Origin of the sequence: Azospira sp. I09 (assembly GCF_009177135.1) — a bacterium.
Taxonomy (GTDB): Bacteria; Pseudomonadota; Gammaproteobacteria; order Burkholderiales; family Rhodocyclaceae; genus Azospira; species Azospira oryzae.
Window position 1 is genome coordinate 2,860,445 of record NZ_AP021844.1, and the last position, 55,231, is coordinate 2,915,675.

General features: G+C 67.8%; 53 protein-coding genes (2 of these 53 cut by a window edge). 24 read left to right on the forward strand and 29 right to left on the reverse strand.

Features of this window, described 5'->3' with window-relative positions:
- The 3 genes from AZSP09_RS13345 to AZSP09_RS13355 all read left to right on the forward strand — a co-directional run.
- Positions 1-147 carry the final stretch of a zinc metalloprotease HtpX gene (locus tag AZSP09_RS13345; RefSeq protein WP_034050554.1) on the forward strand. 819 nt of this gene lie to the left of the window's left edge, so the window shows 147 of its 966 coding nt (coding positions 820-966); its start codon lies beyond the left edge, outside the window; the stop codon is at positions 145-147.
- A gap of 23 nt (positions 148-170) precedes the next feature.
- A complete protein-coding gene (locus AZSP09_RS13350) occupies positions 171-1,325 on the forward strand; it encodes a S1C family serine protease (protein ID WP_094868207.1) in 1,155 nt (384 codons plus the stop codon).
- A 232-nt stretch (positions 1,326-1,557) separates the two neighbouring features.
- Positions 1,558-2,466, forward strand: a complete 909-nt coding sequence (locus AZSP09_RS13355; protein ID WP_003141085.1) for a LysR family transcriptional regulator — start codon at positions 1,558-1,560, stop codon at positions 2,464-2,466.
- 227 nt (positions 2,467-2,693) lie between these two features.
- On the opposite strand, the gene AZSP09_RS13360 is transcribed toward AZSP09_RS13355, so the two are convergent.
- On the reverse strand, positions 2,694-3,614 hold the full coding sequence (locus AZSP09_RS13360; RefSeq protein ID WP_152090310.1) for a LysR family transcriptional regulator: 921 nt from the start codon (positions 3,612-3,614) through the stop codon (positions 2,694-2,696).
- Positions 3,615-3,727: 113 nt separating this feature from the next.
- On the opposite strand from AZSP09_RS13360, the gene AZSP09_RS13365 reads away from it, so the two are divergent.
- The gene (locus tag AZSP09_RS13365) at positions 3,728-4,942 is read left to right on the forward strand and encodes an MFS transporter (RefSeq protein WP_152090311.1); all 1,215 of its coding nucleotides are present in this window, start codon (positions 3,728-3,730) and stop codon (positions 4,940-4,942) included.
- A gap of 63 nt (positions 4,943-5,005) precedes the next feature.
- Here the strand turns inward: AZSP09_RS13365 and AZSP09_RS13370 are convergent, their stop codons facing one another.
- Positions 5,006-5,533, reverse strand: a complete 528-nt coding sequence (locus AZSP09_RS13370; protein WP_152090312.1) for a DUF2242 domain-containing protein — start codon at positions 5,531-5,533, stop codon at positions 5,006-5,008.
- A 121-nt stretch (positions 5,534-5,654) separates the two neighbouring features.
- Positions 5,655-9,500, reverse strand: coding sequence for a PAS domain S-box protein (locus tag AZSP09_RS13375; RefSeq protein ID WP_152090313.1), 3,846 nt, complete (start codon positions 9,498-9,500; stop codon positions 5,655-5,657).
- Between the two features lie 141 nt (positions 9,501-9,641).
- Between AZSP09_RS13375 and AZSP09_RS13380 the strand changes: the two genes are divergently transcribed.
- Complete coding sequence (locus AZSP09_RS13380; protein WP_152090314.1) at positions 9,642-10,745, forward strand: ABC transporter substrate-binding protein; 1,104 nt, start codon at positions 9,642-9,644, stop codon at positions 10,743-10,745.
- A 6-nt stretch (positions 10,746-10,751) separates the two neighbouring features.
- On the opposite strand, the gene AZSP09_RS13385 is transcribed toward AZSP09_RS13380, so the two are convergent.
- Positions 10,752-14,132 (reverse strand): bifunctional diguanylate cyclase/phosphodiesterase, encoded by a 3,381-nt coding sequence (locus AZSP09_RS13385; protein ID WP_152090315.1) that lies wholly within the window; start codon positions 14,130-14,132, stop codon positions 10,752-10,754.
- 135 nt (positions 14,133-14,267) lie between these two features.
- Positions 14,268-15,437 carry an ABC transporter substrate-binding protein gene (locus AZSP09_RS13390; RefSeq protein ID WP_172974765.1) on the reverse strand — a complete coding sequence of 390 codons (1,170 nt, stop codon included), beginning with the start codon at positions 15,435-15,437 and terminating at the stop codon, positions 14,268-14,270.
- An 87-nt stretch (positions 15,438-15,524) separates the two neighbouring features.
- On the opposite strand from AZSP09_RS13390, the gene thiS reads away from it, so the two are divergent.
- From thiS to AZSP09_RS13415, 5 genes are all read left to right on the forward strand, one after another.
- Positions 15,525-15,734: a sulfur carrier protein ThiS gene (gene thiS, locus AZSP09_RS13395; protein WP_014236118.1), complete on the forward strand. Its 210-nt coding sequence runs from the start codon at positions 15,525-15,527 to the stop codon at positions 15,732-15,734.
- A 69-nt stretch (positions 15,735-15,803) separates the two neighbouring features.
- A complete protein-coding gene (locus AZSP09_RS13400; RefSeq protein ID WP_014236119.1) occupies positions 15,804-16,589 on the forward strand; it encodes a thiazole synthase in 786 nt (261 codons plus the stop codon).
- A gap of 2 nt (positions 16,590-16,591) precedes the next feature.
- A complete protein-coding gene (locus tag AZSP09_RS13405) occupies positions 16,592-17,851 on the forward strand; it encodes a hypothetical protein (protein ID WP_152090317.1) in 1,260 nt (419 codons plus the stop codon).
- A gap of 17 nt (positions 17,852-17,868) precedes the next feature.
- Positions 17,869-18,624: a tRNA (guanosine(46)-N7)-methyltransferase TrmB gene (trmB, locus tag AZSP09_RS13410; protein WP_232058795.1), complete on the forward strand. Its 756-nt coding sequence runs from the start codon at positions 17,869-17,871 to the stop codon at positions 18,622-18,624.
- A gap of 979 nt (positions 18,625-19,603) precedes the next feature.
- On the forward strand, positions 19,604-20,152 hold the full coding sequence (locus AZSP09_RS13415) for a superinfection exclusion B family protein (RefSeq protein ID WP_152090318.1): 549 nt from the start codon (positions 19,604-19,606) through the stop codon (positions 20,150-20,152).
- A gap of 183 nt (positions 20,153-20,335) precedes the next feature.
- Here the strand turns inward: AZSP09_RS13415 and AZSP09_RS13420 are convergent, their stop codons facing one another.
- The 13 genes from AZSP09_RS13420 to AZSP09_RS13480 form a co-directional block, all read right to left on the reverse strand.
- The gene (locus AZSP09_RS13420) at positions 20,336-21,670 is read right to left on the reverse strand and encodes an FAD-dependent oxidoreductase (protein ID WP_152090319.1); all 1,335 of its coding nucleotides are present in this window, start codon (positions 21,668-21,670) and stop codon (positions 20,336-20,338) included.
- Between the two features lie 228 nt (positions 21,671-21,898).
- Positions 21,899-22,774, reverse strand: coding sequence for an AEC family transporter (locus AZSP09_RS13425; protein WP_014235690.1), 876 nt, complete (start codon positions 22,772-22,774; stop codon positions 21,899-21,901).
- A gap of 111 nt (positions 22,775-22,885) precedes the next feature.
- Entirely contained in the window at positions 22,886-24,223 is a 1,338-nt protein-coding gene (gene hslU / locus AZSP09_RS13430) for an ATP-dependent protease ATPase subunit HslU (protein WP_014235691.1), read from the reverse strand.
- 7 nt (positions 24,224-24,230) lie between these two features.
- Complete coding sequence (hslV, locus tag AZSP09_RS13435) at positions 24,231-24,767, reverse strand: ATP-dependent protease subunit HslV (protein ID WP_130459775.1); 537 nt, start codon at positions 24,765-24,767, stop codon at positions 24,231-24,233.
- Positions 24,768-24,841: 74 nt separating this feature from the next.
- Positions 24,842-26,071, reverse strand: coding sequence for an STAS domain-containing protein (locus AZSP09_RS13440; RefSeq protein ID WP_014235693.1), 1,230 nt, complete (start codon positions 26,069-26,071; stop codon positions 24,842-24,844).
- Positions 26,072-26,147: 76 nt separating this feature from the next.
- Positions 26,148-26,966: a metal ABC transporter permease gene (locus tag AZSP09_RS13445; RefSeq protein ID WP_130459774.1), complete on the reverse strand. Its 819-nt coding sequence runs from the start codon at positions 26,964-26,966 to the stop codon at positions 26,148-26,150.
- Positions 26,963-27,556, reverse strand: a complete 594-nt coding sequence (locus tag AZSP09_RS13450; protein ID WP_152090320.1) for an ATP-binding cassette domain-containing protein — start codon at positions 27,554-27,556, stop codon at positions 26,963-26,965. The genes AZSP09_RS13445 and AZSP09_RS13450 overlap by 4 nt, the downstream gene beginning before the upstream one ends.
- Before the next feature lie 7 nt (positions 27,557-27,563).
- Positions 27,564-28,457, reverse strand: coding sequence for a metal ABC transporter substrate-binding protein (locus AZSP09_RS13455; protein WP_014235696.1), 894 nt, complete (start codon positions 28,455-28,457; stop codon positions 27,564-27,566).
- A 164-nt stretch (positions 28,458-28,621) separates the two neighbouring features.
- A complete protein-coding gene (locus AZSP09_RS13460; protein ID WP_014235697.1) occupies positions 28,622-30,076 on the reverse strand; it encodes a hypothetical protein in 1,455 nt (484 codons plus the stop codon).
- A 98-nt stretch (positions 30,077-30,174) separates the two neighbouring features.
- Entirely contained in the window at positions 30,175-30,483 is a 309-nt protein-coding gene (locus AZSP09_RS13465) for a hypothetical protein (RefSeq protein WP_152090321.1), read from the reverse strand.
- Between the two features lie 6 nt (positions 30,484-30,489).
- On the reverse strand, positions 30,490-31,566 hold the full coding sequence (locus AZSP09_RS13470; protein WP_152090322.1) for a CobW family GTP-binding protein: 1,077 nt from the start codon (positions 31,564-31,566) through the stop codon (positions 30,490-30,492).
- An 11-nt stretch (positions 31,567-31,577) separates the two neighbouring features.
- The gene (locus AZSP09_RS13475; protein WP_152090323.1) at positions 31,578-32,573 is read right to left on the reverse strand and encodes a CobW family GTP-binding protein; all 996 of its coding nucleotides are present in this window, start codon (positions 32,571-32,573) and stop codon (positions 31,578-31,580) included.
- Between the two features lie 8 nt (positions 32,574-32,581).
- A complete protein-coding gene (locus AZSP09_RS13480; RefSeq protein WP_152090324.1) occupies positions 32,582-33,022 on the reverse strand; it encodes a Fur family transcriptional regulator in 441 nt (146 codons plus the stop codon).
- Between the two features lie 343 nt (positions 33,023-33,365).
- On the opposite strand from AZSP09_RS13480, the gene nifV reads away from it, so the two are divergent.
- The 12 genes from nifV to AZSP09_RS13540 all read left to right on the forward strand — a co-directional run bounded on the left by nifV (position 33,366) and on the right by AZSP09_RS13540 (position 43,438).
- Positions 33,366-34,520 (forward strand): homocitrate synthase, encoded by a 1,155-nt coding sequence (nifV, locus tag AZSP09_RS13485; protein ID WP_152090325.1) that lies wholly within the window; start codon positions 33,366-33,368, stop codon positions 34,518-34,520.
- A 14-nt stretch (positions 34,521-34,534) separates the two neighbouring features.
- The gene (gene nifW / locus AZSP09_RS13490) at positions 34,535-34,867 is read left to right on the forward strand and encodes a nitrogenase stabilizing/protective protein NifW (protein ID WP_014235688.1); all 333 of its coding nucleotides are present in this window, start codon (positions 34,535-34,537) and stop codon (positions 34,865-34,867) included.
- Positions 34,860-35,705: an electron transfer flavoprotein subunit beta/FixA family protein gene (locus AZSP09_RS13495; RefSeq protein WP_130459777.1), complete on the forward strand. Its 846-nt coding sequence runs from the start codon at positions 34,860-34,862 to the stop codon at positions 35,703-35,705. Before nifW ends, AZSP09_RS13495 begins: the two co-directional genes overlap by 8 nt.
- Positions 35,706-35,726: 21 nt before the next feature.
- Complete coding sequence (locus AZSP09_RS13500; protein ID WP_130459778.1) at positions 35,727-36,809, forward strand: electron transfer flavoprotein subunit alpha/FixB family protein; 1,083 nt, start codon at positions 35,727-35,729, stop codon at positions 36,807-36,809.
- Positions 36,810-36,821: 12 nt separating this feature from the next.
- Positions 36,822-38,120, forward strand: a complete 1,299-nt coding sequence (locus AZSP09_RS13505) for an FAD-dependent oxidoreductase (RefSeq protein ID WP_014235685.1) — start codon at positions 36,822-36,824, stop codon at positions 38,118-38,120.
- 16 nt (positions 38,121-38,136) lie between these two features.
- Complete coding sequence (locus AZSP09_RS13510; protein ID WP_152090326.1) at positions 38,137-38,424, forward strand: ferredoxin family protein; 288 nt, start codon at positions 38,137-38,139, stop codon at positions 38,422-38,424.
- A 241-nt stretch (positions 38,425-38,665) separates the two neighbouring features.
- A complete protein-coding gene (locus tag AZSP09_RS13515) occupies positions 38,666-39,121 on the forward strand; it encodes a ferritin-like domain-containing protein (protein ID WP_014235683.1) in 456 nt (151 codons plus the stop codon).
- A gap of 9 nt (positions 39,122-39,130) precedes the next feature.
- Complete coding sequence (locus AZSP09_RS13520; protein ID WP_014235682.1) at positions 39,131-39,454, forward strand: (2Fe-2S) ferredoxin domain-containing protein; 324 nt, start codon at positions 39,131-39,133, stop codon at positions 39,452-39,454.
- Positions 39,445-39,939, forward strand: coding sequence for a hypothetical protein (locus tag AZSP09_RS13525; protein WP_152090327.1), 495 nt, complete (start codon positions 39,445-39,447; stop codon positions 39,937-39,939). The genes AZSP09_RS13520 and AZSP09_RS13525 overlap by 10 nt, the downstream gene beginning before the upstream one ends.
- Before the next feature lie 19 nt (positions 39,940-39,958).
- Positions 39,959-40,438: a hypothetical protein gene (locus AZSP09_RS13530; RefSeq protein WP_152090328.1), complete on the forward strand. Its 480-nt coding sequence runs from the start codon at positions 39,959-39,961 to the stop codon at positions 40,436-40,438.
- Between the two features lie 81 nt (positions 40,439-40,519).
- Positions 40,520-42,436 (forward strand): sensor domain-containing diguanylate cyclase, encoded by a 1,917-nt coding sequence (locus AZSP09_RS13535; protein WP_152090329.1) that lies wholly within the window; start codon positions 40,520-40,522, stop codon positions 42,434-42,436.
- Positions 42,437-42,604: 168 nt separating this feature from the next.
- On the forward strand, positions 42,605-43,438 hold the full coding sequence (locus AZSP09_RS13540) for a TOBE domain-containing protein (RefSeq protein ID WP_152090330.1): 834 nt from the start codon (positions 42,605-42,607) through the stop codon (positions 43,436-43,438).
- Between the two features lie 87 nt (positions 43,439-43,525).
- Here AZSP09_RS13540 and AZSP09_RS13545 read toward each other — a convergent pair whose 3' ends face one another.
- From AZSP09_RS13545 to AZSP09_RS13590, 10 genes are all read right to left on the reverse strand, one after another.
- Positions 43,526-44,851, reverse strand: a complete 1,326-nt coding sequence (locus AZSP09_RS13545) for a di-heme oxidoreductase family protein (RefSeq protein ID WP_152090331.1) — start codon at positions 44,849-44,851, stop codon at positions 43,526-43,528.
- Positions 44,848-46,149 carry an ABC transporter substrate-binding protein gene (locus AZSP09_RS13550; protein WP_152090332.1) on the reverse strand — a complete coding sequence of 434 codons (1,302 nt, stop codon included), beginning with the start codon at positions 46,147-46,149 and terminating at the stop codon, positions 44,848-44,850. Before AZSP09_RS13550 ends, AZSP09_RS13545 begins: the two co-directional genes overlap by 4 nt.
- Before the next feature lie 13 nt (positions 46,150-46,162).
- Entirely contained in the window at positions 46,163-48,154 is a 1,992-nt protein-coding gene (locus AZSP09_RS13555) for a TonB-dependent receptor plug domain-containing protein (RefSeq protein WP_152090333.1), read from the reverse strand.
- Between the two features lie 170 nt (positions 48,155-48,324).
- On the reverse strand, positions 48,325-49,290 hold the full coding sequence (modD, locus tag AZSP09_RS13560) for a ModD protein (protein WP_232058796.1): 966 nt from the start codon (positions 49,288-49,290) through the stop codon (positions 48,325-48,327).
- A gap of 38 nt (positions 49,291-49,328) precedes the next feature.
- Positions 49,329-49,715, reverse strand: a complete 387-nt coding sequence (locus AZSP09_RS13565) for a NifB/NifX family molybdenum-iron cluster-binding protein (RefSeq protein ID WP_152090334.1) — start codon at positions 49,713-49,715, stop codon at positions 49,329-49,331.
- Positions 49,716-49,835: 120 nt separating this feature from the next.
- The gene (locus tag AZSP09_RS13570) at positions 49,836-50,639 is read right to left on the reverse strand and encodes a sulfite exporter TauE/SafE family protein (RefSeq protein WP_152090335.1); all 804 of its coding nucleotides are present in this window, start codon (positions 50,637-50,639) and stop codon (positions 49,836-49,838) included.
- Positions 50,640-50,653: 14 nt separating this feature from the next.
- Positions 50,654-51,751 (reverse strand): molybdenum ABC transporter ATP-binding protein, encoded by a 1,098-nt coding sequence (modC, locus tag AZSP09_RS13575; protein ID WP_152090336.1) that lies wholly within the window; start codon positions 51,749-51,751, stop codon positions 50,654-50,656.
- A complete protein-coding gene (modB, locus tag AZSP09_RS13580) occupies positions 51,741-52,421 on the reverse strand; it encodes a molybdate ABC transporter permease subunit (protein ID WP_152090337.1) in 681 nt (226 codons plus the stop codon). Before modB ends, modC begins: the two co-directional genes overlap by 11 nt.
- Positions 52,422-52,546: 125 nt before the next feature.
- Positions 52,547-53,326: a molybdate ABC transporter substrate-binding protein gene (gene modA / locus AZSP09_RS13585; protein WP_152090338.1), complete on the reverse strand. Its 780-nt coding sequence runs from the start codon at positions 53,324-53,326 to the stop codon at positions 52,547-52,549.
- 45 nt (positions 53,327-53,371) lie between these two features.
- Positions 53,372-54,190 (reverse strand): TOBE domain-containing protein, encoded by an 819-nt coding sequence (locus tag AZSP09_RS13590; RefSeq protein ID WP_014235672.1) that lies wholly within the window; start codon positions 54,188-54,190, stop codon positions 53,372-53,374.
- Between the two features lie 213 nt (positions 54,191-54,403).
- Between AZSP09_RS13590 and AZSP09_RS13595 the strand changes: the two genes are divergently transcribed.
- Positions 54,404-54,832, forward strand: a complete 429-nt coding sequence (locus AZSP09_RS13595) for a TOBE domain-containing protein (RefSeq protein WP_152090339.1) — start codon at positions 54,404-54,406, stop codon at positions 54,830-54,832.
- Positions 54,833-54,879: 47 nt separating this feature from the next.
- Here the strand turns inward: AZSP09_RS13595 and AZSP09_RS19990 are convergent, their stop codons facing one another.
- Entirely contained in the window at positions 54,880-55,131 is a 252-nt protein-coding gene (locus AZSP09_RS19990) for a hypothetical protein (RefSeq protein WP_172974766.1), read from the reverse strand.
- Positions 55,132-55,197: 66 nt separating this feature from the next.
- Between AZSP09_RS19990 and AZSP09_RS13600 the strand changes: the two genes are divergently transcribed.
- On the forward strand, positions 55,198-55,231 hold the 5' end (the start) of the coding sequence (locus tag AZSP09_RS13600) for a zinc ribbon domain-containing protein YjdM (RefSeq protein WP_014235670.1). Its footprint extends 308 nt past the window's final position; 34 of the gene's 342 nt are visible here — the first part of the coding sequence; the start codon lies at positions 55,198-55,200; the stop codon falls past the right edge of the window.

Genomic DNA, 55,231 nt, shown 5'->3' on the forward strand with positions numbered 1-55,231 from the left:
CCGGCGACAGAGGATCGTATCGCGCGCCTGATGGCGTTGGCGCCTCAGCCATCGCAGGCCCTGCCGTTCCAAACGGAATATCTCGCGCCAAGGTCGTTCGCCCCGATGCGCCCGCCACGCCGGGGCCTGAGCGGCCTTTGGCGCTAAATCACTCGAAAGGAACCCCCGCCATGGCTTACCACGATCCTTACCCACAACGCCCAGCTCCGGATCATTTCGTCCGGCGGTGGCTCTTCATCACTGCGTGCGTTGCCGCACTCATGCTGTTCTGGCAGTTCCTGCCCGCCATCGAGGCCTGGTTCAGCCCGCGCCAAGCCGCTGAGCGCACCGTCACGCCGCGTGGCGATCTGGCCGCTGATGAAAAGGCCACCATCGAACTGTTCGAGAAATCCCGGGCATCGGTGGTCTACATCACGACGTCCCAACTGGTACGAGATGTCTGGACGCGCAACGTCTTTTCCGTGCCGCGCGGGACGGGTTCGGGTTTCATCTGGGATGACGCCGGTCATGTCGTTACCAACTTTCATGTGATTCAGGGGGCGTCGGAGGCCACTGTCAAACTGGCCGACGGCCGCGATTACCAAGCCGCGCTGGTCGGCGTGAGTCCGGCCCACGATATCGCGGTGCTCAAAATCGGCGTCGGTTTCCAGCGCCCGCCCGCCGTTCCGGTCGGCACCAGCGCAGACCTCAAGGTGGGACAAAAGGTGTTCGCCATCGGCAACCCCTTCGGCCTGGATTGGACACTCACCAACGGCATCGTGTCCGCGCTCGATCGATCGCTGCCCGGGGAATCTGGCGGAGTGACCATCGAACACCTGATTCAAACCGATGCCGCTATCAACCCCGGCAACTCGGGTGGGCCGTTGCTCGATTCGGCCGGCCGCCTGATCGGCATCAACACAGCGATCTACAGCCCTTCCGGTGCATCGGCTGGGATCGGCTTCGCCGTGCCGGTGGACACCGTCATGCGCGTAGTCCCGCAACTCATCAAGACCGGTAAGTACATCCGTCCGGCGCTGGGCATTGAGGTGGACGAACAGCTCAATCAGCACCTGCTTGCACTGACCGGAAGCAAGGGCGTGTTCGTGTTGCGTGTTACCCCTGGTTCGGCAGCGCACAAGGCCGGCCTCGCGGGTGTCGAAGTCACGCCGCAAGGCATCGTGCCGGGCGACCGCATCATCGATGTTGATGGCAAGGCGACGGACGATGTGGCCAAGCTGCTCGCGCGGCTAGACGACAGGAAGGTCGGCGATGTGGTGGTCTTGTCAGTGGAACGGGCCGGCAAATCGCGCGAGGTGCGTGTGGAGCTGCAACCCGGGAATTGATTGAACTGAACCTGTGGATCAGGCGGTAGTGCAGCGTCGCGGTGATTGAGGTTCTCAGGTCTTCGGCCAGGTAGCGTTCCGCCTCAACCTCCGTAATTTTCGGATGCGATCTGCCTATCCGAATAGGCAAGCATGCAACGCCGGAACCTCTTGCCAATCATCGAAGGAGAAAGCGAGGCGCAATCCGCTTGAGGTGGACGCAGGCCAGGAACGAGGCAAACAGGAGGCCGCATTGGAACTCAGACTACTGCGCTATTTCGTTGCGGTCGCGGAAGAACTGCATTTCGCGCGAGCGGCCGAGCGCCTTGGCGTAGAACAATCGCCTGTGTCGCGCGCAATGCGCAATCTCGAAGCCACGCTCGGCGTGCAGTTGTTCGACCGCAGCGCGCACCAGACGCGACTGACCTGGGCCGGTCAAGTGTTCCTCGGTGAGTGCCGGCGTGTGCTGGCCACCGTGGAGCAGGCGGTGAGTGCCGCAAAGGCGGCGGCGCAGGGCTATCAGGGTTATCTGCGCATCGCCATCTGCGACAGCTTGGCGCAGCCCCACATTGCCACCTTGCTGGCGCGCAGCCGCGAGGAAGAGCCCGAACTGGAGATTCGCGTCTTCGAGCTGCCTTTCGCGCAGCAGCTCAAGGGCCTGCACAACGATCTGCTGGACATCGGCTTTGCGCTGTCGGACGCGGTGAGCGAAGGCCTTGTCGCCGAGCCCGTGTGGACCGATCCTCTGTCGGTGATCGTGCCCGTGCGCCACCCCTTGTTGGCGCACGCGGAAGTGCCATTGGATGAAGCCTTGAAGTTTCCGTTGGTACTGTGCCATCCGGACGCGGGATCGGGCTGCCACCACCAGATCCAGGCGGTGCTTCAAGGTGCGTCCAAGCCGCTCAAGCTGGTAGATCAGGTGACGAGCCTAGGCGTGATGCTGACTCTGGTCGGTGCCGGTTATGGCCTAGGTTTCGCCATTGCCTCGCAGGTGCAGACCCTGAACCGCCCCGACATAACCGTTCGCCCCTTGGCCGGCACGCCGCCCATGCTGTCCACCTACCTGCTGCGCCGCAGCGCCGAACCCTCTGAGCCCATGAAGCGGTTTCTGCAGCGCGCCCGCGAGGAGTTCCTGCCAAAGGGAGATGAACCGGCCTCGTGACGTTGAGCGCTCGGGTACATTGGCTACTGCTGGCTGTCCATGGCTCGCACTGGACTTGCTCGGAGCGCGCGTTGACCAAGCGTGGTTTTTCAGTCCATAATTATGTCCATCTCGGTTCGCCGAGTGCGGAAAACTCGTTATCAATCAACGAGTTGGGAACACGATGATGTTCCCTTCACCCGCTCCACCGGATACTCAAAAGGCCAGTCCTCCGCGACTGGCCTTTTTCATTTCCGCTCCTGCCGCCACGGCGGCGCCGGCGTCAGGGCTGCTTCCAGTTCGGCCAGGAAGACCTTGACCTTGGGCAGGCGGATGCGGCTGGGGGTGTAGCAGGCGTAGAGGTGGCGGCCGAAGCGGACCTGGGGGTCGTGGTCGGGCAGCACCCGGATCAGGCGGCCGTCGGCCAGGGCCGGGGCGCACAGGAAGTCGGGCAGGATGCCGATGCCCTGGCCGGCGAGGATGGCGTCTTCCAGGCATTCCAGATTGTTGTAGCGCAGGGGGCTGTGGATGGGCACCCGGATTTCGGCTCCTTCCCGGTCGGTCAGGCGCCAGTGGCCGTCGTCGGTGAACAGGTAGCTGAAGCAGCGGTGCAGGGGCAGGTCCTGGGGCGTCTGGGGCGTGCCGTGGGCGGCCAGGTAGGCGGGGGCGGCGCAGAGGTGGCGTTCCAGTTGCAGCAGGGGGCGGGCCACGGCGTCTTCGGGCGGGGCCTTGGTCAGGCGCAGGGCCAGGTCGATGCGGTCGGCCACCAGGTCCACCAGCTGGTCGGTGAGTACCAGCTCACATTCCAGGCCCGGGTATTTCTCGACCATGGACGGCAGCAGGGGGGCGATGTAGCGGCGGCCGAAGGCCAGGGTGGCGCTGATGCGCAGCACGCCCTGGGGCGTTTCGCCCAGGTGGCGCAGGGCCAGTTCGGCGCTGTCCACCGCTTCCAGGGCGCGGCGGGCGTGCTGGAGGAATACTTCGCCGGCGGGGGTCAGGCTGAGGCGGCGGGTGGCTCGCTCGAACAGGCGCTGGCCGAGGGATCGTTCCAGGTCGCCGATCTGCTTGCTGACCTGGGCCCGGGTGCAGTCCAGCTGCCGGGCGGCGGCGGCCATGCTGCCGCTTTCGACGACCTTGAGGAAACTGTGCCAACTGGGAAGCCAGGCCATGGTGTCAATGATCCGTTGACGTTGATGCGGGGATTATGGGCTGTTTCGTCGCCGATTTGCTGACTAGAGTGGAATCCGATTGATTTGGTCCGTACGGGCCGGGAAGGATTACCATGTTTCGTACCCTGAGCCGGCCGGAAGTGCTGGTGACCACCCTGGCGGCGGCCGGCATTCTCATGGTGACCATGGGTGCCCGGCAGTCCCTCGGCCTCTTCGTCGCACCCCTCAATACCCACACCGGCCTGGGCATCGCCAGCATCAGCCTGGCCATGGCCGTGGGCCAGTTCACCTGGGGCGCCATCCAGCCCGTGGCAGGGGCCGTGGCCGACCGCTACGGCGCCCGGGCGGTGCTCATCGGCGGCCTGCTGGTGCTGTGCCTCGGCACTGCCCTGACGCCCTTCATGGATTCGGGCCTGGGCCTGATTTTTTCCATCGGCCTGCTGTCGGCCATGGGGGCCGGCGCCGGCAGCTTTTCCGTGCTCATCGGCGCCGCCGCCCAGCGCCTGCCGGTGGAGGCCCGGGGCGCCGCCTCCGGGGTCATCAACGCCGGCGGCTCTTTCGGCCAGTTCGTTTTCGCCCCCATCCTGCAGCGCCTGATCCAGAGCGTCGGCTGGATGGGCGCCCTGTGGGCCATGGCCATTGCCACCCTGGCGGCCCTGCCCCTGGTGGGACGTCTGGCGGGCGTTCCAGCGGCCCATGCCCCAACAGCGGCCACTGGCGGCGGTCTTGGCCAGGCGGTGAAGGAGGCCATGGGCGACCGCAGCTACCTGCTGCTGCATGCCGGCTTTTTCACCTGCGGCTTCCACATCGCCTTCCTCGTCACCCACCTGCCCGGCGAGGTGAACCTGTGCGGACTGCCGCCCTCGGTGGCCAGCTGGTCCCTGGCCATCATCGGCCTGGCCAACATCTTCGGCAGTCTCTATGCCGGCTCCTGTGTGGCCCGCTACCGCAGCAAGTACATCCTGGCGGCCATGTACGCCTCCCGCGCCCTGCTCATCATCTGGTACCTGATGATGCCGCGCACGGAATGGACCTACTACCTGTTCGCCGCCGGCCTCGGCTTCACCTGGCTGGCCACGGTGCCGCCGACGGCGGCCATCGTCGGCAAGCTTTTCGGCGTGCGCTACCTGGGTACCTTGTTCGGCCTGACCCTGCTCTCGCACCAGATCGGCGGCTTTCTCGGCGCCTACCTGGGGGGGCTGACCCTGACCCGCTTCGGCGACTACGGCTGGATGTGGTACGCCGACATCGCCCTGGCCGCGGCCGCCGCCCTGGTGAACCTGCCGATCCGGGAAAAGCCGGTGCAGCCCGCGGCCCAGCCGGCCTGAGGCGCTGCCGCAAAGCAAAAAGGCCAGCCCGGGAGGCTGGCCTTTGTTTTTGGCGCGGTGCGTTCAGTTGTTGTTGCCGCCGCCGTCCAGGCTGTCGATGAGGGCGAAGAGGCGCTTGTAGAAGTCTGGGTCGGCGATGGTTTCCTCGCCCACCTTGACCAGAGAATCCTTGTCCGCCGTCCAGGGCAGGGAGATGGAGCCGATGCCGGCAACGCTGAGGCCGGCGCTGTTGCCGCCGGCCTTGAGGGCAAAGCGGGTCTGGCGGGCATTGGCGTAGATGACGGTGCCGACGTTGCTGGGCAGGCATACCAGGCTGATGGAAAGTCGCATGCCGTAATCGGCCTCGGGCTGGAACAGCTTCTCGCCGTGGATGCTTTCCGGCTTGGTCTCCTCCACCTGGTAGCCCTGGCTGAGCAGGGCCCGGCGTCCCAGTTCGCAGGCGTTGGCGGGAACCCGAGTACTCCAGTATTCGAAGGGGGAATTGCTGTCGAAGGACTCGTGCTTGTAGGCCGGCGTGGGGCGGGAGGCGCAGCCCGCCAGCAGCAATCCGCTCAGGGTGAGTAAGACAAGGGGGCGGAAAGAAAAACGCATGGGGTTCTGGTGCCGGGAAAGACGGTTGCTGAAACGGTTGCCGAAGGCAGAATCTTAGATCATCCGGGCCGTTTCGGGGCGTTGCGACAACTTCCTTTACATGTTTTGGCGCCGGGGCCGCCTAGCCTGCGCCGGCCGGCTGGACCGCCTCCCGGGTGGCCGCCTCGAGCAGGCTCAGGGCCCGGTCGAAATCGAAGTACTCGATGGCCTGGTCGATCTGGGGGCCCCAGGCGCCGAGCAGGGGCAGCAGCAGGTGTGCGGACTGCTGCCAGAGCAGGCTGGCCTGCATGTCGTCGCCGGCCAGCAGCGTGTGCAGCCGGTTGAGCAGCTGGGCCTGCTCCCCGTTGGCGCCGTTGCCGGGCGTCGGCTCCGCCGCCGGGGTGCGGGCCGGCAGCCAGCGCAGCAGGGCCTGGTAGAGCACCTCGGGGACCACCGGCTTGGCCACGAAGTCGTTCATGCCGGCTTCCAGGCAACGCGCCCGGTCTTCGGCAAAGGCGCCGGCAGTCATGGCCAGGATGGGCAGGTCGGCGCAGCCGGGCAGCTCCCGGATGGCCCGGGTGGCCTGCAGGCCGTCCAGGTGGGGCATGTTCACATCCATCAGCACCAGGTCGAAGCCGCCGGACTGGGCCAGGCTCACCGCCTGGTGCCCGTCCTCGGCCACGCTGACGGCCAGGCCGGCATCGTGCAGCAGGTCCTGGGCCACCTCCTGGTTGAGGGCGTTGTCTTCCGCCAGAAGGATGCGGCAGCCACCGTGGCGGGCGCGCAGGCGGGCCGGCAGTTCCTGCTCCGCAGTTGCGGCGGTGGTGCTGGCCGCGGTGTCCGCCACCTCCAGGCGCAGGCTGATCCAGAAGACGCTGCCCTGGCCCGGCTTGCTGTCCACCCCGATGTCGCCGCCCATGAGCCGGATGAGGCGCTTGCTGATGGCCAGGCCCAGGCCCGTGCCGCCGTACTTGCGGGTGGTGGAGTTGTCGGCCTGCTCGAAGGCCTGGAACAGGGCGGCCTGCTGCTCAGGGGCGATGCCGATGCCCTGGTCCGCCACCTCCAGGCGCAGCTCCACCTGGCTCTGGCTGCGGCTGAGCAGGCGGGCGCCCAGGGTGATGTGACCCTGGTCGGAGAACTTCACCGCATTGCTGAGGAAGTTCACCAGGATCTGCTGCAGGCGCATGGCGTCGCCCCGCAGGACGGGGGGCAGGGCCGGGTCGAGGTGCCGCTCCAGGCGCAGGCCCTTGGCTTCCAGCTGGGGCCGCAGCAGGTTTTCCGCATTGTCGAAGAGGCGCGCCAGGGGGAAGTCCTGCACGTCCAGACGCAGCTTCTCGGCCTCGATCTTGGACAGGTCCAGGATGTCGTTGATGATGTTGAGCAGATGGGTGGCGGCACCGTGGATCTTGTCCACCCGCTCCCGGGCCCGGGCGTCGCCCACCTCCCGCCCCAGCAGGTGGGAGAGGCCGAGGATGGCGTTCATGGGGGTGCGGATCTCGTGGCTCATGTTGGCCAGAAAGGCGCTCTTGGCCCGGCTGGCGCTCTCCGCCTCGTCCCGGGCTTCGGCCAGCTCCATGGTGCGGGCGTGCACCAGCTCCTCCAGGTGGTGGCGGTGCTGTTCCAGTTCCTGTTCCAGGCGCAGGCGGAAGGTGATGTCCCGGTGCAGGCACAGCACGTAGGCCTGGCCTTCCCACTCGACACGGCTGGCGCTCACTTCCACGTTGAAGGTGCGGCCGTCCTTGTGGCGGTGCACGGTCTGGAAGAACTCGCCGCCCTTGCTCAGGGCCCGCAGCATGGCGGTGATCTGTTCCCGGGGAATCGCGGCGTCCCAGTCCCACACGTGGAGCCGTTCCATTTCCTCCGGCGTGTAGCCGAGCATGGCCGCCATGGCCGGATTGGCCTCGGCCACGGCGCCGTCCTCGGTGAGCAGCACCAGGCCGTCGCGGCTGTGCTCGAACAGGGCCCGGCGCATGGAAACTTCGCTGGCCATGGCCCGGGCCTGCTCCTTGCGTTCGGTGATGTCGCGCCAGACGGAGGCACAGCCGAGGCGCCCGTCCATTTCCACCCGCCGGTTGCTGACCCAGAAGTCCCGCACCTGGCCGTCCTTGCGCCGCAGGCGGGTTTCCGTGCTGTGCTGGCCGTCCCGGATGACGGCGGCCAGGGCCTGGCGGACCTGCTGCGGGTCCATCTCCGCCTCCAGGTCGGCGATGGAGAGGCCGGCCAGTTCCTCCCGGGTGTAGCCCAGGCTGGCGCAGGTCATGTCGTTGAATTCGATGAAGCGGCCGCTCTCGGCGTCGATCAGGCAGATGCTCTCCGGCGCCTGGGCGGCGATGGCACTGAAGATGTCCTCCCGCTCGCGCAGGGCGCTGCGGGTCTGCAGGCGGCCGATGGCGTCACCGAGGCGCTGGGCGATGCTTTCCTGCAGGGTCCGCTCCTCCGGCAGCAGGGCCGTGTCGTGCTCGCCGTCGGGCTGGCACAGCACCGTCAGGGTGCCCTGGTCGCCTCCCGGGGTGCGGAAGGTGACCCGGTGGCCGCCGGTTGCGGCCGGGTGGCCCGGGGTGGCGTAACGGACACCGCCGAACTCGATGCAGGCGAAGGTCTGCCGGGGCCAGCGCCAGCCCGGCGGAATGAGGCCCACCACCCGTTCCAGGATTTCCCCCAGGCCCAGGGCCGGGTCTTCCGTGACCCGGGATATTTCGTAGAGGCAGGCCAGTTCCTGCATGCGTTTGCGCAGCACCCATTCGGTATGGGCCCGGGCCTTCTCCTTGGCATCCAGGGCATCGAGCAGGGCGTCGAAATGGCCGGCCAGCTGGCCGATCTCGTCCTCTTCCTCCATGCGCCCGACCCGGGCCAGGGTGTGGCCCTGGCCGAAGTCGGTCATGGCGTCGCGGATGCGCTGCAGGCGGTCGGTGAGGCGGCGGGATTTCTTCAGGAAGACATAGGTGAGCAGCAACATGCTCAGGCCCAGCACCAGCGAAATGCCGCCCAGGAGCAGGTGCTTCTCGTTCTGGTAGTAGGTTTCCGGAAAGCCGGAGTAAATCATGCCGATGCGCCGCCCCTCGCCGTCGAGCAGGGCCTGGTAGCCGGCGATCTGCCAGCTGTCCACCACCCGGGCCCGCCGCACCCAGGTGCTGCCTTCTTCCAGCACCGCCTGATTGACCTCGGTACTGGCCCGGGTGCCCAGGGCCCGCTGGCCGTTGGCCAGCTGCACGTTGGTGGCGACGCGGATGTCGTCGAGGAACAGGGTGGCGGTGCCGCTGTCGCCGCCCGGCAGGGTGCCCACCGGGAAAACCACCTCCCGGATGTTGTCGATCAGGGCCAGGTTGTTGTTGAGCAGGATGCCGCCGAAGAGGATGGCATCTCCGTAATCGCCGCTGAGGGGCAGGTGGGCGGCGGCGTTGATGAGCAGGCCCCGGGTCTCCGCCTCGCCCTTCGGCGCCCCCGCCACCTCGACCCGGGCCCGGGCGGGAAAGCGGGAGCCGAGGCGGGCCAGCTGTTCCGCATCGAAGCGCTCGTAGGCCGATACCGGCAGTCCGGTCAGCACCTGGCGCACGACAAAGGAGCGGGGCAGGCGGGTGCCGGGCACGGCGTCGGTGCTGGCGGCGATGATCTGGCCGTCCTCGGTGGCGACGATGAGATAGTCCAGGCCCGCCGATTCGGCCCACACGTCGAGCACCTTGCCCAGGGTCGGGTCGTTGCCGCGGTGGGCCTTTAGCAACTGGGGCAGGCGTTCGGAGAGGGCCTGCTGCAGCACCTGCTGGCCGGAGCGGTTGCGGATCTGCTCCAGATAGTTGCGGGTGCTGATCAGATGGGCGTGGGCATTGGCCTCCAGCAGTTCGTCGAAACGCTGGCCACCCGCCACCAGCACGGCCATGATCACCGGCAGGGTGACGAGCATGGGCACCAGGCCCAGCACCACCAGGCGGATGTGCAGGGAGCGGCGCCAGGCCCGCTGCCAGCGGGAAAGGATGTGTGGGTGCAAGGCCATGTTGGGCACCGGGGCGACGGCCGGGCGGCCGCCGGGGTTAGGTGAATGATCTGCCGTCTATTATCTTAGTATTATCAGAATCTTTCGGCGACCATGGGTGGAATTAGTGCATGGTCCCAACCACCAAAGCGGAGCTTTCCCATGCGCAAGCCCCTGGCTGCCCTGATCCTCCTCGCTACCCTGCTGCTGGCCGCTTGCGGCGAACCGGAGCCGGTGCGCATCGGCTTTCTCGGTGGTCTTTCCGACCGCAACACGGATGTGGGGGATGCCGGGCGCAACGGCGTCATCCTGGCGGTCGAGCAGTGGAACCGGGAGGGCGGCATCCAGGGCCGCCCCATCGAGCTGATCGCCCGGGACGATGCCCAGAAGGCCGAGACCGCTGCCCGGGCGGCGGCGGAGCTGGGCCAGGCGCGGGTGGAGGCGGTGATCGGCCCCTTCACCTCGGCCATGGCGGCGGCGGCCGTGCCGGTGCTGGCCCGCAGCGACACCCTGCTGATCAGCCCGACCCTCAGCGCCATGGCTTTTTACGCCAAGGACGACAACCTGGTGCGCATCAACCGCAGCACCCGGGACAATGCCGGCGACTACGCCCGCATGCTTTACCAGCGGGGCCAGCGCCGCGTCGCCGTGGCCTACGACACCCGCAACCGGGTCTTTTCCGAATCCTGGCTGGAGGAGTTCCGCCGCGCCTTCACTAGCGGTGGCGGCGCCATCGTCGCCGAAGCGGCCTACGACTCCCAGCCCGACACGGATTTCGCCCAGGTGGTGCGGCGCCTGCTCAGGAACGACCCGGACGGCCTGCTCTACATCGCCGGCGCCATCGATGTGGCCCGCCTGGCCCAGCAGTCGCGCCGGCAGGCGCCCCGGCTGCCCATTGCCGCCTCGGAATGGGCGGCGTCGGAGCAGCTGACCGAACTGGGGGGCTCCCTGGTGGAAGGGCTGCTGATCCTGCAGAACTACAACCGCTATGACGAATCCCCCCGTTACGTGGCCTTCCGCGACGCCTTTGCCCAGCGCTTCCAGCGCCTGCCGGGCTACAGCGCGGTGGCGGCCTACGATGCGGCGACGGTGCTGTTCACCGCCCTCAGCCGGCGCCAGCGGGGCGACAGCGTCAAGGCGGCGGTGCTCAAGTACGGCCCCTACCAGGGCCTGCAGCAGCAGATCAGTTTCGACGCCTTCGGCGATACCACGCGGCAGGCCTTTTTCACCGAGATCCAGCAGGGGCGCTTCGTCCTGGTGCGCTGATCCCCTTCATGCGCGGCGTTGCAGCATCCAGGCGGTGAAGTCCGCCGCCGGCATGGGCCGGCCGAAGAGGTAGCCCTGACCCTGGTCGCAGCCGGCGCCGCGCAGGAATTCCAGCTGCTCCTGGGTCTCGATGCCTTCGGCGGTGATATGGAATCCCAGGGAGTGGCCGAGGGCGATGATGGCGCGGGCGATGGCCACGTCGTTGGCGTTGTGGGGCAGGTCGGCGACGAAGGCCCGGTCGATCTTCAGGTGGTTGATGGGCAGCACCTTGAGATAGGCCAGGGAGGAATAACCGGTGCCGAAGTCGTCCACCGCCGTGGTCACCCCCAGGGTCTGGATGTCGCACAGCACCTGCCGGGCATGGTTGGGGCTTTCCATGATCAGGCTTTCGGTCACTTCCACCTCCAGGGCCGTGGCCGGCAGACCGTGCTTTTCCAGGGCCTGGCGCAGGGTCGCCGCATAGTCGCTGCGCTCGATCTGCAGGGCCGCCACATTGACGGCGATGCGCCCGGCCAGCAGGCCCCGGTCCGCCCACTGGCGGGCCTGGCGGCAGACCTGGTCGAGCACCAGTTCGCCGATGGGCACGATCAGTCCGGTGCGTTCGGCCAGGGGGATGAACTCGGCCGGCGACACCAGGCCCCGGGCCGGGTCGCGCCAGCGCAGCAGGGCCTCGGCGCCGCACAGGCTGCCGTCGGCCAGTTCCAGCTTGGGCTGGTACCAGACTTCGAACTCGCCCTCTTCCAGGGCCCGGCGCAGGGAGCGTTCCTGGGTCAGCCGTTCCTGGGCGCGGCGGGTCATGTCGGCCTGGTAGAAGCGGTAGCTGTTGCGGCCCCCTTCCTTGGCCCCGTACATGGCGGTGTCGGCATTGCGCACCAGGGCTTCCGGCGTGTCGCCGTCGAGGGGGGCGATGGCGATGCCGATGCTGGTGGTGACCAGGGCGGCGGTACCGTCCAGGTCGAAGGGTTCCTGCAGGGCCTGCAGCAGCTTCTTCACCACACTGATGGCGTCGGTGCCCTGGGCCAGGTTGTTGAGGATGATGGCGAACTCGTCGCCTCCCAGGCGGGACACCGTGTCCTCCACCCGCACGCATTCCTTGAAGCGGTGGGCCGCCTGCTGCAGCAGCAGGTCGCCGGTGGGGTGGCCCAGGCTGTCGTTCACCGTCTTGAAGCCGTCCAGGTCCAGCAGCAGCACCGCCAGCTCCTGGCCGTAGCGCTGGGCCCGCTCCAGGGCGTGCTGCAGGCGGTCGTGGAAGAGGGTGCGGTTGGGCAGGCCGGTGAGGGGGTCGAAATGGGCCAGCCGCTCCAGTTCGTCCTGGGAATGCTTGATGGCGGAAATGTCGGAGAAGACGCCGACGTAATTGACCGGCTTGCCCTCCTGGTCGAGCACGGCATTGATGGTCAGCCACTCGGGGAAGAGGGCGCCGTTCTTGCGCCGGTTCCAGATCTCGCCGCGCCAGATGCCTGTGCTGGCCAGGGTCTCCCACATCAGGCGGTAGAACTCCGGTTCCTGGCGGTCCGAACGCAGCAGGCTGGGCAGCTGGCCCAGGGCTTCGGCGGCGGTGTAGCCGGTGATGTCGGTGAAGGCCTTGTTCACCGAGAGGATGACGCCCCGGGCGTCGGTGATCATGACCCCGTCGGCGGTGTTCTCCATGACCACTCCGGCCAGGCGCAGCTGTTCCGTGGTCTGCTTGATTTCCGTGATATCGGTGGAAATGCCGAGGACGCCCCGCAGGCTGCCGTCCGGCCCCGGTAGGGGGCATTTGGTGGTGAGGTAGGTGCGTTGCACGCCGCCGTCGAAGGCCTGCTCTTCGAAGCGCATGGGTTGGCCGGACTGCATCACCAGTTCGTCGTTGTGCCGGTGCTGCACGGCCAGGGCGGGGGAGATGAAGCTCTCCCGCAGCTGTCCTTCCACGGCGGCGCGGGGGCGGCCGATGACCTTCTCGAAGAGGCGGTTGCCCAGGCGCAGGCGGCCCTCCGTGTCGAACATGTAGATCAGGGAGGGGGCATGGTCCACGATGGCGCCGAGCAGGCTGCGCTGCCGCTCCAGTTCCGCCTCGGCCTGCTTGCGCTCGGAGATGTCGCGCACCACGGCATGGAGCACCGGCAACTCGTTGAGCTGCATGGCGCTGAGGGTCACTTCCGCCGGGAACAGGCTGCCGTCGCAGCGCTGGTGGGTCCATTCGAAGCGGTGCAGGCCCCGGGCCACGGCGATTTCCATCATGGCCTTGGCCTTCTCCGCCGAGGTCTGGCCGTCGGGCTGCCGGGCCGGCGACAGGTCGATGGGGGAAATGCCCCGGAACTGGGAAAAGTCCTTGAAGCCGAACATCTCCAGGGCCGCCGCATTGGCCTCGGAGAAGCAGCCCTGGCGGACGATCCAGGTGGGGTCGGGGGAATGTTCGAAGAGGGTGCGGAAGCGCCCCTCGCTCTGGGCCAGGGAGGCTTGGATTTCCTTGCGCTCGGCGATTTCTCGGGAGAGCACCCCGTTGCGCTCGCGAATGAGCCTGTTGCGCCGCATCAGCTGGGCGACGAAATAGAGCAGCAGCAGGGTGTTGGCCAGAGCCACCAGGAACAGGGGCGAGTGCAGCAGATTGGTGCTGGGCCAGCCCGCCTTGGGCAGGCCCGCCAGCTGCCAGGTGCCGCCGGGTACGCTGACGTTCATCAGCACTGGTTGCTGGGCGAATACCGCACTGTCGCCCCAGATCATGCCGCCGTCGGCGCCTTCTCCGTCTTTGCCGCGTAGGGCCAGGTTGAGGGGGCTTTCCCGGCCGATGCCGCCGACGTTGAGCAGGCGATCCACGTCGGCCACTATGGAGGCCACGCCCCAATAGCGGCTGCCGCCGGCCTTGTCGGTGATGAACACCGGCCGCCGGTGGATCAGGGCGCGGCCGCCCTGGACCAGATCCACCGGGCCGGCCAGGAGGGGGCCGCCCAGTTCCCGGGCACGGCGCACCGTGGCGAACTGCTCCGGCCGAGTGCTGTAGGCGAAGCCCAGGGCCCGCTCGTTGCCGGCCAGGGGATAGACCTGGCGGATGACGTCATCCGGTGCCAGGGCGATGTTGCGGATGTGGGGTACGGCGGCGATGGCCTGGGAGGCCATGCCGGCGAAGCGCTCGGGGGAGATGCTGCCGTCGTGGCGCAGCAGGTGCACGATGCCTTCAGTGATGCTGAAGGTGGCCATGATCTGGCCTTCCAGCCGGGCTCGCACGGCGGCCAGTTCGGCGGTGGCCTGGGTGCGGGCCTCGCTGGTGCGGCGGTCCACCTCCAGTTGGCCGAGGAGCAGGGCCAGGATGCTGCCCACCAGCAGCACTGCCGCCAGCAGGGCATAGCTGCCCGCTCCCAGCAGGCGAAAGGAGGCGCCGAACGCCGCGCCCGTCTTCACTTTCGCCATTGACTATCCCTTCCACCCTGGTTGATGCCCGACTGGGCCCGATGCTGGGTTTATAGCGCTGATTACACAGGCAATATATGACTTTCGTCACATATAAGCCCATTTACCCCGGCCCCCCGGGAATACCCCAGGTCTCTAGTGCAGGGGTACCCAGCGGCCGTTCTGTACCGTCATCATCAGCCGTGCCCGCTGGTCCATGCCGTTATGGTTGGCCGGCGTCATGTTGAAGACGCCCTGGGCGCCCACCACTTCCTTCGACTGTTCCAGGGCGTCGCGCAGGGCGCTGCGGAACTCCGCCGTGCCCGGATGGCCCTTTTTCAGGGCCAGGGGAATGGCCTTCTGCAGCAGCAGGCCCGCATCGTAGGTATTGGCGCCGAAGGTGGACATGGTGCCAGCGCCGTAGCGGCCCTCGTAGGCCCGGATGTAGCCCTGGGCCACGGCCTTGATCGGGTTGTCGTCCTTGAGGCCGTCGGCCACCAGCAGGGGACCGCCGGCCATCAGGGTGCCTTCCACGGCCTTGCCGCCCAGCTTGATGAAGTCGTTGGTGGCGACGCCGTGGGTCTGGTAGAGCCGGCCCTTGTAGCCCTTCTCCAGCAGGGTGGCCTGGGGCAGCACGGCGGGGCCGCCGGTGGCGGCGATGAAAATGGCGTCCGGTTTGGCGCTGATGAGTTTCAAGGCCTGGCCGATCACCGACTGGTCGGTGCGCACGAAGCGCTCGCTGGCTACCAGACGGATGCCCGCCTTCTCCGCCAGGGCGGCAAAGACCTTGTGCCAGTTCTCGCCGTAGGGGTCGTTGAAGCCGATGAAACCCACGCTCCTGACGCCGCTGGCCTGCATGTGGGCAATCACCGCCTCGGCGATGAGGTCGTCGTTCTGGGTGGTCTTGAACACCCACTTCTTCTTCTCGTCCATGGGCTGGACGATGGCCGAGGAACCCACGGTGGTGACCAGGGGCGTTTTCGCTTCGGCGACGAAATCGAGCATGGCCAGGGCGGCGGGGCTGGTGGTGGGGCCGATCAGGGCATCCACCTTGTGTTCGCCGATCAGCTTCTTCACCGCGGTGACCGCATTGGTGGGGTCGGAGGCGTCGTCGAGGACGATGTATTCCACCTTCTGCCCGCCGATTTCTGCCGGCAGCAGGGCCACGCTGTTCTTCTGGGGAATGCCCACCTGGGCGGTGACGCCGGTGGAGGAGGCGATGACGCCGATCCTCACCTGGGCCAGGGCCGGGCCGGCGATCAGGGAGAGGGCGGCCAGGAGGGCGGCCGGCAAGCGGCGGAAGGGGGCGGGGCGGCGGGCTTTCATGGCGGGCAGGTCCGGGCAAATGGGGTGGCAGGAGCGATTATAGCGGTGCCGGAGGAGGCCGCCGGCCATGGTAAAATCCGCCCCCTTATGGAACTGCACATCAACGGCGAAACCCGCCAATTTCCCGATCGCGACGCCGCCTTCACCGTGGCCGCCCTGGTGGCGGAACTGGGCCTGGCCGGCAAGCGCATCGCCGTGGAGCGCAACGGCGACATCGTGCCCCGCAGCCAGCATGGCGAGACCGCCCTGGCCGGCGGCGACCGCATCGAGATCGTCGTCGCCGTCGGCGGCGGCTAAGCCGGCCGCGCCGCCGGCGCTGCCCGCCGCCCTCCTTCGCCCAACCCCTTCCCGCCTGGAACCGAGCCCATGGAACAACTGACCATCGCTGGCAAGACCTACCGCTCCCGCCTCATCGTCGGCACCGGCAAGTACAAGGATTTCGCCGAGACCCGCCAGGCCATCGATGCCTCCGGCGCCGAAATGGTGACCGTGGCCATCCGCCGCACCAACATCGGCCAGGATCCGAACCAGCCCAACCTGCTGGATGCCCTGCCCCCCAGCCAGTTCACCATCCTGCCCAACACCGCCGGCTGCTACACCGCCGACGAAGCCGTGCGCACCCTGCGCCTGGCCCGGGAGCTGCTGGACGGCCACGCCCTGGTCAAGCTGGAAGTGCTGGGCGACCCCACCACCCTGTTCCCCAACATGCCGGAAACCCTCAAGGCCGCCGAAGTGCTGGTCAAGGAAGGCTTCCAGGTCATGGTGTACTGCGCCGACGACCCCATCCAGGCCAAGATGCTGGAAGAGATCGGCTGTGCCGCGGTGATGCCCCTGGCCTCCCTCATCGGCTCCGGCATGGGCATCCTCAATCCCTGGAACCTGCGCCTCATCATCGACAACGCCAAGGTGCCGGTGATCGTGGACGCCGGCGTGGGCACCGCCTCCGACGCCGCCATCGCCATGGAGCTGGGCTGCGACGGGGTGCTGATGAACACCGCCATCGCCCACGCCGGCAATCCGGTGCTGATGGCCAGCGCCATGAACAAGGCGGTGCAGGCCGGGCGCGAGGCTTTCCTCGCCGGCCGCATGCCGCGCAAGCTCTACTCCGCCGACCCCAGCTCCCCCACCACCGGGCTCATCGGCAAGAACTGAGCATGGCCGCCCCTGCCTTCCGTCCCCGCCTCGCGGTGCTCTCCCTGGCCCTGCTGCTGGCCCTGCCGGCCGCCCGGGCCGAGGAAGGCAGCAGCATTCTCATGCCGCCGCCGGACCCCAACCAGCCTTCCCTGCTGGAACTGCTGCAGCGGGTGTTCACCCCGAGCGAGGATGGCGGCCTGGATGCGGCCAACCCCTGGACCACGCCCCGGGGCGTGGTGATCCAGCCACGCCCGGTGCAGAAGGTGACGCCGGCGGAGGAAGAGGCTGCCGCCGCGCCGCCGCCCGCCCTGCCGGAAGCCGCTGCCGGCGAGGAAACCGTGGCTCAGCCCCTGGGCGAGCCGGACTTCAAGGAACAGCCCCTGGCCCCGCTGCCGGTTCCGGCCGCCAGCGCGCCGTCGGCCGTTCCCACGCCGCCCGCCGCGGCTCCTGAAGACTCAGCCAAGGCCGCTGCCGAGGCCGCCGCCCCGGCGGCTCCGGCCGCCCCCGTCGCGGCTGCCCCGGCGGTGCCCCGCTTCCGCCCGGAGCGCCAGGGCTATGCCTTCGGCCATCCCCGCATCCTGGCCCAGCAAACCCTGTTCGGCCTCTCCCACGGCATTTCCCTGCTGGCCCGGGCCTGTTCCCTGCTGCCGGAAGAGGGCGAACTGGCCCGGGAAGCCTATGGCGCCTGGGAAGCCAGGAACCGGGTGCGCATCGAGCAGGCCGAATACGAGCTGGCCCGCTACTACTTTACGCCGCCGGCCGAGGAAGTGCGGCGCCTGGACCTGATCCAGGCCCTGCAGCTGAAGAGCGACCTGGGCCTGTCCACCGACGGTCCCGAACTGAAGGCCGCCTGCGCCACCCTGCCCGAAGCCCTGGCCAAGCCCCGCTACGACCTGGAGGCCCAGTGGCTGCTCAAGGGCGATGTGGAGCGCCTGCGCCGGGCCACGGAAGCCCGGGAACTGGTGAGCCAGTGCCGCCAGCAGACCGCTCCCGAGGCCGTGGAACGGCTCGACGCCGCCCTCGCCGCCTGGGAACAGGCCAACGCCGCCAGCGAAGCCGAGGCCCGGCAGCGCCTGGTGGCCGACATGGCCACCCTGCCGGACCCCAAGCAGCCGGACCAGCCCGCCGACGGCGAAGCCCTGATGAAAGCCTGGCAGGACGAGCTGCGCCGCGGTGTCGGCCGCCGTCTCGCCTACGGCGCCGCCGAGGCCTGTCCCGGCCTGGCCGATGCCCTGCCGGGCAAGGCCCACGCCCTGAACCACGCATTTGACGCTGAATGATCCACTGAAGGATGACCATGCAAGACCCGCAACGTGACGCCATCGACGGCGCTGACCTCCCGGCCGACTCCGCCGCGGACCAGGACAATCCCCTGGCCCAGCGCCACATCCGCAGCTTCGTCCTGCGCCAGGGCCGGGTCTCCAGCGCCCAGCTGCGCTACCTGGACGACATGATGCCGAAGATCGGCATCGAGCATCGTCCCCAGCTCCTCGACTTCGCCGCCACCTTCGGCCGTGAGGCCCCCACCGTGTTCGAGATCGGCTTCGGCATGGGCGAGACCTCGGCCAAGATCGCCGCCGTGCGTCCCGATACCAACTTCATCGAAGTGGAAGTGCACACCCCCGGCGTTGGCAGCCTGTGCAAGCTGGTGGCCGAAGGCAACCTCGGCAACATCCGCATCATCCAGCACGACGCCGTGGAAGTGCTGCGGGACATGATTCCCGAGAACTCCCTGGCCGGTGCCCACATCTACTTCCCCGACCCCTGGCCGAAGAAGCGCCACCACAAGCGCCGCCTGGTGCAGCCGCCGCTGATCGCCCTGCTCGCCTCCCGCCTGGCCCCCGGCGGCTACCTGCACTGCGCCACCGACTGGGAGGAATACGCCGTGCAGATGCTGGAAGTCCTCTCCGCCGAACCCCTTCTCGAAAACACCGTGGACAACAGCCACGGCGGCTTCGCCCCCCGCCCCGACTACCGCCCCCTGACCAAGTTCGAACAGCGCGGCATCCGTCTCGGCCATGGCGTGTGGGATGTGATCTTCCGCAGGAAGTAAGCCCGTTCTTTTCCGCCTGCCGGTCCTCGGCAGGCGGGAGCTGCACCACCGGCGACGCGCCCGGGCATACCCGGTTTTGGCAGTGTCGCCGCCTCCTTCTCGCCCCGCTAGCCTCCTCTCAGCATTTCTCCTTGTGCTCGTCTGTTGGACGCAGCCGCCTGTCAGGCGGCGAAACGGGACAGTCACGCCCTGATTTTTTACATGGTCTCTTCTGTATCTGTTCCAGGAGTGAGGCCATCGATCTGGTGCTGCCTATCGGCGGTGCTAATGGGGAGTATGGGCGGCTTGGGGAAAGACCGGAGCATGACGTATGATTTTGTTGTCAGGAATGTCCGGTTTGTACGTGAGGAGAATTATGCGAATAAGTAATAAGGGGATGGAGCGCCGCATGGTTATTGGCTTTCCGCCTGTCCGGTATCCCTGCTTATTGGACACCCCGACGTTTTATTGGACGTACTTGTCGTCTAGTACTAGTTAGGTCTCTTATGAAATTATTCGCGCTCATATTTTTTGCTCTTATTTTTTCTGGATGCTCGGCGCTTGGAGAAGACAACCGAGAACGAATAGCCATGGAAACGCTTTACCCTGAGAGTGCGCCTCCCAGTCAAGTTAAGACGCCTGTGCGACCATTTCCCGCACTAGCCAGTGCTTTGAACGGCAGATTTCCGTCCGGAACAGATTCGGAGAGTCTAAAAGACTACGTTAAAAAGCTCGGTGGAAGTTGCATTCAAAGCCCAATAGGCCAACCCCTGCAATGCTCAATCATTGAATCCAGTACGATCTGCATCCGAAACTCCGTATCCATTACTGCCAAGACGAATGGCCTCAACAAAATTGAAAGCATTGACGCAGTTCGCATTATCGATGTCTGCTAGACCTAACCCTACAGTCAAGCGAACCGCCTGCAAGCTGCGCTTGCAGGTTTCCTCCGCGCTATCGCGCTCCGGCGTCCGCTTACTTTCACGTTGGGCATCTCAATATGCTTGCTGAAGCCGCAAAGACGTTTCTTGAGTTCCTCAAGCTCGCACCACGCTACTTGATAGCTCTTGGTGTCATGGCTGCAATTCTTCTCTTTTCCGGAGAGGAATTTCTCAAGTTCATCGGCGTGTTTCAGTTTGCACAGGACAACCGCCCGATGCTCGGTCTTACGCTCGTGGCTACCGTCTCTCTCTTCGCCGTGTCCGTCGCGGCAGACCTCGTAGCGTCCGTGAAACGGAAATGGAGAGGTCGCAAGTTCTATCGGCGCGTAACCGATCGACTGAATCGTTTGACCGAAGATGAAAAGCAAATTCTTCGGTACTACTTTTCTGAGCAGACTCGCGCCAACTCGCTCCGCATCGACGACGGCGTCGTACAAGAACTCGTAACCGAGGGAATCATTTATCGTTCTGCCTCTCTCGGCAATATGCTTGATGGTTTTGCGCATAACATCAGCGACATCGCGTGGGATTATCTCCATGTGCATCCGCACCTGCTCAATGGAACGACAAATACCTATAGAACCGACAAACAGCCCTCGTATTGGTAGCGGGAGGCCCAACCCTGTGGTCGAACGGACGCTCCGCCTACCGGCGGAGTTCGTTCCTTCGCTTCGCTCAGTCACCGCCGCTCACCTTGAACGTTAGAGTGCTCAACTGGAACACGCCCAAAGTCTCCAACAAAAAAGGCGCGGATATCCGCGCCTTTTTTGTTGCTGCGAACCGGCTGAGCGTCACCCCCGATCCAGAAAATCCTCCGCCATGCCTTCGAACCAGACGAAGTCTTCCTTGGCCAGGTTGACGTCGTGCTCGTGGTATTCCTTCACCGTCTGCACGATCTTGCCCTCGGAGTTGAACTTGTACTGGAAGTCCACCAGGATGGCCTCGATGGGGTTGCCGTTGACGAACATGTAGCACAGGTTGTCCGGCAGCAGCTTGTCGAAGGCCTTGCCCTGCATGCGGTTCACGATCTGGCGGGCGGCGATGCGGCCCAGGCGGTTGGCCACGTGGCCGCTCTTGGGGTACCAGCCGAACAGTTCCGAGGCCTTGCCCACGGCGTCGCCGATGATCCACACATTGGGGTCCTTGGCGCTGTGCAGGCCCACGTTGTGCTGGTCGGCCCAGCCGGTGGCCTGGCCCTTGTCGTCCTGGCCGATGAGGTCGGCCATCCATACCAGGTCGCCGGCCCGGTGGGGCGCCATGAGGATGGCGTCTTCGAACTTGAAGTCGCCGGCGGCGGTCTTTACCTGCTTGTTGTACGGGTCCACCTCCTTCACCGTGGCGTTGGGCACGTACAGCACCTGGTTCTTGTACAGCTCGTCGAAGGCCTGCTTGAAGCCGATGCCGATGGGGGTGGGAGCCGGCTTGGGGTCGAGCAGGACGATGCGGCCGGGAATCTTGTGCTGCTTCAGGTGCCAAGCCATCATGCACACCCGCTCGTAGGGGGAGGGCGGGCAGCGGTGGGGCGGGGGCGGCAGCACGGTGACGAAGTCGCCGCCCTTGAAGTTGTGCAGCTTCTTCTTCAGGGTGATGTGCTCGGCGCTGGGGATGTAGGCCGCCGGGTAGTTGGCCTTGGTGTAGTTGATGGTCTTGCGGTCGTCGCCGAACCAGGCTTCGTACTGGTAACGGATGCCGGGGGCCAGCACCAGGTAGTCGTAGCCGATGGCGCCCTGGCCGGTGATGACCTTCTTCTTGTCCCGCTCGATGCCGACGATCTCGGACTGCAGGAACTGGTAGCCGAATTTCTTCGCCACGGTCAGGTAGTCGTGCACCAGCAGGTCGGTGCCGACGATGTCCACCAGCCACTTGTTGCTCATGGGACAGGACCAGAACACCGGGTTGCGTTCGATCAGCACCACTTCGACGGAAGGGTCCAGCTTGCGCAGGTAGCGGGCCACGGTGAGGCCACCCCAGCCGCCGCCGCAGACGACGACGCGCTTGCCCTTGGGCGGCGGCAGCAGTTCGGCGCCGAGGGAGGGCAACACCAGGTTGCCGGCATGGGCCCGGGAGACGACACCTGCGCCCAGGGCACCGGCAGTCGCCAGGAAGTTACGACGGGAAAAGGACATGACAGACTCCCTAAAACAAAGCCGCCGCGATGGGGATGGCACCGCAGCTTAAAAGCGGCCTGGCCGCTGAAAAATGGTGGCGGTACACCGACCGCCGGGGCGGAGGATAGCCGGGGCAGGGGTAGGCGGCAAGCTTGCCTGATATTGGACGTCTGGCGGGTGAGGGTGGATGGCCATCGAGTCGCTGCTTAAGGTAGATCGGATACGTACAGTGAAGCTCCGGCATCCTTAAGGCAACACCAGGGCCAGGGCCAGGGGCAGGAACAGGAGGGCGGCCAGGTTGCCGAGCAGGACGATGGAGGCCACCTGGTCCGGCTCCTGGCGATAGCGTTCGGCGAAGACGTAGTTGAGCACGGCCGGCGGCAGGGCGCCGAAGATCACCAGCAGGGCTTTCTGCTGCCCTTCCAGGCCCAAGGCCAGGGCGGTGGCGTAGGCCAGCAGCAGGCCCACCAGGGGCCGGGCCAGGGCGCCCCACAGGCCGACCCGCACCGCCGACAGGCTGGAGCCGGCCAGGCGCACGCCGAGGGAAAAGAGCAGCAGGGGAATGGAGACGTCGCCCAGCATCTTGATGGCCAGCTTCAGGGGCGGCCAGATGGGAATGTGCAGCAGGCTCACCGCCAGGCCGGCCAGACTGGCCAGCACCACGGGAATGCGCCACAGGTTGGCCAGACGGGTGTGGTGGTCGAGCAGCCAGGCGCCGAAGGAGAAGTGCAGCAGGTTGGAGACCATGAACAGCACCACCATGGGGGCCAGGGCCCCGTCGCCGAAGGCCAGTACCGCCAGGGGCAGGCCCAGGTTGCCGCAGTTGTTGAACATCATGGGCGGCACGAAGGTCTTGGGGGCGCTGCCCAGCAGACGGGCCAGGCCCCAGCCGGCGAGGCCGGAGCCGACCACGCCCACCACGGCGCCTACGGCCAGGCCCCAGTTGGCGGCCAGGTCGAAGGATTTGTCGGCCATGGCGGCGAAGACCAGGGCCGGCACGAACACTTCCATGTTGAGCTGGTTGGCAAAGGCCATGTCCGGCTGCTTCTTGCGGCCGTAGAGCCAGCCGAAGAAGACGATGGCGAAGAGGGGAAAGACGATGGCGACGATGCGCAGCAGCATGCCGGCTCCAGGGCGGGGTTCCGGGAGAGTGTAACGGCGGCCCGGGCGGGGCGGCCATCAGGGTTGCCCCTAGGTGGGGGGCGCCGGGGCGGCCTGCCGCCGCCCCGCTTCTTACAGCACGTAGCGGGAGAGGTCCTCGTCCCGGGACAGTTCGCCCAGGCGGGCATCCACGTAGGCGCCGTCCACGGTGAGGGTCTCGGCGCCGGACTTGCCGGCGGTGAAGGAGACTTCCTCCAGCAGCTTTTCCATGACCGTGTACAGGCGGCGGGCGCCGATGTTCTCGGTCTTTTCATTGACCGAGTAGGCGATCTCCGCCAGGCGTTTGATGCCGTCGGCGGTGAATTCCAGCTTGAGGCCCTCGGTGCCGAGCAGGGCCTGGTACTGGCGCGTCAGGCAGGCGTCGGTCTGGGTCAGGATCTGCTCGAAATCGGAGACGGAGAGGGAATCCAGCTCCACCCGGATGGGCAGGCGGCCCTGCAGCTCGGGGATCAGGTCCGACGGCTTGGCCAGGTGGAAGGCGCCGCTGGCGATGAAGAGGATGTGGTCGGTCTTGACCATGCCGTACTTGGTGGACACGGTAGTGCCTTCCACCAGGGGCAGGAGGTCCCGCTGCACGCCCTGGCGGGAGACGTCGGCGCCGTGGGCGTCGGAGCGGGAGGCGATCTTGTCGATCTCGTCGAGGAAGACGATGCCGTTCTGCTCCACGTTCTTCAGGGCTTCCAGCTTCACTTCCTCGTCATTGACCAGCTTGGCCGCCTCTTCCTCCACCAGCAGTTTCATGGCTTCGGGAATCTTCAGCTTGCGCGACTTCTTGCGGGCCGTGCCCATGCTCTGGAACATGCCCTGGATCTGGCTGGTCAGCTCCTCCATGCCCGGCGGCGCAAAAATCTCCGCCTGCATGCCGGGGGCGGCCACCTCGATGTCGATTTCCTTGTCGTCCAGCTCCCCCTCCCGCAGCTTCTTGCGGAATTTCTGGCGGGTGGTGGAATCCTCGCTGCTGCCCTGGTTCTCGTTGAAGAAGCCGGCACCCCGGGCGGGGGGCAGCAGGGCGTCGAGGACCCGGTCCTCGGCCGCGTCTTCGGCCCGGGCCCGCACCCGCTTCATGGCCTGCTCGCGCTGGCCCTTGATGGCGGTCTCCATGAGGTCGCGGATGATGGTGTCCACGTCCCGGCCCACATAGCCCACCTCGGTGAACTTGGTGGCCTCGATCTTGATGAAGGGGGCGTTGGCCAGGCGCGCCAGGCGGCGGGCGATCTCGGTCTTGCCGACGCCGGTGGGGCCGATCATGAGGATGTTCTTCGGCGTGATCTCGTGGCGCAGGCCCTCTTCCACCTGGGAGCGGCGCCAGCGGTTGCGCAGGGCGATGGCCACGGCCTTCTTGGCCTGGGCCTGACCGACGATGTGCTTGTCCAGCTCGTGCACGATTTCCTGGGGAGTCATCTGGGTCATGGCGTCCTTACTCCAGGGTCTCGATGGTGAAATTGCGGTTGGTGTAGATGCACAGGTCGCCGGCGATCTCCAGGGACTTGCGCACCACGTCGCCGGGGGCCAGCTCGGTGTTCTCGATCAGGGCCCGGGCGGCGGACTGGGCGTAGGCGCCACCGGAACCGATGGCGACGATGCCGTACTCCGGTTCCAGCACGTCGCCGTTGCCGGTGATGATGAGGGAGGACTCCCGGTCGGCGACGGAGAGCATGGCCTCCAGCCGGCGCAGGGCCCGGTCGCTGCGCCAGTCCTTGGCCAGCTCCACGGCGGAGCGGACCAGGTTGCCCTGGTGCTTTTCCAGCTTGGCCTCGAAGCGCTCGAAGAGGGTGAAGGCGTCGGCGGTGCCGCCGGCAAAGCCGGCCAGGATGCGGTCGTTGTAGAGGCGGCGCACCTTGCGCGCCGTGGCCTTGACGACGATGTTGCCCAGGGTCACCTGGCCGTCGCCGCCCATGGCGACGGAGGCGCCGCGGCGCACCGAGAGGATGGTGGTGCCGTGATACTGTTCCATGCGGTTTCTTCAGTTCGGGAAAGAAGGGGAAATGCGCTGCCGCCCGCGCCACGGCGGGGCGGCAGGCTGCCAATTCACTTGCGGGCAGGCTCGATGCGGGCCACCGCATTGACCCCCACCACCGCCAGCAGCTCGAACACCAGGCGGTTGGTGTTGCGGATGATGACCGCCTTGCCGGCGGATTTGCAGGGGGTCAGCATATTCACCAGGGCGCCGGCGCTGACGAAGTCGATGCGCACCACGGCGGTGAAATCCAGGACCACCGGGTCCCGGCTTTCGGCGAAATCCTTGAGGTCGTTGAAGCGGGCGTTTTTCAGTTCGCCGCTGAGACGGTAGGCCTCGTCGCCCTCGCTACCGTCCGTACAGTCCGGACACTGGGCGGCGGCCACCGGGGTGGCCTGGACCCGGGCCGGGTCCCAGGAGGGGGGCGACACTTCGAAGGTGACGGCGTAATCCACCGCCCGCTCCTCGAACTGTTCCTGGCGGCCGGCCCGTTGCAGCAGTTCCAGCTGCAGCAGCCAGCACTGGGGATTTTCGGCCTTGCCGGTGACCGCGGCAGCGGCCAGCAGGCCTTCCAGGGCCTCGATGCCGGCCAGTTCCAGCACCTGCTTGCGCTTGGCCGACTGCTGCAACAGTTTGAGGAAGCGCTCGGCCCCGGCATCGTCCAGCTGCTGCACCTTGGACAGGTCCAGGCGCTGCTTCTGGTTCTTCTCCAGGGCATCGGCCAGGATGCCGAAAGCGGCGTGGTTGCTGCCTTCCATGGCGCCCTTGAAGAGGGTGGTGGGCGTGCCGCCGGCCACCACCGCCTCGGCCTTCTTGGTATCGCACCAGGCCGGCGGGGATCGCTCGAAAATGCGGGCGAAATCCAGTTCCAGGTTTTCGAAGGCGGCCTTGTCGCCGTGCAGCTGGTAGAAATCGAACAGCATCATCCACAGGCGGATGGCCGTGGGGCCGGAACGGTAGCGGCCCACCGCGTCTTCCAGGGTGGCCTTGGCGACACCTTCCTGGCCGTTGGCGTAGAGCACGGCGGCCTGTTCCACCACGGCTTCCAGGGGATCGCTTTCGTTATCCAGCTCGATGCCGCCGGACTCCAGGTCGCCGAGGGAGAAGCCGGTGAAGTCCAGGGACATGGAATCCACGGCCGGGGCGGCCTTGGAGGGAGTTTCGAGGGGCGCGGCGGCGGGCGCGGCAGGAGCCCCGGCGGGCTGGGGCGCGGCGGCCGGGGTCGGCGCCGGCACCTTGACCATGCGGGCTTCGGGAACCTTGTTGTCTTCGCGACTCTTCTTGAACAGCGAGAAAATCATGGCCTGCTTTCAGTGGGCAGCAAAACGCCGCAGCAGTATATAACGACTAGCTTATGACTTTTATCACACTACGCCGTCATGCCGCAATCCGGGGAAAGCCGCGCGCCAGCAGGGCGCTGGCGGCCCCCAGGAGAACCAGCAGCAGGGCCAGTACCGGGCCGAAGGGCTGATCCAGGACCAGGGCCAGGGCGAAGGCCAGCAGGTGAGCCAGGCCGCCCAGGAGGGCGCCCAGCCACAGGGCGGCACGCCAGCTGCGGGCCCAGGGGGCGGCGGCCAGGGGCGGGATGAAGACCAGGGCGAAGGCGGCCATGACGCCGACGCTGGTGGTGGCCAGGGCCAGGACGCCGGCCACCACCAGGTCGAAGGCCAGGTGCAGGCGGCGGCTGGAGCGGCCCCGGGCCCGGTAGAAATCCGGGTAGAAATGGGACAGCAGCAGGGGCCGGGAGAGCCAGCGCAGCAGGGGCACGGCCACGGCGAAGGCGCCCAGGGCGGCGAGGAAATGGCTGCGGTCGGTGAAATAGAGCTGGCCGTCGAAGAGGGCATGGCCCAGGCGCTCGGCCAGGGGCAGGTTGGCCGCCAGCAGCACCGCCGTGCCCCAGCCGGCCAGCAGCAGCATGGCGTAGGCGGCGCCCCGGGTGGCTTCGGCCGCCTCCTCGAAGGCGTTTTTCACCGCCGCCGCCAGGAAGGCCGCAGCCGGCCCGCCCAGGACCAGGGGCAGGGCCAGGGCTGCCGCCGAAAGGCTGCCGGCAGCCGCCATCTGGGCGTAGGAGAGGGCCGCCAGCCACTCGCCGCGCAGGCGCAGGTAGGCGCCGCAGAGGGGTAGCAGCAGGGCGAAGACCAAGCCGGTGAGGCAGGGCCAGAGAAAGAGGGGGTCGGACAGCAGTTCCAGGTTCATGGCCGCGGCCCTCCCGGCAGGCGCACCACCCGCTGGCAGGCGGCGGCGACGAAATCGTCGTCGTGGCTGACCAGGACGATGCCGGCGCCGGCCGCCGCCCGGGCGGCGATGGCGGCCCCCAGGGCGGCCACGCCCTGGGGGTCCAGGTTGTTGGTGGGTTCGTCGAGCAGGATCACGTCCGCCGGCGCCTGCAGGCAGGCCCACAGGTGCAGGAACTGCAGCTGGCCGCCGGAAAGCCGGTCCAGGCGCTCCTCCAGGCGGGCCGCCAGCCAGGGCGGCAGGCCGGCAGCGCTGGCGCCGGTAAGGGCCAGCAGCTCCCGGCCGTTGAGGGGGATGCCGGCCACTGCCGGCTGGCGCTGGGTCTGCCAGGAGATTTCCACCCCCGGCGCCAGGTCCACGCTGCCGGCAAAACGCCGGCCGGCGCCGGCCAGGACCGAGAGCAGGGTGCTCTTGCCCGAACCGTTGGGCCCCGCCAGCCCCAGCACCTCGCCCCGGGCCAGGGTGAAATCCACCGGCCCCACCACGGGCCGGCCGTAGCCGGCGACGAGGGCGGCAACGCTGAGCAGGGGATGGGCGGAGGCAGTGGGCATGGAGGGTTCAGCGCAGGGCGGCCAGGAGGCGGTTCACCGTGTCGTCGAAAAGGGAGAACAGGTCCTTGGCCTCGGCCGTGCCGCCCACGGTGAAGGGCAGGATCACGGAGGGGATGCCGGCCTTGTCGGCGATCCAGCGGGAGGGGGCATCATACTGGTAAGCGGGCCGCAGGACCATGCGCCCCGGGTTGTGCTGCTGCCGCGCCAGCACTTCCGCCAGGTAGCCGGAAGACGGTTCCATGCCCGGCTTCTGCTCCAGCACGCCGACCTGCTTCAGGCCGAGCCAGGCATTGAGGTAGGGGAAGGCGTCGTGCTGCACCAGTACCGGCACGCCCTTGAGCGGGGCGGCCTTGGCTTCCCAGCGGGCGATGGCGGCCTTCCAGCGTTCGGCGAAGCTGCGGTAGCCGGCCTGGTAGGCCTGGGCCTGGGCCGGGTCCAGCAGGGCCAGGCGCTCGGCCAGGGCCTCGCCGATTTTCAGGTAGAGGCGCGGATCGGTCTGGATGTGGGGATTGCCGCCGGCATGGACGTCACCGTGGGAGCGGTCCAGCACCGCCGGCACTTCGCGCAGGGTGACGTAGCGGGCCGCCTCGAAATAGCCGGGCTGGCCGCTCTGGATCGCCGGATTGCCCGACTCCCGCTGCACCAGGGGCAGCCAGCCCACCTCCAGCTCGGCGCCGGTGGCCACCAGCAGCTGGGCATTGCGGCCCCGGGCGATGAGGGAGGGCTTGGCCTCGATGCGGTGGGGGTCCTGCAGGCCGTTGGTGGCGGCCACCACATTGACCTTGTCGCCGCCGATCTCCTTCACCAGGGCCGCCCATTCGGGCACCGTGGCCAGCACATTGAGCGCCGCCTGGGCCGGCAGGGTGAAAGCCAGGAGCAGTAAAACAATCAGTCGTTGCATGGAAATTCCTTTCAGCCGGCGAAGGGGCAAAACCCACTCCGCCAAAAAATTCAGATCACCTTGAAAACCACGCTGGTGCCGGCGAGGCTAGGCGCGAGGAGCCGCCGTGTGCTCTTGCACACAAGGCCCCAAGCAACGACGCATCGCCGGTGCCAGCGTGGTTTTTAGAATTTGTGGGCGCCGTGGGTGCCCAGACTCTGGATGTATTGCAGGAACACCTGGTTGTCCGTTTCCCCCAGCCCGGACTGGTCCCGCGCCAGCTGCACGCGGAAGCGGGAGAACTCGCTGGGGCTGTAGTCGAACATGACGCTGTTGCGGGTCGGGTTGTGGCTGGCCATGACCGGGAAGTCGGAACCGCTGAGGATGCCGTTCTTCGCCAGGCCGATGTCCACCGTGCCGTAATCGAGGCGGTCGTGGCGCAGGCCGGCGCGCCAGCGCGGCATGAACTGGTACACCCCTTGCAGGTACCAGCCGGACTGCTTGCTCTCGTAGCTGCCGCTGCAATCGCCGCCGCAGGCGCCGGCGGCCGAGTTGCTGGCCAGGGTGCCGCTTTCGGTGCGGCGGAAGTACTCGCCCTGGAGGGTGAAGTTGGTGACGCTGGGGTTGCCGTTGGGCGCCCACTTCCACACCCCGTCCAGAATCCACAGGCGGCTCTTGCCGCTGAAGGTGTCGTCCACCGCCGCCCCCAGGCTGTCCGTGTCCTGGTAGGTACGGTCCTTGGGCGAGGTGCCCAGGTAGGAGAGGCCGGCGCGCCAGGCGTTGCTGGGGCCCACGTCGCCGCCTAGGTGGGCGAAGAGGACGCCGGTGGTGGTGCCGTTCTTGTTGCGGTCGGTGCTGGGGAAGGACTGGCCGCGGCCGGCTTCGGCGCCGATCTCGAGGAAGGTCTCGGTGGGTGCCAGCCAGCGCAGCTGCACCCCGTCCTGGCCGAACTGGTTGCCAAGGAAGGCCTTGTAGGCCAGGGGCGCATCGACGAAGTCCCAGGCGTGGGCGTGCTGCTCGTTGAGATAGCCGAGGCTGGAGAAGAAGCGGCCGGCCTTGAAGTTGAAGCCGCGGCCCAGGCCCAGGCTCTCGATGTAGGCGTTTTCCATGTCCACGCCGCCTTCGGGCTTCAGGGCGGCGATGGCGACGCCGCGCCAGTTGGGGTCCACGTTGGCGCTCAGCACCAGCTCGGTCTCGCCCAGGCTGAAGCTGCGGCTGCCGGGGCCCACTTCGCCCAGGGTCGGGGTGAAGCCGGTGATCTGGTAGCTGTTGGGGTCCTTCTTCAGGTTGTTGTAGGTGCCGGTGAGGATGAGGGAGATTTCCGGGTTGAAGGCATTGGCCCGCACCGGTTCCCGGCTGCGGGAGGCCTGGGCGCTCTCGGCGCTGGCCTTGGCCTCGCCGGCGGTGGCGCTGGCATCCACCGCCGTCTTCTCGGCCTTGACGGCCTTGGTTTCGGCCTGGGCCAGGCGCCCTTCCAGGGCGGCGATGCGCTGCTCGTAGGCGCGCTGCATCTGCTGCAGCTGCTCGCGCATCTGCTTCATTTCCCGGGCCACGTCGGCATCGGGAGCGGCCTGGGCGGCGCCGGCGGCCAGGGCAAACGAAACGGCCAGGGCCAGGGGGGTGTAACGGGGAGTGAACATGGTCTACCTCAATTCAAATCTGACAACGACGGGACAGCGACGGCCGCCCGCCCCCGGCCGGAGAGGCAAGGGGGATGCGGCTCTTCATGGCTCGTTGCTCAGGATCGAGGCGGGGCGCCCTGGCGCGGCAGGGGGGTCGGCAGATGGCGCCAGCGGGGCTCGCTGGCGATGGCCGGCTCGAAAGCGGCCAGGGATAAGGGCAGGGGAGCAGCCGTCGCCGCCAGGGGCGTCGCGTGGCCGCCCAGGTGCAGGCAGACGAGACAGGACTCGGCCACCGGGCCGGCCCCCTCCTCGCCCTGCAGGTGGCTGGCCAGGTGCAGCAGCCACACCGCCGCCAGCAACAGGGGCAGCAGGGCCAGCCAGCGGACGAGGCGGGCGGGGGGGCGGCAGCGCGGCGCCGGCATCATGGCGGTTTAGACGGCCAGCCCGTCGGCATCGCGGACGCCGCCGCAGAACATGGTGAAGGCCTTCTCCACGTTGTCCTTGGCGAAGTTGCGCACGATGAACACCAGCCGGGTGCTGCGATCGTTAAAGGGTTCGGCTTCCGGCCAGGCATCCAGCACCAGGGTCGGGTAGCGGGTGTGCTGCACGCAATGCACCACCCGGGGCTGCGCCTCCCCGGCCACGTGCACCAGGCCCTTGACCCGCAGGATGCGGTCGCCACAGGTGGCCAGCAGCACGTCCAGGGCTTCGAGGAAATCGCCCCAGTGCAGGGGCTCGGCAAAGCGCAGGGTGAAGGCGTGCACCAGAGCGTCGTGGCGGTTGGGATCGTGGTCGTGGCCGCTATGTGGGTCAACTCCGCTGGCCCGGGTCGCCTTGACCGCTTCCTCCGCCAGCCAGCGGGCCACTTCCGGCGCCTTGGCGGCAGCGTTGAAGGTGCCGCTGTCGAGGAACCAGGCGGCGTCGGCCCGGCCCTGCACCACCACATGGCGCGGCGCGCCCGGGTTGAGGCGCTGCAGGCGGCGCTCCAGGCGCGGCAGGGCCTCGGGATCGGCGAGCAGGTCGGTCTTGGTCAGCAGCAGGCGGTCGGCCATGGTGACCTGCTTCACCGCCTCGAAGTGGCGCGACAGCTGGCCCTCGGCATGGGTGGCATCCACCGCCGTGATGACGCCGTCGGTACGGTAGCGCTCGGCGATGAAGAAGTCTTCCATCAGGGTGTGCATCACCGGCGCCGGATCGGCCAGGCCGGTGGTCTCGATCAGCACCCGCTTCAGGGCCTTGATCTCGCGCCGCTGGGCGCGCATGGCCAGGTCCTTCAGGGCCCGCACCAGGTCGCCGCGCACGGAGCAGCAGAGGCAGCCGGAGTCGAGCAGCACCAGGTTCTCGTCCACCTTTTCCACCAGATGGTGGTCCAGGCCGGTTTCGCCAAACTCGTTGATGAGCACGGCCGTATCGGCCATCTCCGGCTGGCGCAGGAGATGGTTGAGCAGGGTGGTCTTGCCGGCGCCGAGGAAGCCGGTGAGGACGCTGACGGGAACGCGGCGGTCCATTGTTTAAGCGCTCACCAGGGCTTGCCGATGCACTGGCGCAGGCCCTTCTCGAAAATGTCCCGGGGCAGGTTGCGGCCGATGAAGACGATGCGCGACTCCCGCGCCTCGTTCTCGGCCCAGGGCCGGCCCACGTTGGTGGCCACCAGCATGTGCACCCCCTGCAGGATGATCTGGTGGGCCTGGCCGGTCACCGCCAGGAGGCCCTTGTAGCGCAGCATGTCCTCGCCGTAGACCTGCACCAGGGCGCCGAAGAATTCGTCCAGGCGGGCCGGGTCGAACTCGCCGTGGGTGGTGAAGGCGAAGCTGCTGATGGCGTTGTTGTGGTGATGGTGGTGGCCGCTGGCGAGGAAATCCGGCTCCCGCTCCAGCACCGACTCCAGGGAGAAGCTGTTCACGTCCAGCAGGGCCGCCAGGTCCACGCCCTGGCCCTGGAGCGTCTCGTAGATGGCGGCGCGACCGTTGATGTCCATCAGGCGGGCGATCAGGGCGGCCTTCTCGTCGGCGCTCACCAGATCGGTCTTGGTCAGCAGCAGGCGGTCGGCGAAACCCACCTGCTCCTGGGCGATCTCGTGCTGGTCCAGCTGCGCCATGGCGTGCTTGGCATCCACCAGGGTGAGGATGGCGTCCAGGCGGTAGGCCTGGGCCACTTCCGGCTCCACCAGGAAGGTCTGGGCCACCGGGCCCGGGTCGGCCAGGCCGGTGGTCTCGATCAGCACCCGGTCGAAATGCAGGGTGCCGCTGGCGCGCTTTGCCACCAGCTCGCCCAGGATGCGGGTGAGGTCGCCGCGCACGGTGCAGCAGATGCAGCCGTTGTTCATCTCCACGATCTGCTCTTCGCTTTCCAGCAGCAGGTCGTTGTCCACCCCCACTTCGCCAAATTCGTTTTCGATGACGGCGATGCGCTGGCCGTGGGCTTCCTTGAGGATGCGGTTGAGCAGGGTGGTCTTGCCGCTGCCGAGGAAGCCGGTGAGCAGGGTGACGGGAATACGGGGATCGGTGCTGAGCATGGCGGCTTTCAGGGCTGGGCGGCGGCGCAGGCGGGGCACTGGCCATGGAGATCCACTTCCATGCGGGCCAGGCGGAAGCCGGCGGGGAGTTCGGGAGCGGCGGGGGGCGGCGCATCCAGGCAGAAGATGCGGCCGCAGGCTTCGCAGCGGAAATGGGCGTGGGCGATGTGTTCGGCGGCGGGGCCGGTGGCGGTGTAGCGGAAGACCCGGGAGGCATCGGTGGCCTTGGCCGCCAGGCCGGCGGAGACCAGCCAGTCCAGGGCCCGGTAGAGGGTGACCCGGTCGCCGGCCAGGGGGCCCAGGGCCTTTTCCACCTCCAGGTGGGTCAGGGGCCCGGCGGCGCCCCGCAGCAGGGCCAGCACCTGGACCCGGGCCGGCGTCACCCGGGCGCCGGCGGCGCGGATGGCGGCGGCCGCCTGGACGGCGGGAGCGGCGGCGGAATCGGTCATGGCTTCAGGCGCCCAGTATCTGTAAGGGCACGGCGGGAAATGATGGAGCATCTATTGCATCACAACGATGTTGCAATTGCAACTAGATTGCATTTAACGGTGTGTGGAGCGCAAGCATTTACTCCAATGTTTCAAGCCACAGTTCTAGGCGAGACATGTCTCGCCGGGTTCTGATTGTAGGGAATGCCTAAAGAATACGGCCTGTCTGAAAGCCGACATTTGTCGGTTCTCATCCTTTGTAACTTGGGTGCTGTGTATCTATAGTTACTTGATTGTTAATGGTATTAAGAGAGTTTTACGCTCTGGCACCCTTATTGCTGATACCCCGGCAAGAGGCCATGCCATGACAACCATCACCATCAACGACACCACCCTGCGCGACGGCGAACAGACCGCCGGGGTGGCGTTCACCGCCGCGGAGAAACTGGCCATTGCCCAGGCCCTGGCGGCGGCCGGGGTGCCGGAGATGGAGGTGGGCATTCCCGCCATGGGCGAGCAGGAGCAGGAAGTGATCCGGGCCATCGCCGGCCTCGGGCTGTCCAGCCGGCTCATGGTGTGGGGCCGCATGTGCGCCGCCGACCTGGAAGTGACGCGGCGCTGCAATGCCCACATCGTCAATCTCTCCATTCCCGTTTCCGACCAGCAGATCCGCCACAAGCTGAACAAGGACCACCGCTGGGTGCTCGATTCCATCCGCCGCTTCGTGCCCGAGGCCCGGGCGGCGGGGCTGGAGGTGTGCGTCGGCGGCGAGGATTCCTCCCGGGCCGACCTGGACTTCCTGCACCGGGTCATGGAGGCGGCCCAGGCTGCCGGCGCCCGCCGTTTCCGCTTTGCCGACACCCTGGGGGTGCTGGACCCGTTCATCACCCACCAGCGCATCGCCGCCCTGCGGGCCCGCAGCGACCTGGAAATCGAAATCCACGCCCATGACGACCTGGGCCTGGCCACCGCCAATACCCTGGCCGCGGTGACTGCCGGCGCCACCCACATCAACACCACGGTGAACGGTCTCGGCGAGCGGGCAGGCAATGCGCCCCTGGAAGAGTCGGTGATCGCCCTCAGGCATCTCTACGACATCGACAGCGGCGTCGATCCCCTGCAGCTGCCGGCCATCTCCGATCTGGTGGCCAAGGCTTCGGGGCGGCCGGTGGCGGTGAACAAGAGCATCGTCGGCGCCAACGTGTTCACCCACGAGGCGGGCATCCATGTGGATGGGCTGGCCAAGCACCCGGCCAACTACCAGGCCTTCGATCCGGCGGAAGTGGGCAAGGGCCACCGTATCGTGCTGGGCAAGCATTCCGGCTCCACCGCCGTGATCCATGCCTACAAGGACTTAGGGATAGACATCGACGAGGGCATGGCCCGCCGCATCCTCTCCCGGGTGCGCAGCTACGCCATGGCCTTCAAGCGCCCGCCGGGCTTTCGCGAACTGATGAGTTACTACCTGGAAGGGATGCAGGGGAGCGGCCGTCCGGCCCCCCGGCTGCATGTCGTCTGAACAAGGAGAAGCCTATGGAAACCCTGATGGACGAACTGCAGCAGCTCTCCACCGCCGAGGAATTCCTCGACTACTTCGGCCTGGAATACGACCCGGCCGTGGTCAGCGTCTCGCGCCTGCACATCCTCAAGCGCTTCAACCAGTACCTGGCCCGGGAAGGCGGACTGGCGGGCCTCAACGAGGGCCTGAGCCGCATCAAGTGCCGGGAGCTGCTGGCCCGGGCCTATACCGATTTCGTTCATTCCTCCGGGATCGAGCAGAAGGTTTTCAAAGTGTTTCAACAGGGCGTGCAGCGGGTATCCGTGGATAGCCTGCGCCGCTCCCTAGGAGAGGCAAGCCATGCATAGCGTCGTCTGTATCAAGCAGGTGCCGGACTCGGCCCAGATCCGGGTGCATCCGGTGACCAACACCATCATGCGCCAGGGGGTGCCGGCCATCATCAACCCCTACGACCTGTTCGCCCTGGAAGAGGCCCTGCGCCTCAAGGACAGGTTCGGCGGCACCGTCACCGTGGTCACCATGGGCCCGCCCATGGCCGAGGCGGCCCTGCGCAAGTGCCTTTCCTACGGCGCCGACGACGCCATCCTGGTGTCCGACCGGGCCTTCGCCGGTTCCGACACCCTGGCCACCTCCTACGCCCTGGCCACGACCATCAAGAAGATCATGGGCAACATGCCGGTGGATCTGATCTTCACCGGCAAGCAGACCATCGACGGCGATACCGCCCAGGTGGGCCCCGGCATAGCCAAGCGTCTCGACTATCAGCTCCTCACCTACGTCTCCAAGATCGTGGACCTGGATCTGGAGAAGAAGGAAATCACCGTGGAGCGCCGGGCCGAGGGCGGCGTGCAGCTCCTGAAGACCGCCACTCCCTGCCTCATCACCATGCTTGAAGGCACCAACGAGATGCGCTTCGGCGACCTGGACGACCTGTTCCGCGCCGCCCGCTACGACCTCAAGGTGTGGAACCGGGAAGCCGCCGGTATCGACGATGCCGAGATGATCGGTCTCAAGGGCAGCCCCACCGTGGTGAGCAAGGTCTTCGCCCCCCGCCCCCGCAGCCAGCGGGCCGAGATGGTGGAGACGGTGGACAACGATCCGAAGAACCTGGCCGTGACCCTCCTGGCCAAGGTGTTCACCCAGCATCCCAAGCTGGAAAAGGAAATCGCCAAGCGGGCGGGTTAACCAGGGAAGAGGACAACAGCCATGAGCGAACAACCGAAAAAGCCGGCGAAGAAAAAGGTCGAACTGGACCCCCGCTTCGTCAATTACAAGCACGTCTGGGTGGTCGTCGAGAGCGAGCGCGGCGAAGTGCATCCGGTCTCCTGGGAACTGCTGGGTGAGGGCCGCAAGCTGGCCGACGCCCTCGGCGTGCAGCTGTGCGGCGTGGTCATGTGCGGCCCCGGCGAACGCGGTGCCGGCATCTGCGGCGAGGCCTTCACCTACGGCGCCGACAAGTGCTACCTGATGCAGGACGAGGTGCTGAAGGACTACCGCAACGAGCCCTACACCAAGGCCCTCACCGACCTGGTGAACACCTACCAGCCGGAAATCCTCATGCTCGGCGCCTCCACCCTGGGCCGGGACCTGGCCGGCTCGGTGGCCACCACCCTGGGCACCGGCCTGGTGGCCGACTGTACCGAACTGGTGATCGAGACCGAGACCCGCAACCTGGCTTCCACCCGACCCACCTTCGGCGGCTCCCTGCTGTGCACCATCATGACCCAGCGCCACCGGCCCCAGATGGCCACCGTGCGCCCGCGGGTGATGGCCATGCCGGAAGCCGACGGCAGCCGCAGCGGCGAGATCGTCACCGTGCCCTTCTCCATGATCGAGACCTCCATCGTCACCAAGGTGCTGGAGTTCATCGCCGACGACACCCGGGACAAGCCCAACCTGCCCTTCGCCGACATCATCGTCTCCGGCGGCCGGGGCCTGAAGAAGCCGGAGAACTTCCAGCTGGTGTGGGACCTGGCCAAGGTCCTGGGGGCCGAGGTGGGCGCCTCCCGTCCGGTGGTGCAGGCCGGCTGGGCCGAGCTGGACCGCCAGGTGGGCCAGTCCGGCAAGACGGTGCGGCCCAAGCTGTACATCGCCGCCGGCATCTCCGGCGCCATCCAGCACCGGGTGGGCATGGACGGGGCCGACGTCATCATCGCCATCAACACCGATGCCAACGCCCCCATTTTCGACTTCGCCCACTACGGCATCGTCGGCAACGCCATGACCATCCTTCCGGCGCTGACCGAAGCCTTCAAGGCCCACCTGGCGCAAGCCAAAAAAGCCGGCTAACAGGAGAACACCATGGCTGAAAAATTTGACGTGATCGTGGTCGGCGCCGGCATGGCCGGCAACGCCGCCGCCTACACCCTGGCCAAGGGCGGCCTCAAGGTGCTGCAGATCGAGCGGGGCGAAACCCCGGGCTCGAAGAACGTGCAGGGCGCCATCCTCTACTCGGACGCCATCGAGAAAATCATTCCCGACTTCCGCGACGACGCCCCCCTGGAGCGCCACCTCATCGAGCAGCGGGTGTGGATCCTGGACGACAATTCCTATGTCGGCACCAACTACCGCTCCGAGGATTTCAACAAGCCGCCCTACAACCGCTACACCATCATCCGCGCCCACTTCGACCAGTGGTTCAGCAAGAAGGCGCGGGAGGTCGGTGCCCTCACCATCTGCGAGACCACCGTCACCGAACTGCTGCTGGACGGCAAGAAGGTGGTGGGGGTGATGACCGACCGCAAGGGCGGCGAAATCTACGCCGACGCGGTGATCCTGGCCGACGGGGTGAACTCCCGCCTGGCCACCAAGGCCGGCTTCCATCCCGAGATCAAGCCCAAGGACGTGGCCCTGGCGGTGAAGGAAATCCACTTCCTGCCCCAGGAGACCATCGAGGCCCGCTTCAATATCGGCGAGGAAGAGGGCGTGGTCATCGAAATGGCCGGCACCATCTCCGAAGGCATGATGGGCACCGCCTTCCTCTACACCAACAAGGAATCCATCACCCTCGGCATCGGCTGCATGCTGTCAGACTTCAAGAAGCAGAAGACCACGCCCTACGAGCTGCTGGACAAGATGAAGAAGCATCCTTCCATCGCCCCCCTGATCGAGGGCGGCGAGATGAAGGAATACGCCGCCCACCTGATCCCCGAAGGCGGCTACAACGCCGTGCCCCAGGTCTATGGCGACGGCTGGCTGATCGCCGGCGATGCCGGCATGTTCGTCAACGGCATCCACCGCGAAGGCTCCAACCTGGCCATGACCACCGGCATGCTGGCGGCCCAGACCCTGGTGGAACTGAAGCAGGCGGGCAAGGCCTTCACCGCCCCCAACCTCTCCAAGTACAAGGCCAAGCTGGACGACAGCTTCGTCATGAAGGACCTGAAAAAGTACCGCCGCATGCCGGACATCTTCCACAAGAACAACCAGTTCTTCACCACCTACCCGACCCTGCTGTCGAAGGCGGCCCAGACCATCATCCGGGTGGACGGGGTGGACAAGAAGACCAAGGAAAAGGAGATCAAGAAGAGCTTCATCGCCTCCCGCTCCGTCTTTGGCCTGATCGGCGACGCCTTCAAGTTCTGGCGCGCCATGGAATAACCCGGAGGACATGACCATGTTGAAAGTCGAAGAGAAACTGTTCCAGGACCGCTACCGGGTCGATTCGGGCCGTCCCCACATCCAGATCAAGAACGCGGAAATCTGCACCCACAAGTGCCAGGAGCAGCAATGCACGGTGTGCTGTCCCGCCGGCTGCTACACCCAGGAGGGCAACGGCAAGGTGGTGCTGATCTCCGACGGTTGTCTGGAGTGCGGCACCTGCCGCATCATCTGCGACGAACACCGCAACCTGGAATGGGAATGGCCCCGGGGCGGTTTCGGCATCCTCTTCAAGTTTGGTTGAGGGTTGGGAAAACCTTTGCCACAGAGGGCACACCCCCAAGGGGGTAAAGAGAACACAGAGTTTCCTGCGGATTTTTACCCAGGTTTGGATTGAAATGAGCCATGCCGTAGGACCCAGGAGGGGCGGTCGTTGCAGCCGTTCGGTGTCGGAGAATGGCGTCCTTATTGGTCCGCGCGGCAGCCGGTTTTGACTTTACTCTGTGATCTCTGTGCCCTCTGTGGCTAAAAAAGAAAGCGCAAAAATGGAAGACATTCATCTGTTCCTCGCCCACGCCATCACCCTGGAGCGGGATTCCGCCCGGCGCTACGAGGAGCTGGCCGAAGGCATGAAAACCCTGGGCGATCCGGAAGTGGCCGCCTTCTTCGAGCAGATGGCCCACTACTCCCGCCTGCATCTGGCCGAGGCCACGGAGCGGGGCGGCTTCCGCCATCCGCCCAAGCTGGAGGCCCACGAGTACCAGTGGCCCGACGGCACCAGCCCGGAGACCGCCGCCTGGGCCGGGGTGGATGCCTTCATGGACGTGCCCTCCGCCCTGGCCCTGGCCCTGGACGGGGAGCAGCGCAGCTACGCCTTCTACGCCGGCATCGCCGCCACCACCCGCAATCCCCGGGTCAAGCTGATGGCCGAGGAATTCGCCGCCGAAGAAGGCGAGCACGTGGCCGAGCTGGAAAAACGCATCGCCAAACTTCCCGCCTGAGGAGGCGCCATGAAACCCAAGAAGCACGTTTTCGTCTGTACCCAGGGCCGGCCCCCCGGCCATCCCCGGGGCAGCTGCATGCAGAGCGGCGGCCAGGCGGTGATGCAGGCCTTCCTCAACGAGCTGGGCGGCCGCAACGCCTTCGACCGCTTTGCCGTCACCGCCTGCGGCTGTCTCGGCCCCTGCGACGGCGGCCCCCACGTCCTGGTCTACCCGGATGGGGTGTTGTACCAGCACGTGCAGCCCGGCGACGCCGGGGAAATCTTCGACCAGCATCTGGAATTCGACGAGCCCCTGGAACGGCTGCGGGCTCCCGCCGGAGTATGGGACTAGATCTGGAAGACGGCGACCCGGCCGGCGGCGAAAGCATCCCCGGCTACTGCGGCGACCTCCCCGCTGCCACCGCGGCCCTGCTGCAGGAAGCCGCCGCCTGCGACGACGAACGGCGGGCCGAGTTCCTCATCCTCCGGGCCCATCACCAGTCCCCCTTCCACTTCGCCGTGTACCTGGCCCTGTACAAGTTCCACTTCTACCGCCAGCACTTCGAGGCGGCGGAACAGTGGATGCGGGCCGGCCTGGCGGCCAGCGCCCAGGCCGCCGGCTTTCCCCTGGATGCGCCGCCCCCGGCCCGCTTCGCCGAGCCCCTGGCGGCGGCGCCCCGCTTCTATCTTTTCTCCCTCAAGGCCCTGGCCTTCACCCTGCTGCGCCAGCAGCGCCCGGAGGAAGCCCGGGCCTACCTGGACCAGCTGCAGCGCCTGGACCCGGAGGATCGCATCGGCGCCGGCCCGGTCCGGGCGGTGGCCGCGGCGACGGCTTAAAGGGCGGCCCGGCGCGTCCATGGTTCCTGCTCCGGCCAGCCAGGCGCCGCCCCGGGCGGCCTGCCCCGAACTGCACCTGCCGCCGCCCCTGCCCGGCATCGTCGCCGCCGTCGGCGAGGATGAGCTGCGCTGGCTTTGCCTGCGCCTGGCGGAAGCCCTCCAGGCCGGGCCCCTGGCGGCGGTATGGCAGCTGGAGGTGGATGAATTCTCCGACCTCGCCGGCGAACTGGCCGAGCTGGTGGTGCACGGCCTGGCCGGCCGCCAGCGGCAGCGGGCGGTGATTGCCTGGGTCCGCCTGTGGGGCCGCCACGGCCCCCTGGAGCTGGACGAAGGGCAGCGCCAGTCCTGGCTGGGGCTGTGGTCCGGGCAGTTGCAGCGGGTGCCCCTGCCGGCCTACCTGGCTCGTCCCCTGGTGCGCTGGATGGAGGCCCTGACGGCCCAGTGGGTGCAGCCCGGTGCCGCCACGGTGCTGGCCTTTCCCCGGGCGTCCCCCGGGTAGCGCCCGTGGTTTTCCCCGGGCTGTAATTTGCCCCCGTTTCCCCTAGACTGGCCTCGAAAACCACTCCCGGGAAGACGTCGTATGGCCATCAAGGAAAGCTGGCGCTGGATCGCCCTGGTGCTGCTGCTGGTATGCGGCATCGACCTGCGCCTGTACTTCCTGGCCCAGGACGAGCGGCAGGCAACCCTGGCCTGGGCCCACGCCACCCTGCACACCAGCGCCAAGGTGCTGCTGGGCCGCATGGACCAGTTGCTCGATACCTACGACCGCACCCTGTCCGGCATCGGCGAGGCCATCGGCGCCCACGGCGGCCTCTCCCGCCGGCCCGATCTCTACCTGCACCGTCTGCTGCTGCGCCGCCATGCCATCACCCCGGGCCTCAACTGGCTGATGCTGGCCGGGACCGATGGCCGCATCGCCGAACTGTCGGACCGCTTCCCCGCCAGCGACGTGGACGACGTCTCCCAATGGCCGTTCTACCAGCTTCCCCTGCGTCATTGGGAGATGGGCCTCTATATCGGCCCGGCCCAGCGCTCGCCCCATTCCGACGAACCCTTCGTCCCGGTCAGCCGCCGCGTCGAGAACGACGGCGAACGCCTCCTCGGCGTGGTGGCCGGCGGCATCAACCCGGAGCAGCTGCGCCGCCTGCTGGAAGACGAGGACCTGCCCCCCGGCTTCGCCCTGCACCTGCTGCTGGAGGACGGCCGGGCCCTGGCCTGCCTGCCCCTGGGGCCCGACTGCCTGGAACGCAACTGGCTGGCCGACCCGGGGCTGGCCCGCGCCATTCTGGCGGCACCCCACGGCCCCTTCGACAACGGCCGGGTCATCGGCGACGTGGTGGGGCCAGGCGCCTTTGCCCGCTCCGAGCGCTACCCGGTGCTGGTGGTGGCCACCGCCGACGAGGCCCGGGTGCTGGCGCCGTGGCGGGACAGCCTGCCCAGCTACTGGGTCATCGCCCTGGGCAGCAACATCGGCCTGGCGGCCCTGGCCTACTTTGCCTACCACCAGCTGCTGCGCCGCCGCCGCGCCCTGGAGGCACTGCGGGAAGCCAACCAGGGCCTGGAGGCCCGGGTGGCCCAGCGCACCGCCGAACTGCGCCAGCGCGAGGCCCAGGCCCGCACCTTCATGGACACCGCCATGGACGCGGTGGTCGTCCTCGACCAGGAACGCCGGGTGCTGGAATTCAACCGGGCGGCGGAGCGGCTCTTCGGTTTCCGCGCCGAGGAACTGCTGGGCCGCAGCGTGGAGGAGTTCATGCCGGAGCAGACGGTGCCGATCCACCGCGCCCTGCTGGCGGAAGCGGCCGCCGGCCATGCCGTCGATGGGGCCGGCCACGGCCGCGAGATGCTGGCCCGCGCCGCCAATGGCCGCGAATTCCCGGTGGAAGTGAGCATCGGCAGCACGGAACTGGCGGGGGGCCGGGTCTTCGTCGGCATCCTGCGCGACATCAGCGAACGCAAGGCGGTGGAAGAGGAGCTGCAGCGCCTGGCCACCACCGACGGCCTCACCGGTATTCTCAACCGCCGCGCCTTCACCGCCGAGGCCGAGCGCCTGGTGGCCCTGGCCCGGCGCCACGATCACCCCCTGGTCCTGTTCATCCTCGATGCGGACAAGTTCAAGAACATCAACGACAGCCACGGCCACCCGGTGGGCGACCAGGTGCTCCAGGCCCTGGTCCGCGCCATCGGCGGCGGCCTGCGCCAGAGCGACGTCTTCGGCCGCCTGGGCGGCGAGGAATTCGGCCTGCTGCTGCCGCAGACGCCGCCGGCCGGGGCCCACCAGCTGGGCCAGCGCCTGTTGCAGGCGGTGCGCCAGGTGCGGCTGCCCCTGGCCCAGGGCGAACTGTCCTTCAGCGTCAGCATCGGAGCCTCCCTCCTGGCCGGTCCCGGGGACGACCTGGAGGCCATGATGCACCGGGCCGACGCCGCCCTCTATGCCGCCAAGGCCGGCGGCCGGGACCGGCTGGCCTGGGAAGGCTGGCAGCCCCCCGCCGCCTGAGCGCACTGGCCTGGGGCGCCGGGTCCTCCGGGCGACCCAAGGCGGGGCCCGGCCCCCGGCCTCGGGGCACCCCCATTCCCGCCATTGCCGGGGAATTCCCCTAAGTCCTTGTCCGGCATGGGCTTTGCTAACCGTTATATATTCGAAAAATAACGAAGGAAAGCCGCCATGAACGACCAGCCCGTTAGCGAAATTGCCGATCAACTGAGCCCCGACCGGGTCACACCCCTGCGCCTGTACCCGGTGGCGGGCATTCCCGGCCCCTTTGCCGTGGCCGCCGGCCACGACCGTCTGGCCTGGCTGGAGCGGGCCGCCGTGGCCGATGCCCTGGCGGTGGGTGCCGAGGCCGCCGGAGAGGCCCGCCGTGCCGCCGAGGAACTGAACAACCTGGCCGGGGAGCGCCTGGCCGAATGGGAGGCAGAGGATGGTGGCGAAGGCAGTGGCGGCCGCCTGCGCCTGACGCCCCGGGGCCGGCGCCTGGCCATGGTGCTGGTGGCCCTGGCGGAGGAACGGCAACTGCTGCGCCAGCGCTGCGGCGGCCATTTCGATGGGGACCTGCAACTGCTGGAACGGGTGGCGGTACGCACCAGCGCCCGCAACCAGTTCTGCGGCCGGGTGCAGGCGGTGGAGCAGGGCCCCCTGCTCGACCAGGTGCTGCTGGCCTTGCCCGGCGGGCGCCTGCTGCGGGCCAGCGTCACCCCGGAAAGCACCCGCTGCCTGGGCCTGGCCCCGGGCCTGGAGCTGGTGGCCCTGGTCAAGGCCTCGGCCACCCTGGTGCTGGGCAGCGGCGGAGGCAGCGATTACGCCGACTACAACCGCCTCGGCGGCATCGTCCAGCGCATCCAGGAAAGCGGCGAACGGCGGGAGATCGTGGTGGACCTGGGCCACGGCCTCACCGGCGTCGCCAACGCCGGCGCCGATCTGGCCGAACCCTTCGCCCCGGGCCAGCCGGCCTGGATCGCCTTCCGTCCCTCGGCCGTGCTGCTGGGTCTCGTCAGCTGAAAAAAAGCGGGGAAGGGGCCGGGTGTCGCAACCCGGTCCCGTTCCCCGCCAACACTCCGCTGGAGTGGGCTCAACGCAATCTTTCGGCTACAGGGAGCGCAGGAAGGCGAACAGTTCCTCCCGAGCTTCCCGGGGCAGGCGGCGGAAGCGCTCCCGGGCGTTGCGGGCCTCGCCGCCGTGCCACAGGATGGCCTCGTTCAGGTTCCGGGCCCGGCCGTCGTGCAACAACTGCTCGTGTTCATTGATCTCGGCGTAGCGCCCCAGGCCCCACAGGGGCGCGGTGCGCCACTGGCGGCCGCTGGCCCGGTAGTCGGGGCGGCCGTCGGCCAGGCCCTCGCCCATGTCGTGCAGCAGCAGGTCGGTGTAGGGGTGGAAGGTCTGCCGCGCCAGGGCCGGCCAGGGAGCATCCCCCGTCTCCAGGGTGGGGCGGTGGCAGACGGTGCAGCCGGCAGCGGCGAAGCGGGCCTGACCCCGTTGCACCGTCTGCCGCTGCCCTTCCGTTTCCCCTTCGCGCCGGGGCGGCGGCGCCAGCAGGCTGAGGTAGGTGAGCAGATCCTGCAGCTGGGCGGCGGAGAGTTCCGGGCTGCCGCCGGAGACGGCGATGCGGCAGGCCTCCTGGCGGCGGGTGCAGTTTTCCGCGGGGAACAGGGGCGAGGTGATGCCCAGGTCTCCCACCATGGCGCCGGCGATCTGCTGGGCCAGGTCCGGCATGTTGGCCTTGAGGCCGAAGCGGCCCGCCGCCGCCTTGCCGGCCGTCACCTGCCAGACCTGGTTTACCGCCCCCTTCACTCCGTCCGGCTTGGCCTCCCGGGCCATCTGCCGGAGAGTGGCGGCGGGCACCGCCTGCAGCAGGCCCAGGCCGAACACCGGCGGGCCGACCCGGGGCGAGGTGAGGGCGTCGTCCAGGGTGCCGTAGGCTGTTTCGCTGAAAACGATCCGGGGCCGGCGCAGGCGCACCGGGGTGCCGTCCGCCAGCTTCTCTTCCCGTTCGATCCAGCGGATGGCGGCCCGGCCTTCGCCGCGCACGCCGGCAATGCCTTCCTCGTTGAGCTGGTCGCCGTAGGCCGGGTGGGGCAGGGGGCCGCCGTGGGGGCTGCGGCCCGGCACGGAAAGGCGCACCAGCATGGACTGCATCTTCTCCCCCTCCCGTTCCGGCGCCTTGCCGCGGCCGTTCTTGGGGTGGCAGGAAATGCAGGCCAGCCGGTTGTAGAGAGGTCCCAGGCCGTCCACCTCGCTGTCCTTCGCCGGGGCCACCACCCAGTTCTGGGCGAACAGGCTGCGGCCCCGCAGGAAGGATTGGCTGGTGGCTTCGTCCAGCCCGGGCAGGGCCTGGGTGAAGGCTTCCCGGCCCGGGTCGGCGGCCAGGGCCGGGCTTGCCAGGGCGGCGCTAAGGAGCAGGGCGGCGGGCTTCATACACCGGCCTCCTGCAGCTCGGCGGCCAAGGCGCGGCGGACCTGAGCCGCCTGTTCCCGCCAGGTCTGCACCTGGGGCAGGGACTGGAAGTCGTCCCCCTCCACCCGGTCCTTGAACAGGGCGCGCAGCTCGCCCCGGTCCGCTTCGGCTTCGTTGCAGGGCACGGCGCCCAGACGCCGGCGCAGGTCGTCGCGGCGGCCGCTGCGGGCTTCCAGTTTGTGCAGGCGCGCCCACAGCTCCGTCACCTCGGCGTGGGGCTGGATCAGGCAGGCTTCGAAGAGGTGGGCGACGAGGGCCAGGCGGCCCCGACCCCGCTCGCCGTCGTAGTCATAGGCGCCCCCGGCCGCGGCGGCGAAGGGGTCGTGGTAGCCCGCCGGCGCCAGGGCGTAGGCCTCGGGCCGGGCCGGCAGCTTGCGGATGTCCGGGTGGCAGAGCAGGGCCTGGGCCGGACGGGAGAGGATGAAGCGGGCGAAGGCCCGGGCCCCTTCCGGGTTGGGAGCGCTGCGGGTGATGGCGATCTGCCCCGGGTTGATGCCGCCGTGGCCCGGGTAGCGGAAGTCGATGGGGGCGCCGTTGGCGATGGCCGAGGCGACGAAGAAGTCGATGGAGAGGCCCACGGCGCAGCGGCCCTGGGCCACCTCGTCGCCGACGAAGGTGGCGCCCCGGTCCACCAAGCGGGAGAGGCCGGCGATTTCGCTCCACAGGGCCCAGCCCCGCTCCCAGCCGTAGGCCTGGAGGACGATGTCCACCATTACCGGGGCGAAGCCGACCCGGGCCGGGATGGGCAGGGCGATGGCCCCCGCCAGGCGCGGGTCCGCCAGGGCCTGCCAGTCCGCCGGCGGTGCCACCTGCAGCGCCCCCAGCCGGGCCGGATTGACGGCGAAACCGTAGCCAGCCAGTTCGGTGGCGGTGAAGTAGCCCTCCGGGTCGCCGATGGGGGTCTTGCCCAGCACCGTCGGCAGGCCGTCCAGGGGGATGCCGAGGGGCTGCCAGGCGCCTTCGGCCTTGAGACTGTTGAAGTTGCGCGGCGAGGCGGACCAGTAGACGTCCACATTGTTCTGCCCCGGCTGGCGCAGGTAGGGCAGGGCATCGTGGGGCATGCGCCAGATGACGTTGAGCCGGTATTCCGGATAGGCCGCCTCGAAGGCGGCCTCGAAGCGGGCGATGACCGCATCCGGGTAGCTGGTGACCACGGTCACCGGCCGCGGGGCGGCCCAGGCGGGTCCCATGGCCAGGGCCAGGGGGCTGGCGGCCAGGGCCTGGAGGAACAGGCGGCGGTTGCTGGGAAGGGTGTCCATGGCGGCTCCTGGCTCAGAGGGGGGCGTTGGCTTGCAGGAAGTAGGTGCGGCCGGCTTCGGGGAAGCCTTCGCTGTACTCGTAGAGGCGGTCGAACAGGTTGCGCACCCCCGCTTCGAGGAGGACGCCGTTGCCCAGGCGGTAGCCGCCCTTCAGGTTGGCGATGCCGAAGCCATGGGCCACCTGCTTGCCGTCGCTGCTGCTGTAGCGGCTGGAGGCCAGTTCGGCGCTGGCCACGGCGCTCCACGGGCCGGCATTCCAGGCGGCGCTGGAGAACACCTTGTGATGCGGCGTGTCGGTGAGGAAGACGCTGGAGCTGGTGCGGTTGTCCCGATCCAGATAGGTGTAGGCCGCGCTCAGGTCCCAGTTGCCGACCTGGCCGCGAAGGGTGGCTTCCAGGCCTTCGGCCCGCACCTTGCCGACGTTCTGCATCTGGGAGCAGGGCGGGCTGGCGCAGACGCCGGGGGCCAGGGTGACGGACTGGATCAGGTCGCTGATGTCGCTGTGGAAGAGGGCCAGGTCGTACTGCCAGTTCTGCCCCAGGCGGTCGGCGTAGCCCACCTCGGCGTGGTCGGCCTGCTCGGTCTTCAGGGCCTCGTTGGGGATGGCCGTGCCCATGCGGTAGGAGTAGCGGTCCTTGAGGGTGGGGAAGCGGCTCTTGCGGGCCAGGGTCAGGCGCAGCCTGCCAGTGTCGCCAACGCCGTAGAAGAGGCCGATCTGGCCGTTGGTGACGTGGTTGTCCCGGCGCTTGAAGTCGGACACCGTCTTGGTGGCGCTGTTGTAATCCTGGGCCTCCAGGCTCTCGCGCCGGTCGAAGGAAATGCCGGCCACCAGGGACAGGCGGCTGGTGAGGGCATGGCTGTCCTCGAAGGCCAGGGACTGGGTGCGATCCTTGAAGTGGCGCTGGGGCTCGCCCTCGTTGTTCTCCCGGTGCACGTCCTGCTTGAAGTGGTAGGCCACCTTGAGGCTGTTGGCGGGCGTCAGGAGGAAGTTGCCCTCGGCCGAGAAGCCGTTGGTGTAGTCGTCGTAGCGGCTGCGGAAGGAGGAGCCCTTCACCTGCTTGGTATAGGTGGCGTCGTCGTAGGCGAAGAGGGAGTTGCGGTAGCTGTCGTGGTACAGGCGCAGCTTCAGGGTGTGGTCGCCGATGCGGGTGCTGGAGAGGGCGTAGATGCTGTCCTTGTCCCAGTAGGGCCAGCGCCAGTAACGGGGCGTCACCCCGGCCACGTTGCCGGCGTAGGGCGGCGTGCCCTTGACTCCGTGCTGGGAGACCAGGCCGATGGCGTATTCGTCGCTGGCATTGGGCGTCAGGCCGAGCTTGAGGCTCAGCTTGCTGTCCTTGCGGTAGCTGTTGTTGCGGTCGCCGCCGTCCTCGCCCCGGGATTTGCCGTAGTCGCCGGAGAGGGGGAAGTAGTCCTCGTTGAGCTGGGAGTAGCCGCCCTGGACGTACCAGTTGCCCTGGTTGCTGCCCAGGTTGGCGTAGCTGCGGTAGCCGTAGTTGTCGCCGCCGTCGCTGAAGCTGACGCCGGCCCCCACCTCCCCTTCGAAGGCCTTACTGGGACGGCGGCTGACCAGGTTGATGGCGCCACCCAGGGTGTTGGCGCCGTAGGTGAGGGAGGAAAAGCCCTTGGCCACCTCGATGCGGGAGAGGTCGAAGGTGGTGAAGCGGCCCAGGTCCACGTAGCCGTCATAGGGCACGTAGACCGGGATGCCGTCCATGAACACCGGCACCTGGCGCAGGTCGAAGCCGCGCACGTAGACCATTTCCTCGTTGCGGGCGCCGACCTTGTTGAGGGTCACGCCAGCGGCCATGTTGAGGGCCGTGCCGACGCTGTCCTTGTCGTGCAGGCGGATGTCCTCCGCTTCCAGGACGCTGCTGCCCGGCGCCGACGGCACCAGGGGCGAGGCGCTGACCTTGATCTCGCCCAGGGAAAAGACCTGTCCCCAGGCATTGCCCGCGACTGCCAGACAGGGCAGCAGCACCAGACCCATCAATTGCTTTTTTTGCATTTTCCGACTCCCTTGCCAGTTCGTTATTTATTTGCGGATATAACGAGGGGCGAAGAAGCCCCTTGGTTTTGGCTTCAGCACAAGCTATGCCAAAAGGCGGATTGTCAGCATTGATAGGGATTAAGGCGCCGCCAGCCGGTTTCTGCCGGGTGGCAAAGGCGACACGTTGTTTAGTTAACTACATATCGATGTTGCCAAGACGACACAGCGCCCAGCGGCGAGGGGCTCAGACTGGAGCCAGGCTCACCGCCACATCCCGGGGCCGGGCGCTGTAGGGCCAGGAGGAGACCAGCAGGCGGGCGCCGCTGGCGGCGTAGGCCGCCGCTGGCGGCGTAGGCCGCCGCGTTGCCGGGGTGGATGCCGCCGGCGGCGGCGAGGATGGGGCGGAGCTCGTGGCTGGCCAGCAGGTCGCGGCAGGCGGTGACGGCGGCGGGGCTGAATTTCTCCAGTTGCAGGATTTCGGCGCCGGCCCGGGCCCAGACCAGGGCCTCTTCGGCGCTATGCACTTCCACTGCCAGCTTGTGTTCCGGCAGGGCGTCATGGAGCCGGGCCACGGTGGCGGCGGGGGGCTCGGCGAGAAAGCGGCGGTGCTCGGCGAAGAGCAGCAGGGACTCGGAAAGGCCCAGGCGGTGCATGACGGCGCCGCCGCAGCGCATCGCCTTCACCGCCAGGGCTTTGCTGCCCGGCGGCGTCTTGCGCGTGCAGGCCACCGGCAGGGGCGCCGCCGCGGCCACCAGTTCGGCGGCGGCGCTGGCCAGGCCGCTGCTCCATTCCAGCAGCACCTGGGCGCTTTTCCAGGCCCGGTGCAGGGCGGCGGCACTGCCCTGGGCTTCCAGGATGGGGGCATCGGCGGCCAGGGCCTCGCCGCTGGCCGCCAGGGGGCGTGCCGCGCAGCCGGCCAGGGTCAGCAGGCGGACCGCCTCCTCGACACCGCACAGGGTCATGGGCTGGCGGGCTCGGCAGGAGAGCCGGCCGGGCTTCTGGCCGATGCCCAGGGCGGCAGTGGTGAGGTCGCCGTGGGGTGCGTCATCGCCCAGCAGCCGGGTCAGGTCGGCATCGCCGAGGACACAGTGGGTGTCGACCGCAGGCGTGGCGGAGGGGGAATGAGGATGGGAAAGAGGAGCGGCGGCAACCATGGCGGGCTTTCGTCGTTGGCCCCGCGCCGGGGGCGCGGCTAGTGGCGGGAGGTGAGCAGGTCCTTCAGCTTGCACAGGACCAGGCTCGGGTCGAAGCGGGTGTCGGGCAGCACCTCGCCGGCCAGCACCCGGGCCAGGGCCGCCGCCGGGTCGGTCTCGCCGGTGAGCAGCACCTGGGCGCCGCGCTTGGCCATGTGGCGGATGAAGCCGTCGCCGGCGCTGGCGGCGATGACCACTTCCACCCCGTCCAGGGGATGGGGGCCGTTGTCGTCGAAGTGGTGGATGACCTGCTCCTTGGCTAGCTCGATGCGTTCCCCGGCGGGCAGGGGGGCGCCCGGCCGGCAGTCGTAGAGCAGCCACTGGCGGGTCTGGCCGGCATGGCTGGAGACGGTGGCGAAATCCTTGGCGGCGATGGCGATTTTCATGGTGTCGGAAATCCTACAAAGGTGCCCATAAAAGGGAGATTGCCTTTGCATAGCGATTTCCATACCGGTCCCGGTTCCCCTCGACGCCGTGCCGACGTTCAGGGTGCCTGGCCCGGCCTTTCAGCGGCTATGCTGGAAAGTCTTGATTGCCGAGAGCAGCAGGATGATGCCTAGGGCGGCCATCATCGCCTGGGTGGGCACGATGCCCAGCAGCAGGCCGCCCAGGCCGGCGCCGAGGATCGAGCCGGCCGCCATGAAGCGGAACAGGGATTGCTCCTGCCGGATGACCTGAAACGCGTCGGAGCCGGTATAGCGGGCAAAGCCCACGATCATGGTGGGCAGGCTGACCACCAGGGAGAGGCTGCCGGCGAGCTTGATGTCCAGGCCGTAGAGCAGGACGATGGTCGGGATGAGCAGTTCGCCGCCGGCGACGCCGAGCAGGGCGGCCACCGTGCCGATGCCGAAGCCCGCCAGCAATCCGGCCGGGTAGCGCAGGAGGGGGCTCTGGAACAGCGGCGCACTGCCGCCGGCCGTACCGAAGAGGGCTTCCGCCAGCATCACCAGGGAAAGCAGCGCCAGCAGCACCATGATGATCCGGTTGAGCCAGTGCCTGGGCATGCGGATGGCGTGGCCGGCGGCCCACCAGGCGCCCACCAGGCTGCCGGCCAGGAGGTTGATGGCCACGTCGGCATGGTCGGCCAGCAGGGTGGCGGGAATGGTCTGGATGCGGAATACCAGCGCCGCGCTGACCACCACCAGGCTCATGGCCTTGTTGAGGATCACCGCTTCCAGGGTGGGTAGCCGGAACAGACCCACCAGGACCGGCAGGCGGAACTCCGCACCACCCAGGCCGATCAGGCCGCCCAGGGTGCCGATGAGGGTGCCCGAGAGCAGGCCCATGTGCTTGCGCTGATTGGCGTCCATGCCGTCCTCCCGCTTCAGGCCAGCAGGGCCACGGCCTTGATCTGGGCCCACACGCTTTTCCCCGGCTGCAGTTGCAGCTGGTCCCGGGAGCGGCGGGTGATGCGGGCCAGCAGGGGCGTACCGCCGGCCTCCAGGCGCACCAGGACGTGGGCCGGGGTGTCGGCGTCGGCGATGGCGGCCACCGTGGCCGGCACCCGGTTGAGGATGGAGCTGTCGTCCCGTTCCGAGAGGGAGAGGCTGACGTCCCGGGCCCGCACCTGGAAGCGCAGGCGCTTGCCCGGGCTTTCCGGGCCGTGGGCCACCTGCACCCGGCCGCCGGGGAAATCCAGGGCCAGCAGGTGGTAGGCGGCCTCGTGGCCGGCCACGAGGCCTTCCACCACCACGCCGGCGTCGTCGCTCACTGCCGTGGGCAGGTCGAGACGGGCCAGGGTTTCCGCCAGGGGGCCGCTGGCCGCCACCTGGCCGTTGTCCAGCAGCACCAGGTGGTCCGCCAGACGGGCCACTTCGTCGGGGGAATGGGTGACGTAGAGCACCGGGATGTCCAGTTCCTCCCGCAGGCGGGTGAGGTAGGGCAGGATCTCGGCCTTGCGCTTGCCGTCCAGGGCTGCCAGGGGCTCGTCCATGAGCAGCAGCCGGGGCGAGGCCAGCAGGGCCCGGGCGATGGCCACCCGCTGCCGCTCGCCGCCGGAGAGCTTGTCCGGGCGGCGGGCCAGGAGGTGGCCGATGCCCAGCAGTTCCACCGCCTGGGCCAGGTCCACCCGCCGCTCGGCGGCGGCCAGGCGCTTGCGGCCGAAGTCCAGGTTGGCCTCGACGCTGAGGTGGGGAAAGAGGCTGGCCTCCTGGAAGACGTAACCCAGGGGGCGGCGGTAGGTGGGCAGGAAACGTTGGTCGTCCTGCCACACCTCGCCATTCACCTCCAGGTAGGCGCCGGGATGGTGCTCCAGGCCGGCGATGGCTCGCAGCAGGGTGGTCTTGCCCGAGCCGGAGTGGCCGAACAGGGCGGTGACGCCCCGGCCCGGCAGGGTCAGGTCCGCCGCCAGGGCGAAGCCGGGATAGGCGATGTGGAAGCGGGCCTGGATGCTGTGGTCGCCGCTGTACATTTCAGAAGCCATGACGATTCCTTGCTTTGCTGCCGTAGAGGGCGAGCAGCACCAGGAAGCTGAAGACCAGCATGCCGCCGGCCAGCCAGTGGGCCTGGGTGTACTCCAGGGCCTCCACGTGGTCGTAGATCTGCACCGAGACCACCCGGGTCTTTTCCGGGATATTGCCGCCGATCATCAGCACCACGCCGAACTCGCCCACGGTGTGGGCGAAGCCCAGGATGGTGGCGGTGACGAAGCCGGGCCGGGCCAGGGGCAGCACTACCGAGAAGAAGGTGTCCCAGGGCGAGGCCCGCAGGGTGGCGGCCGCCTCCAGGGGCCGTTCCCCCAGGGACTCGAAGGCCTGCTGCAGGGGCTGCACCACGAAGGGCATGGAGTAGAGCACGGAGGCCAGCACCAGGCCGGGAAAGGTGAAGGGCAGCAGGCCCAGGCCGAGGGACTGGGTCAGCTGGCCGATGGGGCCGTTGGGGCCCAGGGTCACCAGCAGGTAGAAACCGAGCACCGTCGGCGGCAGCACCAGGGGCAGGGCCACGGCGGCCCCCACCGGGCCCTTCAGCCAGGAGCGGGTGCGGGCCAGCCACCAGGCGATGGGCGTGCCGAAGAGCAGCAGGAGGAGGGTGGTGGTACCGGCCAGCTTGAGGGTCAGCAGGACGGCGTTCCAATCATCGGGACCGAAGGGCATGGGCGGCGTGGGGCAGTCGGGTCAGGTAAGTATGGCCGAAGGGCGGTGCAGGTGGTGATTGTGGCAGCCGGCGCAAAAGGGGGCCGGGCAGGCGCCTGGCGCCCCGCCCGGCCCAAGGGGGTGACTCAGAGGTCGTAGCCGTAGGTCTTGATCACAGCCCTGGCCTTGTCGCCCTTCAGATACTTGACCAGGGCCTCGGCGGCGGGCTTGGCCTTGCCGTTGACGGTGCCCTTTTCCAGGATGGCGGCGTCCTGGCGGATGGGGCTGTACAGCTTGCCCGGCACCAGCCAGACGGAGCCGCCCTTGAGCTGGCCGTGCTCGTCCAGCACCTGGGCATAGGCAACGAAGCCGAGCAGGGCGTTGCCGGTGGCGACGAAGTTGTAGGCCTGGGCGATGTTCTCAGCCTGCACGAACTTGGGCGCCAGGGTGTCGTAGGCGCCCAGGGCCTTCATGGTCTCCACGGCGGCGGCGCCGTAGGGGGCCAGCTTGGGATTGGCCAGGGAGAGGTGGTCAAAGCCGCCCTTCTTCAGCACTTCGCCCTGGTTGTCCACGATGGCCGGCTTGGCGCTCCACAGCACCAGCTTGCCGATGGCGTAGGTGAAGCGGCTGCCGGGCAGGATGCCGTTTTCCTTTTCCAGCCGGGCCGGGGTCTCATCGTCGGCGGCAAGGAATACCTCGAAGGGGGCGCCGTTCCTGATCTGGGAATAGAACTTGCCGGTGGCGCCGAAGGACAGCACCGCCTTGTGGCCCGTGTCCTTCTCGAACTGGGCGGCAATCTTCTGCATGGGGGCGGTGAAGTTGGCGGCTACGGCCACCTGCACCTCGTCCGCCCGGGCGGCGGTGGCGGCGAAGGCGCCCAGGATGGCGGCGGCGAGGATGGCGGCGGAACGGCGGGGCAGGGTCATGGCGGTTCTCCGAAGGTCGTGAAAAGGGATTTGGGGAAAGGGGAATCAGGCGGTGGCGGCGAGGATCACGCTGGAAGCCTTGAAGAAGGCGCAGGCCTTCTTGCCCGGCACCAGTTCCAGGGACTCGATGCTGCCGTGGGTGACCACGGCGGTGAGGGTCTTGCCGCCGGGCAGGGTCAGGGTGACCTCGGCATTAACCGGGCCGTCGTGGATGTGGCTGATCTCGCCCCACAGCTGGTTGCGGGCGGTGATGCGGCCGGCGCCTTCGGTCAGCAGCATCAGGGAGGAGGCCTTGACCAGGGCGCAGATCTCCTTGCCCAGGGCCAGTTCCAGGTTCTCCGAGGATTCCCTGGTGATGATGGCCACCAGCTCGGTGGATTCATCCAGGGCGATGCGCACCTCGAAATCCACGCCGCCGTCGCGCAGGCCGACGATCTTGCCGACGAACTGGTTGCGGGCGCTGGTGCGCACCGAGAGACGGCGCAGCAGGGACTGGAACTGGCGCACGTCGCCCTCGCTGATCTCCGCCATGTGGCCGGCGAGGCGGTCCAGGGCGCCCTGGTACTCCTGCTCCACGGCCCGGTAGAGGGCGATGATCTTGCGTCCGTAGTCCGTCAGCAGGGTGCCGCCGCCGTGGCGGCCGCCGGTGCTGCGCACCACCAGGGCCTCGTCGGCCAGGTTGTTCATGGCATCCACCGCGTCCCAGGCTGCCTTGTAGGAGAGGGGCACGGCCTTGGCCGCCTGGGAAATGGAGCCGTGGGTGTCGATGGCTTCCAGCAGGCGGATGCGGGTGTCGCCGAGAAAGGGGCCGAACTCGGTTTCCAGGGCCAGCTTGCCCACCAGCTTCTGTTGATTTTGGGACATCACAGCCTCTTCTTTGTCACGAAATATACAAAACTACATAGCCATTCTGGTGCGCGGGCGATCATTGATGCACCACCGCGGGGATTTACAGCGCTATGGTTGAACTTATGTAACGGAACGACCTAGACTGCGCTTCATCACGCAAGAACCATGCGCGATATTATGTAGTAAATAGCGCAATTGAAAATAACCCTGATCAAAAAGGAGTTCAGCATGAAGACCAGCGCCCGTAACGTCTTTTCCGGCAAGGTGAGCGCCCTCACGGCCGGCGCCATCAATACCGAGGTCGAAATCACCACCGACGGCGGCGACAAGCTCGTTGCCATCGTCACCCAGGCCAGCGTCAGGGAACTGGGCCTGGCCCTGGGCAAGGAAGCCTTCGCCCTGGTCAAGGCGCCCTGGGTCATCCTCATGGCCGACGACGGCGAGGTGAGGTTCTCCGCCCGCAACCAGCTCAAGGGCACGGTGCAGAAAACTTCCCGGGGCGCCATCAACACCGATGTGGTGCTGGCCCTGGCCGGCGGCACCCAGGTGCACGCCGTGGTCACCAACGAGGCGGTGACCGAACTGGGCCTCAAGGAAGGCAGCCCGGCCACCGCCCTGATCAAGGCCAGCCACGTGGTGCTGGGCGTGCCGGCCTGAGTTTTTCGGCCAGCAGAAAAGGAAAAAGCCGCCCGTGGGCGGCTTTTCTATTTTGCGGCATCGACTCCTGCGGTGAGGAGTGCTGGCCGCTTCCCCTTTGGGGGAAATTTGCTCCGGGTGCGCCGGATCAGGCGCGGCAGGTTGCCGGTTTGGGTTGGGGCTTCTTGCCCTTGGATTCCTTCTTCTTGTCCTTGCTGCCCATGTGTTTGCTCCTTGAATGAGGGTGCCGGCGCGATGCCGGCACTGTCTGGATCATAGTACGGATGGCGGATGCCGGGAGGCCGGAATTCCTTCTGCATGCCGGTGATTGGGCGGGGGAGGGCGGTGATCGGTTAAAATCCCGTCCCTGTTAACTGGAGAACCCCATGTCCAACCTGCCCGCCTGCCCCCAATGCACCC

Excerpts from the sequence above, each read along its gene's own strand:
- AZSP09_RS13510 (WP_152090326.1), top strand. The coding sequence starts at position 38,137 with ATGTTGAAAGTCGAAGAGAAACTGTTCCAGGACCGCTACCGGGTCGAT.
- hslV (WP_130459775.1), bottom strand. The coding sequence starts at position 24,767 with ATGGAACAGTATCACGGCACCACCATCCTCTCGGTGCGCCGCGGCGCC.
- AZSP09_RS19990 (WP_172974766.1), bottom strand. The coding sequence starts at position 55,131 with ATGCAGAAGGAATTCCGGCCTCCCGGCATCCGCCATCCGTACTATGAT.
- nifV (WP_152090325.1), top strand. The coding sequence starts at position 33,366 with ATGACAACCATCACCATCAACGACACCACCCTGCGCGACGGCGAACAG.
- AZSP09_RS13475 (WP_152090323.1), bottom strand. The coding sequence starts at position 32,573 with ATGCTCAGCACCGATCCCCGTATTCCCGTCACCCTGCTCACCGGCTTC.
- AZSP09_RS13460 (WP_014235697.1), bottom strand. The coding sequence starts at position 30,076 with ATGTTCACTCCCCGTTACACCCCCCTGGCCCTGGCCGTTTCGTTTGCC.
- AZSP09_RS13445 (WP_130459774.1), bottom strand. The coding sequence starts at position 26,966 with ATGAACCTGGAACTGCTGTCCGACCCCCTCTTTCTCTGGCCCTGCCTC.
- AZSP09_RS13555 (WP_152090333.1), bottom strand. The coding sequence starts at position 48,154 with ATGCAAAAAAAGCAATTGATGGGTCTGGTGCTGCTGCCCTGTCTGGCA.
- AZSP09_RS13415 (WP_152090318.1), top strand. The coding sequence starts at position 19,604 with ATGCTTGCTGAAGCCGCAAAGACGTTTCTTGAGTTCCTCAAGCTCGCA.
- AZSP09_RS13360 (WP_152090310.1), bottom strand. The coding sequence starts at position 3,614 with ATGGCCTGGCTTCCCAGTTGGCACAGTTTCCTCAAGGTCGTCGAAAGC.
- AZSP09_RS13515 (WP_014235683.1), top strand. The coding sequence starts at position 38,666 with ATGGAAGACATTCATCTGTTCCTCGCCCACGCCATCACCCTGGAGCGG.
- AZSP09_RS13470 (WP_152090322.1), bottom strand. The coding sequence starts at position 31,566 with ATGGACCGCCGCGTTCCCGTCAGCGTCCTCACCGGCTTCCTCGGCGCC.
- modD (WP_232058796.1), bottom strand. The coding sequence starts at position 49,290 with ATGGTTGCCGCCGCTCCTCTTTCCCATCCTCATTCCCCCTCCGCCACG.
- AZSP09_RS13535 (WP_152090329.1), top strand. The coding sequence starts at position 40,520 with ATGGCCATCAAGGAAAGCTGGCGCTGGATCGCCCTGGTGCTGCTGCTG.
- modB (WP_152090337.1), bottom strand. The coding sequence starts at position 52,421 with ATGCCCTTCGGTCCCGATGATTGGAACGCCGTCCTGCTGACCCTCAAG.
- nifW (WP_014235688.1), top strand. The coding sequence starts at position 34,535 with ATGGAAACCCTGATGGACGAACTGCAGCAGCTCTCCACCGCCGAGGAA.
- AZSP09_RS13350 (WP_094868207.1), top strand. The coding sequence starts at position 171 with ATGGCTTACCACGATCCTTACCCACAACGCCCAGCTCCGGATCATTTC.
- AZSP09_RS13520 (WP_014235682.1), top strand. The coding sequence starts at position 39,131 with ATGAAACCCAAGAAGCACGTTTTCGTCTGTACCCAGGGCCGGCCCCCC.
- AZSP09_RS13370 (WP_152090312.1), bottom strand. The coding sequence starts at position 5,533 with ATGCGTTTTTCTTTCCGCCCCCTTGTCTTACTCACCCTGAGCGGATTG.
- hslU (WP_014235691.1), bottom strand. The coding sequence starts at position 24,223 with ATGACCCAGATGACTCCCCAGGAAATCGTGCACGAGCTGGACAAGCAC.
- AZSP09_RS13545 (WP_152090331.1), bottom strand. The coding sequence starts at position 44,851 with ATGAAGCCCGCCGCCCTGCTCCTTAGCGCCGCCCTGGCAAGCCCGGCC.
- AZSP09_RS13495 (WP_130459777.1), top strand. The coding sequence starts at position 34,860 with ATGCATAGCGTCGTCTGTATCAAGCAGGTGCCGGACTCGGCCCAGATC.
- AZSP09_RS13505 (WP_014235685.1), top strand. The coding sequence starts at position 36,822 with ATGGCTGAAAAATTTGACGTGATCGTGGTCGGCGCCGGCATGGCCGGC.
- thiS (WP_014236118.1), top strand. The coding sequence starts at position 15,525 with ATGGAACTGCACATCAACGGCGAAACCCGCCAATTTCCCGATCGCGAC.
- AZSP09_RS13590 (WP_014235672.1), bottom strand. The coding sequence starts at position 54,190 with ATGTCCCAAAATCAACAGAAGCTGGTGGGCAAGCTGGCCCTGGAAACC.
- AZSP09_RS13480 (WP_152090324.1), bottom strand. The coding sequence starts at position 33,022 with ATGACCGATTCCGCCGCCGCTCCCGCCGTCCAGGCGGCCGCCGCCATC.
- AZSP09_RS13595 (WP_152090339.1), top strand. The coding sequence starts at position 54,404 with ATGAAGACCAGCGCCCGTAACGTCTTTTCCGGCAAGGTGAGCGCCCTC.
- AZSP09_RS13390 (WP_172974765.1), bottom strand. The coding sequence starts at position 15,437 with ATGAAAGCCCGCCGCCCCGCCCCCTTCCGCCGCTTGCCGGCCGCCCTC.
- AZSP09_RS13420 (WP_152090319.1), bottom strand. The coding sequence starts at position 21,670 with ATGTCCTTTTCCCGTCGTAACTTCCTGGCGACTGCCGGTGCCCTGGGC.
- AZSP09_RS13500 (WP_130459778.1), top strand. The coding sequence starts at position 35,727 with ATGAGCGAACAACCGAAAAAGCCGGCGAAGAAAAAGGTCGAACTGGAC.
- AZSP09_RS13570 (WP_152090335.1), bottom strand. The coding sequence starts at position 50,639 with ATGGACGCCAATCAGCGCAAGCACATGGGCCTGCTCTCGGGCACCCTC.
- AZSP09_RS13365 (WP_152090311.1), top strand. The coding sequence starts at position 3,728 with ATGTTTCGTACCCTGAGCCGGCCGGAAGTGCTGGTGACCACCCTGGCG.
- AZSP09_RS13550 (WP_152090332.1), bottom strand. The coding sequence starts at position 46,149 with ATGGACACCCTTCCCAGCAACCGCCGCCTGTTCCTCCAGGCCCTGGCC.
- AZSP09_RS13400 (WP_014236119.1), top strand. The coding sequence starts at position 15,804 with ATGGAACAACTGACCATCGCTGGCAAGACCTACCGCTCCCGCCTCATC.
- AZSP09_RS13425 (WP_014235690.1), bottom strand. The coding sequence starts at position 22,774 with ATGCTGCTGCGCATCGTCGCCATCGTCTTTCCCCTCTTCGCCATCGTC.
- AZSP09_RS13405 (WP_152090317.1), top strand. The coding sequence starts at position 16,592 with ATGGCCGCCCCTGCCTTCCGTCCCCGCCTCGCGGTGCTCTCCCTGGCC.
- modC (WP_152090336.1), bottom strand. The coding sequence starts at position 51,751 with ATGGCTTCTGAAATGTACAGCGGCGACCACAGCATCCAGGCCCGCTTC.
- AZSP09_RS13450 (WP_152090320.1), bottom strand. The coding sequence starts at position 27,556 with ATGCCCACTGCCTCCGCCCATCCCCTGCTCAGCGTTGCCGCCCTCGTC.
- trmB (WP_232058795.1), top strand. The coding sequence starts at position 17,869 with ATGCAAGACCCGCAACGTGACGCCATCGACGGCGCTGACCTCCCGGCC.
- AZSP09_RS13380 (WP_152090314.1), top strand. The coding sequence starts at position 9,642 with ATGCGCAAGCCCCTGGCTGCCCTGATCCTCCTCGCTACCCTGCTGCTG.
- AZSP09_RS13540 (WP_152090330.1), top strand. The coding sequence starts at position 42,605 with ATGAACGACCAGCCCGTTAGCGAAATTGCCGATCAACTGAGCCCCGAC.
- AZSP09_RS13530 (WP_152090328.1), top strand. The coding sequence starts at position 39,959 with ATGGTTCCTGCTCCGGCCAGCCAGGCGCCGCCCCGGGCGGCCTGCCCC.
- modA (WP_152090338.1), bottom strand. The coding sequence starts at position 53,326 with ATGACCCTGCCCCGCCGTTCCGCCGCCATCCTCGCCGCCGCCATCCTG.
- AZSP09_RS13375 (WP_152090313.1), bottom strand. The coding sequence starts at position 9,500 with ATGGCCTTGCACCCACACATCCTTTCCCGCTGGCAGCGGGCCTGGCGC.
- AZSP09_RS13565 (WP_152090334.1), bottom strand. The coding sequence starts at position 49,715 with ATGAAAATCGCCATCGCCGCCAAGGATTTCGCCACCGTCTCCAGCCAT.
- AZSP09_RS13440 (WP_014235693.1), bottom strand. The coding sequence starts at position 26,071 with ATGATTTTCTCGCTGTTCAAGAAGAGTCGCGAAGACAACAAGGTTCCC.
- AZSP09_RS13385 (WP_152090315.1), bottom strand. The coding sequence starts at position 14,132 with ATGGCGAAAGTGAAGACGGGCGCGGCGTTCGGCGCCTCCTTTCGCCTG.
- AZSP09_RS13455 (WP_014235696.1), bottom strand. The coding sequence starts at position 28,457 with ATGCAACGACTGATTGTTTTACTGCTCCTGGCTTTCACCCTGCCGGCC.
- AZSP09_RS13525 (WP_152090327.1), top strand. The coding sequence starts at position 39,445 with ATGGGACTAGATCTGGAAGACGGCGACCCGGCCGGCGGCGAAAGCATC.
- AZSP09_RS13465 (WP_152090321.1), bottom strand. The coding sequence starts at position 30,483 with ATGATGCCGGCGCCGCGCTGCCGCCCCCCCGCCCGCCTCGTCCGCTGG.